Source organism: Pseudophaeobacter sp., assembly GCF_039971195.1.
GTDB lineage: Bacteria > Pseudomonadota > Alphaproteobacteria > Rhodobacterales > Rhodobacteraceae > Pseudophaeobacter.
This window is the reverse complement of record NZ_JBDWPJ010000042.1, coordinates 1-47,141: the sequence shown is the minus strand read 5'-3', so window position 1 is coordinate 47,141 and position 47,141 is coordinate 1. Positions and strand designations below refer to the sequence as shown.

General features: G+C 59.6%; 46 protein-coding genes and 2 pseudogenes. 19 read left to right on the top strand and 29 right to left on the bottom strand.

The features are described from left to right. A pseudogene (locus ABJP42_RS03685) lies at positions 1-283 on the top strand (hypothetical protein); the annotation flags it as partial. Here ABJP42_RS03685 and ABJP42_RS03680 read toward each other — a convergent pair. After that, positions 280-933, bottom strand: a complete 654-nt coding sequence (locus ABJP42_RS03680; RefSeq protein WP_348338535.1) for a GntR family transcriptional regulator — start codon at positions 931-933, stop codon at positions 280-282. The pseudogene ABJP42_RS03685 and the gene ABJP42_RS03680 sit on opposite strands and share 4 nt — an antisense overlap. A 171-nt stretch (positions 934-1,104) precedes the next feature. Here ABJP42_RS03680 and ABJP42_RS03675 point away from each other — a divergent pair, with 171 nt between their 5' ends. The 3 genes from ABJP42_RS03675 (at position 1,105) to ABJP42_RS03665 (ending at position 3,449) form a co-directional block, all read left to right on the top strand. Beyond that, positions 1,105-1,761, top strand: a complete 657-nt coding sequence (locus ABJP42_RS03675; protein ID WP_348338534.1) for a pyrimidine 5'-nucleotidase — start codon at positions 1,105-1,107, stop codon at positions 1,759-1,761. A 141-nt stretch (positions 1,762-1,902) separates the two neighbouring features. Beyond that, the gene (locus ABJP42_RS03670; protein ID WP_348338533.1) at positions 1,903-2,154 is read left to right on the top strand and encodes a hypothetical protein; all 252 of its coding nucleotides are present in this window, start codon (positions 1,903-1,905) and stop codon (positions 2,152-2,154) included. 98 nt (positions 2,155-2,252) lie between these two features. Further along, on the top strand, positions 2,253-3,449 hold the full coding sequence (locus tag ABJP42_RS03665) for a UbiH/UbiF family hydroxylase (RefSeq protein ID WP_348338532.1): 1,197 nt from the start codon (positions 2,253-2,255) through the stop codon (positions 3,447-3,449). Between the two features lie 104 nt (positions 3,450-3,553). Here the strand turns inward: ABJP42_RS03665 and ABJP42_RS03660 are convergent, their stop codons facing one another. The 3 genes from ABJP42_RS03660 to ABJP42_RS03650 form a co-directional block, all read right to left on the bottom strand. After that, positions 3,554-4,678, bottom strand: a complete 1,125-nt coding sequence (locus ABJP42_RS03660; protein ID WP_348338531.1) for an aminotransferase class V-fold PLP-dependent enzyme — start codon at positions 4,676-4,678, stop codon at positions 3,554-3,556. 134 nt (positions 4,679-4,812) lie between these two features. After that, entirely contained in the window at positions 4,813-5,271 is a 459-nt protein-coding gene (locus ABJP42_RS03655; protein WP_348338530.1) for an Lrp/AsnC family transcriptional regulator, read from the bottom strand. Beyond that, the gene (locus ABJP42_RS03650) at positions 5,268-5,723 is read right to left on the bottom strand and encodes an Lrp/AsnC family transcriptional regulator (RefSeq protein ID WP_348338529.1); all 456 of its coding nucleotides are present in this window, start codon (positions 5,721-5,723) and stop codon (positions 5,268-5,270) included. The genes ABJP42_RS03655 and ABJP42_RS03650 overlap by 4 nt, the downstream gene beginning before the upstream one ends. 132 nt (positions 5,724-5,855) lie before the next feature. Between ABJP42_RS03650 and ilvC the strand changes: the two genes are divergently transcribed. The 4 genes from ilvC (at position 5,856) to ABJP42_RS03630 (ending at position 9,545) form a co-directional block, all read left to right on the top strand. Then, complete coding sequence (ilvC, locus tag ABJP42_RS03645) at positions 5,856-6,878, top strand: ketol-acid reductoisomerase (RefSeq protein ID WP_009809277.1); 1,023 nt, start codon at positions 5,856-5,858, stop codon at positions 6,876-6,878. Between the two features lie 93 nt (positions 6,879-6,971). Further along, positions 6,972-7,607, top strand: a complete 636-nt coding sequence (locus tag ABJP42_RS03640; protein ID WP_348338528.1) for a GNAT family N-acetyltransferase — start codon at positions 6,972-6,974, stop codon at positions 7,605-7,607. Positions 7,608-7,627: 20 nt separating this feature from the next. Beyond that, positions 7,628-8,539, top strand: coding sequence for a DMT family transporter (locus ABJP42_RS03635; RefSeq protein ID WP_348338527.1), 912 nt, complete (start codon positions 7,628-7,630; stop codon positions 8,537-8,539). A gap of 94 nt (positions 8,540-8,633) precedes the next feature. Continuing rightward, positions 8,634-9,545, top strand: coding sequence for a DMT family transporter (locus tag ABJP42_RS03630; protein WP_348338526.1), 912 nt, complete (start codon positions 8,634-8,636; stop codon positions 9,543-9,545). Positions 9,546-9,554: 9 nt separating this feature from the next. On the opposite strand, the gene folP is transcribed toward ABJP42_RS03630, so the two are convergent. From folP to ABJP42_RS03590, 8 genes are all read right to left on the bottom strand, one after another. Continuing rightward, complete coding sequence (folP, locus tag ABJP42_RS03625) at positions 9,555-10,550, bottom strand: dihydropteroate synthase (RefSeq protein WP_348338525.1); 996 nt, start codon at positions 10,548-10,550, stop codon at positions 9,555-9,557. Continuing rightward, on the bottom strand, positions 10,547-11,467 hold the full coding sequence (locus ABJP42_RS03620) for a dihydroneopterin aldolase (RefSeq protein ID WP_348338524.1): 921 nt from the start codon (positions 11,465-11,467) through the stop codon (positions 10,547-10,549). The genes folP and ABJP42_RS03620 overlap by 4 nt, the downstream gene beginning before the upstream one ends. Before the next feature lie 207 nt (positions 11,468-11,674). Continuing rightward, positions 11,675-12,322 carry a cell wall hydrolase gene (locus tag ABJP42_RS03615; RefSeq protein ID WP_348338523.1) on the bottom strand — a complete coding sequence of 216 codons (648 nt, stop codon included), beginning with the start codon at positions 12,320-12,322 and terminating at the stop codon, positions 11,675-11,677. Positions 12,323-12,494: 172 nt separating this feature from the next. Then, positions 12,495-15,059, bottom strand: coding sequence for a putative PEP-binding protein (locus ABJP42_RS03610; protein WP_490363180.1), 2,565 nt, complete (start codon positions 15,057-15,059; stop codon positions 12,495-12,497). Positions 15,060-15,384: 325 nt separating this feature from the next. Further along, positions 15,385-17,709 (bottom strand): glycine--tRNA ligase subunit beta, encoded by a 2,325-nt coding sequence (gene glyS, locus ABJP42_RS03605; RefSeq protein ID WP_348338522.1) that lies wholly within the window; start codon positions 17,707-17,709, stop codon positions 15,385-15,387. A gap of 9 nt (positions 17,710-17,718) precedes the next feature. Beyond that, positions 17,719-18,927: a sodium/glutamate symporter gene (gene gltS, locus ABJP42_RS03600; RefSeq protein WP_348338521.1), complete on the bottom strand. Its 1,209-nt coding sequence runs from the start codon at positions 18,925-18,927 to the stop codon at positions 17,719-17,721. Between the two features lie 62 nt (positions 18,928-18,989). Next, a complete protein-coding gene (locus ABJP42_RS03595) occupies positions 18,990-19,508 on the bottom strand; it encodes a DUF6446 family protein (protein ID WP_348338520.1) in 519 nt (172 codons plus the stop codon). Positions 19,509-19,596: 88 nt separating this feature from the next. Continuing rightward, on the bottom strand, positions 19,597-20,562 hold the full coding sequence (locus ABJP42_RS03590) for a glycine--tRNA ligase subunit alpha (protein WP_348338519.1): 966 nt from the start codon (positions 20,560-20,562) through the stop codon (positions 19,597-19,599). A gap of 286 nt (positions 20,563-20,848) precedes the next feature. Between ABJP42_RS03590 and ABJP42_RS03585 the strand changes: the two genes are divergently transcribed. Beyond that, positions 20,849-22,654 (top strand): trypsin-like peptidase domain-containing protein, encoded by a 1,806-nt coding sequence (locus ABJP42_RS03585; RefSeq protein WP_348338518.1) that lies wholly within the window; start codon positions 20,849-20,851, stop codon positions 22,652-22,654. A gap of 115 nt (positions 22,655-22,769) precedes the next feature. On the opposite strand, the gene ABJP42_RS03580 is transcribed toward ABJP42_RS03585, so the two are convergent. From ABJP42_RS03580 to ABJP42_RS03565, 4 genes are all read right to left on the bottom strand, one after another. Then, a complete protein-coding gene (locus tag ABJP42_RS03580) occupies positions 22,770-23,411 on the bottom strand; it encodes an SDR family oxidoreductase (RefSeq protein ID WP_348338517.1) in 642 nt (213 codons plus the stop codon). Positions 23,412-23,442: 31 nt separating this feature from the next. Beyond that, positions 23,443-23,985, bottom strand: coding sequence for a DUF1178 family protein (locus tag ABJP42_RS03575; RefSeq protein WP_348338516.1), 543 nt, complete (start codon positions 23,983-23,985; stop codon positions 23,443-23,445). Positions 23,986-24,124: 139 nt separating this feature from the next. Then, positions 24,125-24,892 carry an EcsC family protein gene (locus ABJP42_RS03570; RefSeq protein ID WP_348338515.1) on the bottom strand — a complete coding sequence of 256 codons (768 nt, stop codon included), beginning with the start codon at positions 24,890-24,892 and terminating at the stop codon, positions 24,125-24,127. A 49-nt stretch (positions 24,893-24,941) separates the two neighbouring features. Continuing rightward, the gene (locus tag ABJP42_RS03565) at positions 24,942-25,478 is read right to left on the bottom strand and encodes a GNAT family N-acetyltransferase (RefSeq protein ID WP_348338514.1); all 537 of its coding nucleotides are present in this window, start codon (positions 25,476-25,478) and stop codon (positions 24,942-24,944) included. Positions 25,479-25,570: 92 nt separating this feature from the next. On the opposite strand from ABJP42_RS03565, the gene ABJP42_RS03560 reads away from it, so the two are divergent. Together ABJP42_RS03560 and ABJP42_RS03555 are read left to right on the top strand one after the other, a co-directional pair. After that, the gene (locus ABJP42_RS03560; protein WP_348338513.1) at positions 25,571-26,176 is read left to right on the top strand and encodes a flavin reductase family protein; all 606 of its coding nucleotides are present in this window, start codon (positions 25,571-25,573) and stop codon (positions 26,174-26,176) included. 9 nt (positions 26,177-26,185) lie between these two features. Continuing rightward, positions 26,186-26,827, top strand: coding sequence for a CatB-related O-acetyltransferase (locus ABJP42_RS03555; RefSeq protein WP_348338512.1), 642 nt, complete (start codon positions 26,186-26,188; stop codon positions 26,825-26,827). A gap of 291 nt (positions 26,828-27,118) precedes the next feature. On the opposite strand, the gene ABJP42_RS03550 is transcribed toward ABJP42_RS03555, so the two are convergent. Both ABJP42_RS03550 and ABJP42_RS03545 read right to left on the bottom strand, forming a co-directional pair. Further along, a complete protein-coding gene (locus ABJP42_RS03550) occupies positions 27,119-28,762 on the bottom strand; it encodes a SulP family inorganic anion transporter (protein ID WP_348338511.1) in 1,644 nt (547 codons plus the stop codon). 123 nt (positions 28,763-28,885) lie between these two features. Then, positions 28,886-29,386: a DUF2938 family protein gene (locus tag ABJP42_RS03545; protein WP_348338510.1), complete on the bottom strand. Its 501-nt coding sequence runs from the start codon at positions 29,384-29,386 to the stop codon at positions 28,886-28,888. A gap of 73 nt (positions 29,387-29,459) precedes the next feature. Here ABJP42_RS03545 and ABJP42_RS03540 point away from each other — a divergent pair, with 73 nt between their 5' ends. Further along, positions 29,460-29,882: a helix-turn-helix domain-containing protein gene (locus ABJP42_RS03540; protein WP_348338509.1), complete on the top strand. Its 423-nt coding sequence runs from the start codon at positions 29,460-29,462 to the stop codon at positions 29,880-29,882. A 140-nt stretch (positions 29,883-30,022) separates the two neighbouring features. Next, positions 30,023-30,901 carry an S-methyl-5'-thioadenosine phosphorylase gene (locus ABJP42_RS03535; RefSeq protein WP_348338508.1) on the top strand — a complete coding sequence of 293 codons (879 nt, stop codon included), beginning with the start codon at positions 30,023-30,025 and terminating at the stop codon, positions 30,899-30,901. A 125-nt stretch (positions 30,902-31,026) separates the two neighbouring features. On the opposite strand, the gene ABJP42_RS03530 is transcribed toward ABJP42_RS03535, so the two are convergent. Continuing rightward, entirely contained in the window at positions 31,027-31,701 is a 675-nt protein-coding gene (locus ABJP42_RS03530) for a hypothetical protein (protein ID WP_348338507.1), read from the bottom strand. A 457-nt stretch (positions 31,702-32,158) separates the two neighbouring features. On the opposite strand from ABJP42_RS03530, the gene ABJP42_RS03525 reads away from it, so the two are divergent. The 4 genes and pseudogenes from ABJP42_RS03525 to ABJP42_RS03510 form a co-directional block, all read left to right on the top strand. Next, positions 32,159-33,169, top strand: coding sequence for a DUF418 domain-containing protein (locus ABJP42_RS03525; RefSeq protein ID WP_348338506.1), 1,011 nt, complete (start codon positions 32,159-32,161; stop codon positions 33,167-33,169). A gap of 60 nt (positions 33,170-33,229) precedes the next feature. Then, positions 33,230-33,862, top strand: coding sequence for a LysE family translocator (locus ABJP42_RS03520; protein ID WP_348338505.1), 633 nt, complete (start codon positions 33,230-33,232; stop codon positions 33,860-33,862). Positions 33,863-33,999: 137 nt separating this feature from the next. Next, on the top strand, positions 34,000-34,539 hold the full coding sequence (locus ABJP42_RS03515; RefSeq protein ID WP_348338504.1) for an adenine phosphoribosyltransferase: 540 nt from the start codon (positions 34,000-34,002) through the stop codon (positions 34,537-34,539). A gap of 78 nt (positions 34,540-34,617) precedes the next feature. Further along, a pseudogene (locus ABJP42_RS03510) lies at positions 34,618-34,792 on the top strand (transposase); the annotation flags it as partial. A gap of 70 nt (positions 34,793-34,862) precedes the next feature. Here ABJP42_RS03510 and ABJP42_RS03505 read toward each other — a convergent pair. From ABJP42_RS03505 to coxB, 10 genes are all read right to left on the bottom strand, one after another. Next, on the bottom strand, positions 34,863-36,299 hold the full coding sequence (locus tag ABJP42_RS03505; protein ID WP_348338503.1) for an FAD-binding oxidoreductase: 1,437 nt from the start codon (positions 36,297-36,299) through the stop codon (positions 34,863-34,865). 253 nt (positions 36,300-36,552) lie between these two features. Next, the gene (locus tag ABJP42_RS03500; RefSeq protein WP_348338502.1) at positions 36,553-37,137 is read right to left on the bottom strand and encodes a GNAT family N-acetyltransferase; all 585 of its coding nucleotides are present in this window, start codon (positions 37,135-37,137) and stop codon (positions 36,553-36,555) included. Beyond that, positions 37,137-38,399, bottom strand: coding sequence for a M16 family metallopeptidase (locus tag ABJP42_RS03495; RefSeq protein ID WP_348338501.1), 1,263 nt, complete (start codon positions 38,397-38,399; stop codon positions 37,137-37,139). Before ABJP42_RS03495 ends, ABJP42_RS03500 begins: the two co-directional genes overlap by 1 nt. Before the next feature lie 13 nt (positions 38,400-38,412). After that, positions 38,413-39,798 (bottom strand): threonine synthase, encoded by a 1,386-nt coding sequence (gene thrC, locus ABJP42_RS03490; protein ID WP_348338500.1) that lies wholly within the window; start codon positions 39,796-39,798, stop codon positions 38,413-38,415. A 4-nt stretch (positions 39,799-39,802) separates the two neighbouring features. After that, positions 39,803-40,477, bottom strand: coding sequence for an SURF1 family protein (locus ABJP42_RS03485; protein ID WP_348338499.1), 675 nt, complete (start codon positions 40,475-40,477; stop codon positions 39,803-39,805). A 107-nt stretch (positions 40,478-40,584) separates the two neighbouring features. Beyond that, positions 40,585-41,427 (bottom strand): cytochrome c oxidase subunit 3, encoded by an 843-nt coding sequence (locus tag ABJP42_RS03480; RefSeq protein ID WP_348338498.1) that lies wholly within the window; start codon positions 41,425-41,427, stop codon positions 40,585-40,587. A gap of 11 nt (positions 41,428-41,438) precedes the next feature. Beyond that, entirely contained in the window at positions 41,439-42,038 is a 600-nt protein-coding gene (locus ABJP42_RS03475; RefSeq protein ID WP_348338497.1) for a cytochrome c oxidase assembly protein, read from the bottom strand. Further along, positions 42,038-42,202, bottom strand: coding sequence for a cytochrome c oxidase system small membrane protein (locus tag ABJP42_RS03470; RefSeq protein WP_348338496.1), 165 nt, complete (start codon positions 42,200-42,202; stop codon positions 42,038-42,040). The genes ABJP42_RS03475 and ABJP42_RS03470 overlap by 1 nt, the downstream gene beginning before the upstream one ends. Before the next feature lies 1 nt (position 42,203). Beyond that, on the bottom strand, positions 42,204-43,160 hold the full coding sequence (cyoE, locus tag ABJP42_RS03465) for a heme o synthase (RefSeq protein WP_348338495.1): 957 nt from the start codon (positions 43,158-43,160) through the stop codon (positions 42,204-42,206). Between the two features lie 113 nt (positions 43,161-43,273). Further along, entirely contained in the window at positions 43,274-44,188 is a 915-nt protein-coding gene (gene coxB, locus ABJP42_RS03460; protein ID WP_348338494.1) for a cytochrome c oxidase subunit II, read from the bottom strand. 197 nt (positions 44,189-44,385) lie between these two features. Here coxB and tldD point away from each other — a divergent pair, with 197 nt between their 5' ends. Further along, complete coding sequence (gene tldD / locus ABJP42_RS03455; protein ID WP_348338493.1) at positions 44,386-45,807, top strand: metalloprotease TldD; 1,422 nt, start codon at positions 44,386-44,388, stop codon at positions 45,805-45,807. A 310-nt stretch (positions 45,808-46,117) separates the two neighbouring features. After that, positions 46,118-47,141 (top strand): DNA-processing protein DprA (gene dprA, locus ABJP42_RS03450; protein WP_348338492.1); only part of this gene is annotated, 1,024 nt, incomplete at its 3' end.

The window sequence follows — 47,141 nt, the reverse complement described above, 5'->3', positions numbered from 1 at the left end:
CGGCATTGCCCTCGCGATACTTGGTGCCCTTGCCGCCAAGCGACCGGCCCTTGCCCTCTGGGCGCCCTTGATGCCGCTCTACTATCTGATGGGGCCGATTGCCGCCTACAAAGCCCTTTACGAGCTGCTCTATGATCCGTTTTTCTGGGACAAAACCTGCCACGGCGTGCATCCGCCCGACAAGGACGCGCAGGCGCATCGCAGCCCAAGACCTGTCGCCGTCTCTGATCAGGCAGCAGCGAGCACACCGCCGCAAAAAACCTCTGGATCCAACGGAGCCTAACGGCCCTTGCCGCGATCGCCTGCGTCCTGCTTCAGCCGGGTCATAAAGGCCACCGAAATGTGATCCTTCAGGGCCTGACCTGCGGCCTCTTCGTCCCGTGCCTCAATCGCGGCAACGATGCGCTTATGCTCGTTCTGGGCAATTTCTCCGCGCCCCTCTGCGGCCAGCGAGGTTGTCGCCATCAGGGCCATCGAGCGATGTACCAAATTTAATTGCTGCACCAGATAGCGGTTGTGCGAGGCCAGATGGATCTGTTCGTGAAAGCGGCGGTTTGCCTTGGCAAGATCCGTTGGCTTGCCCACCAGGGCATCATCCTCGCGGACCATGTCCTTGAGTACCTGCACCTCTTCTTCGGTGGCATGGCGTGCCGCCAGGCTGGCAGCCAGCCCTTCCAGCTCGCGCCGCACCATATAGAGCTCGGCCATCTGGTTGTGATCCAGCGAGGCCACGATCAGCGAACGCCCGTCGCGCTCCAGCAAGGACTGCGTCTCCAGCCGCTGCAGCGCCTCACGGATAGGCGTACGCGATACCCCCAACCGTTCTGCCAGATCGCTTTCGACCAGGCGATCGCCCGGCTTGTAGACTCCCACGTCGATCGCTTCCAGGATCAGGGAATAGGCGTCTTTGAGGTTGCTACGGCTCTGGTTCATCACGTTTTCCACTCAAACACTCGGAGACAGCATTCCTACAGGTCAGACGCAGGCATTCAAGCCTTGGCCGGAGTTTGGCAGCAGAAATCATCCCAAGAAGCCCAGGCAATTTGATCCAATACGCTGGGAAATCCCATTGCCAAAGGCCTGCGTCCTGCCTACTGCCTGCCTATGGTCAAAAAATCTTTCTCTCATGTGCGCCATTGGGTCTTTGACCTGGACAACACGCTCTATCATCCCTCCGCCCGGCTGTTTGATCAGATCGAGGTCAAGATGACCAACTATGTCATGCAGGAGCTGGGCGTAGATCAGGCAGAGGCCGATCATCTGCGCAGCAGCTATTGGCGTGATCATGGCACCACGCTGGCCGGTTTGATGCGCGAGCACAACATGGATCCGCTGCCTTATCTGGAAGCGGTGCATGATATCTCATTGGATCACCTCCCCAAGGATCCGGCGCTGGCAGACTGCATCAAGGCCCTGCCTGGCAAGCGCATCGTCTATACCAATGGCAGCGCCCCCTACGCGAAGCGGGTTCTGGCAGCGCGCGGGCTCTCAAACCTGTTTGATGGTATCTACGGCGTCGAACATGCCGAATTCCGCCCCAAGCCAGAACGCGCCGCCTTTGACATGGTTTTTGACAAGGCTGGCATCCGTTCGGACACGGCCGCGATGTTCGAAGACGACCCGCGCAATCTGAATGCCCCCCATGCCATGGGAATGCGCACCGTGCATGTGGCCCCCGAGGCCCTGAGCCCAGCGGAAAAGCAGGACCATATCCATCACCACACAGATGATCTGGCAGGGTTCCTCGCCAAGATCCTCTAGGGGGCTGGCAGCCGCACAGGACAGGACTGGGCAGGACCTTCTGCCGCAGGTAAATCCCCAGCCTTATTGCCAAATAGCCCTCAAAAAAGCATCTTTGCAGGCCTATATCTGCGCCATTCCAAGACCAAAAGGATCGCGCGCATGGCCCTTGCCTATACCCTCCCCGACCGCCTGCCCCTGTGGCAACGCATTCTCTTTGCTATTCCCCTGCTGGGACGGATCTCCAAAGAGGTGGCCTACGGCGATGAAGAGAACTTCATCTATGCTCTGGTCATTCTGGTCTGTCTCTGGGGCTGCTCTATCCTGCTCTTTGGCCTGCCCGGCCTCTACCTGCCTGCCGTGGCGCTGGTGCCCGTCATGTTCATACTGCTGATCGCGATTTCGCGCGGCTAGCGGCTTTTGTCTGCTCACCCCAGGCGGTGAGGCGACATGCCGCTTGTCATTGCCCTGGCCACAGGCCTATCTGAGACAGAGATAGGAAAGGCAGGGCAATGGCTGAAACTTGTGACATTCTGGTTTCCGGCGGCGGTGTCGCCGGATTGACGGCAGCGGCCTGTCTTGGCGCCGCCGGGTTTAAGGTGATCTGTGTCGATCCGACCCCACCGGTGACCGAGCGGGACGCGGCAGGGTCTGATCTGCGCACCACCGCCTTTTTGCAACCCGCCCAGGAGTTGTTGGCCCGTTTTGGCCTTTGGGATCGCCTGTCCGATCACGCCGCGCCGCTGCAGATCATGCGGATTGTCGATGCTGGCGGCGAAGAGCCAACGCCGCGGGTGATCAAGGATTTCAACGCCGCCGATATTTCTGATAAACCCTTTGGCTGGAACCTGCCCAACTGGCTGCTGCGACGTGAAATCCTCGACCGCATGTCCGCCCTGCCCAATGTGGATTTCCGCGCCGGGACCGGCACCAAATCTCTGTTCACCCGCACCAATGAGGCCCGCGTGACCTTGAGCGACGGCAGCCAGATCCGTGCCAAGCTCGTGGTGGCCTGTGATGGGCGCAGCTCGCCCATGCGCGAGGCTGCTGGCATCCCGGTCAAAACCACCCGCTACGGGCAAAAGGCCCTGGCCTTTGCGGTCACCCATCCGGTACCGCATGAGAATATCTCGACCGAGGTGCACCGTTCCGGTGGGCCCTTTACCCTGGTGCCGCTACCGGATTATCAGGGCAAGCCCTCTTCTGCTGTGGTCTGGATGGAACGCGGCGCGCGGGCGGATGAGCTCCTGCAGCTGGAGCCCGAGGCTTTTGAGGCCGAGATGACCCGCCGCAGCACCGGGTTGTTTGGCGATCTCACCCTCGCCTCGCGCCGCAGCATCTGGCCGATCATCAGCCAATCCGCCGAACGACTGGATGGCCAGCGCCTGGCGCTGATGGCCGAGGCCGCCCATGTGGTGCCCCCGATCGGCGCCCAGGGATTGAACATGTCGCTCGGGGATTTGCGGGTCTTGCTGGAACTGGCCGAGGCCCGCCCCGAGGGGCTGGGCGACGCCCAGATGCTCAGCGCCTATCATAAGGCCCGCCACAATGAGATCATGCTGCGGGTCAAAGGCATTGATCTGCTCAACCGCAGTTCCATGATTGAGGCCCGCCCGCTGCGGGATCTGCGCGCAATGGGTCTCAATGCGCTCTATTCCCTCGCCCCGGTACGCCGCACCCTGATGCAGATGGGGCTTGGGGTAAAGTAAACCGGGCTCACCTGCGTTCTCCATGAGATCAGGTCAAGGAACCCAGCTTTCCCGCCGGGAAAGCCGGGGCCTCCGGCGGGAATATTTTTGGAAAGATGATGCGCCTAGAGCACTTTGCTTAAAACGCTGCTCAACCTCTGCAGCGTCGCATCGACGTCATAGAGTTTGTCGAGGCCAAAGAGGCCCAGACGAAAGGTGTTGAACTCAGCGGGTTCATCGCATTGCAGCGGCACTCCAGCGGCGATCTGCATGCCAAGGGCGGCAAATTTCTTACCGGTCTTAATCTCCGGATCATTGGTATAGCTAACCACAACCCCCGGCGCGCCAAAGCCTTCGGCCGCCACTGAAGTCACGCCTTTCTCCTTCATCAGGGCCCGCACCCCGTTGCCGAGCGCCCATTGGGCATCGCGTAACTTGTCAAAGCCATAGTCTTTGGTTTCCTGCATGGTATCGCGAAAGGCACGCAGCGCATCCGTGGGCATGGTGGCATGATAGGCGTGGAGACCGTCCTCATAGGCCTGCATGATGGCGCGCCATTGTTTCAGGTTAAGCGCAAAGCTGTCGGAGGTGGTTTCTTCAAGCCGTGCCAAGGCCGCAGGTGAAAACATCACCAGACCGGCTGAAGGTGAGGCGCTCCAGCCTTTCTGTGGCGCCGAGATCAGCACATCAACACCGCTCTCCTGCATATCCACCCAAGCACAGCCAGAGGCGATGCAATCCAGCACCATCAACGCCCCGACCTCATGCGCAGCCTTTGCCATCGCGGTGACATAGCTGTCTGGCAGGATCACCCCGGCAGCCGTTTCCACATGCGGCGCAAAGACGATGCCGGGCTTTTGGGCGCGGATCGCGGCGGTGACCTCTTCGATCGGGGCCGGGGCAAAGGGCGATTGTGCCGCATTGCCGCTTTGGCGGGCTTTCATCACCGTGGAGGAGGCGGTCAGCCCACCAGCCTCGATGATCTGACTCCAGCGATAGGAGAACCAGCCATTGCGCACCACCAGAACATCCTGGCCCTTGGCAAACTGACGCGCCACCGCCTCCATTGCATAGGTGCCGCCGCCCGGCACCAGAGCCACGGCCTCGGCCTTGTAGACCTCTTTCAGCATAGCGTTGATGTCGAGCATCACCTGCTGAAAGGTCTTTGACATGTGGTTGAGGGAACGATCGGTAAAGACCACTGAGAATTCATCCAGCCCCTGCGGGTCCACGGTTTGCAATAGCGCCATTGTTTTCTCCGGTCATGTTGCCTGCGGCCCCGCCGCTGCATGCGCCAGGCCCGTTGCCTTTGGTGATACTGAATTTTGGCGGAGGCGAAAACCCGGCCAGCGGCAAAAGCTGTTTCAAATTCCTTGAACAAGGCCTAGCCCAGCGGGCCGGGGCGGCGTTCCTCGCTGAGCAGGACATTGGCATCCACCGAGCCCACCCCCGGCAAAAGCATGATACGGCGCCGCAAGACCCGTTCAAAATCAGCAATGTCGCGGGCGGTGACCCGCAGCCGGTAATCATAGAGCCCCAGCACGTGTTCTACGGTTTGCACCTCAGGGATGGCGCAGACGGCCCGTTCAAAATCCTCGAGGCTGACCCGCCCCTTGGTGCCCAGTTTGACACCAAGAAAGACAGTAACGCCAAAGCCCAACTTTTCCCGGTCCAGATCCAGGCGCCGCCCGGTGATGATGCCGAGGTCTTGCAGGCGTTTAATCCGCCGCCAGGTGGCAGGCTGGCTTAGGCCGAGCTGACGCCCCAATGCGCCTGCGGATTGATTTGCATCCTGCGACAGCGCCTTGAGCAGGCCAAAATCGACCTCGTCCAGATCATTCATAGCGGCAGGCTTTCGTTGCTCTTGATCCGGGCCACATGCATCAGGGCCTCAATGTCGGCAATATGCGGCAGGGTCAGAATGGCGCTGCGGTAGATCTGCTGATAATGCGCCATATCGCGGGCAATCACCGAAAGCCGCACATCCACCTGGCCCAGAAAGGTCTGGATCTCCAGCACCTCCGGGATCTCGCGGGCCTGGGTGATGAATTCGTCAAAGGCCCGCAGGTTGGTCTTGTCCAGAGTAAAGCGCAAAGAGACCTCTACCGCATAGCCCAGAGCGCGCCAGTCGATCACCGCACGTTGTCCCAGAAGAATACCCGCCTCGCGCAACTTCTCCAACCGCCGCGACAGTCGCGATGGAGTCAGCCCCAGGCGTTCGGCCAGATCCGGAATCGACTGTTCCGGGTCGCTTTGCATGTGGCGCAATATGCGCCGATCGAGATCATCGAGCATGATCACGTCAGTATCGAAGTAAAATACGAATGACTAGAGCGAAAATTGAAGAAAAAATGCCCATATCCCCGGTGCATATCGCGCTTGCGCGCCTATTATGCCTGCAAACGACAACCCGAGAGGATCTCTGATATGCGCGTATACTATGACCGCGATTGCGACGTTAACCTGATCAAAGACAAAAAAGTGGCCATCCTGGGCTACGGCAGCCAGGGCCACGCCCATGCGCTGAACCTGCGTGATTCCGGTGCTAAGAACCTGGTTGTTGCCCTGCGTGAAGGCTCTGCCTCCGCTAAAAAAGCCGAAGGCGAAGGCCTGAAGGTTATGGGCATCGCCGAAGCTGCGGCCTGGTGTGACGTGATCATGTTCACCATGCCCGACGAGCTGCAGGCAGAGACCTACAAGAAATACGTCCACGATAACATCAAGCCCGGCGCTGCCATCGCATTCGCCCACGGCCTGAACGTGCACTTTGGCCTCATTGAGCCCAAAGAAGGCATCGACGTGATCATGATGGCGCCCAAAGGCCCAGGCCACACTGTGCGCGGCGAATACACCAAAGGCGGCGGCGTGCCCTGCTTGGTTGCTGTCAACACCGACGCCACCGGCAAAGCCCTGGAAATCGGCCTGTCCTATTGCTCCGCCATCGGTGGCGGTCGCTCCGGCATCATCGAGACCAACTTCCGCGAAGAATGCGAAACCGATCTGTTCGGCGAGCAGGCGGTTCTGTGTGGTGGTATCGTTGAGCTGATCCGCTGCGGCTTTGAAACTCTGGTTGAAGCTGGCTACGCACCTGAAATGGCCTATTTCGAGTGCCTGCACGAAACCAAGCTGATCGTTGACCTGATCTATGAAGGCGGCATCGCCAACATGGACTACTCGATCTCCAACACTGCAGAATACGGTCAGTACGTCACCGGCCCACGCATCCTGCCATACGAGCAGACCAAGAAAGCGATGAAAGAGAGCCTGCAGGACATCCAGTCCGGTAAGTTCGTGCGTGACTTCATGCTGGAAAACGCCGTTGGTCAGCCCACCATCAAAGCCTCGCGTCGTGCCAATGACGAGCACCAGATCGAAGTGGTTGGTCAGAAACTGCGCGACATGATGCCTTGGATCTCGGCCGGCAAAATGGTCGACAAAGCAAAGAACTAAGGCGCCCGCGGCTCAAGCCACAGTCTTGATCTACAAGGGGCGCTCCAAGCAATTGGGGCGCCTTTTTCTTCAGAATAGTTTGGGACGCTCTCATTGGAAGAAGTCATCATCAAAAATTCTCCCTATGCTTTGAAAGAGAAAATTCTGGAATGCAGTGTCTCAACATACGAAACGCACAGGTCGAAGCAGCCATTTGGCTTCCCTAAAAACATGCACAAAGCTATGATCGCTCCTTCAATTGATGAATCGTTTGTCAAAGAGACGGGTGAGCAGCTAGCGCAGAGTCCAAATATCTTTACCGCTGAGATCAAAGGAACGTTCGCAGGCTACGTACAGCTCAGCCGGTACGCTCTTGATCCACAGCAAAAACTACCACTTTGCGTCATTTCAGATATTTTCGTCTTGCCCGAGTTTCGCAAACAGGGCGTAGCAAGCCAGTTACTCAACCACGTTAAGCAGCTCGCAATGGAAAACAGATGGAGCAACTTGACCGCGACGGTCTGGGCTCCGAACCAGGCCTCCGCTCATCTATTTGAAAAAGAGGGCTTCACCGTACAGAGTAGATGTTTTCGGTTCGGGCCAACAAATCAAGCGATTGACCTACCGCCAGCTCCAAAGCAGAGCGAAAGCATCCTAAGTCGTATCCTTCCACGCCTCAAAACTGCCGCTTTATTCATTGTCGCCGTCCAGATTGCCGTTGCCATAGGCATCTCTCTTTCTGGAAATTGATTTTCAAAAGGAAGAGCCAAATGACAACTTCTCCCGGCGCCGCCAACTGGGTCAAACTGATCATTCTCGGATTGATCTGGGGATCCTCCTTTATGGCCGTCACTGTGGCGCTGGAAGGTCTGGGGCCAGTCAGCATTGCGGCGGTGCGGATCACATTGGGGGCCGTCTCTTTGCTCATCATCACCGCACTGATGCGGATTGAGCTGCCCTCTATCAGCACCCGACATGGCCGCACTGTCTGGCTTTGTGCGCTGGGAATGGGGTTCTTTACCAATGCGCTGCCCTTTTCCCTGCTCAGCTGGGGGCAGACCTATGTGGCCAGTGGCTTTGCCGGTGTCTGTATGGCTGTGGTGCCGTTGTTTGTCCTGCCGCTGGCCCATTTCCTGGTGCCCGGCGAGCGCATGACCCTGCGCCGCGCCTTTGGTTTCACCATTGGTTTTGGCGGCGTCTTGACCCTGATCGGGTTCAAGGCCTTTGCCTCGGCGGGCAGCGACTTTGAATCCCTGGCGCGGCTGGCCTGCCTGGCGGCAGCACTGTGCTACGCCATCGGTTCGATCATCACCCGGCTGTGCCCCAGCGTGAACCTTCTCTCGCTTTCCGCCGCAGCCCTCAGCTGTGGTGCCGTGATGATTATCCCAACAGCCCTGTGGCAAGAAGGCCTGCCAAGCCTGCCCACAGGGCGATCCTTGCTTGCGGTGCTTTATCTTGGGCTGGTTCCAACGGCGCTGGCGCAAGTACTGCTGGTGCAGGTGGCGCGCAGTGCCGGGCCCAGCTTTCTGTCGACCGTGAACTATCAAGTCCCGGTCTGGTCCGTGTTCTTTGGTGCACTTTTGCTCAACGAGACCCTGCCGCCCCAGCTCTTTGCTGCGCTGATCCTGATCCTAGGCGGGCTCCTGCTGAGCCGCGCGCCCGCCCATCGCCAGCGCCCCTAGCCACCGAAACTGATCGACACGGCACGCTGCATTTAATGATTGACCTTGCAGCCCCAGCACCCCCTTGTGCAGATCTGACCAGAGCGAGGATGGAATGCCGGAACGGATGGGGAAATACTGGGCGATGATCGCTACGCTCGGCTTTGTCTGGGGCGGAACCTTTCCGCTGATCAAACTGGCGCTCGAAGGCATCACCCCCTTCTGGCTGGCCGCCGGGCGCATTGGGTTTGCCGCCGCGCTGCTCTGTGTCGTCTGGGGCTGGCGCGGGTTCAAACTGTTCAAGGGTGAGACCAGCTGGCCCGCGGTGCTGATCATTGGCATCTTTAGCACCGCCCTGCCCTTCATGCTAATCAACTGGGGGCAACAGCATGTCTCGGCTGGTTTTACTGGCCTCAGCATGGCGGCGATACCACTGATGGTGCTGCCTCTGGCGCATCTGTTTATTCCCGGCGAACAAATGGTGCTGCGCCGTCTGGCCGGCTTTGTCATAGGCTTTATCGGCGTCGCCCTGCTGATTGGCGGCACCGCTTTTGCCAGCAGCAATTCGGAGCTGGAGATCCTTGGCCGCTTTGCCTGCCTTTCGGCAGCAGCCTGCTACGCCAGCAGCTCCATCCTGACAAGGCGCCTACCCCCCGTAGACCCGGTTGGCCTTGCAGCAATTCTGTTGGTCATTGGCTCTGCCGTAATCCTACCCACGGCCTGGAGCATCGAAGGCCCGCCCCCGATGCCCGATGGGCAAACTCTGGCGCTCATCGCCCTGCTGGGGCTGATCCCAACAGCTGCGGCCAATCTGTTGCGGGTGATTGTGGTGCGCGAGGCAGGCCCCACCTTTATGACCCTGACCAATTACCAGGTGCCGGTCTGGGCCGTTGTGCTAGGGGCAGTCTTCCTGGATGAGGCGCTGCCCGCCACAATGTTGCTGGCCATGGCGCTGATCTTTGCGGGGCTGTGCATCAGCCAATGGGGGGCCTTGACCCGGTTGTTTGGCAAATCCGACCCGTCCTAGGCTGACTGGCTAGCGGGTTGCCTGCCACAATCGCAGTGCCTGGGCGGTTTCCGCCACATCATGCACCCGCAGCATCTGCACGCCCTTGGCCACCCCGGCCAAGGCCACGGCAATAGAGCCCGGAGCACGTTTGTCTGCCTGCGGCTCCTGACCGATATCACCGATAAAACGCTTGCGCGACACTCCCAAAAGGATCGGGCATCCCAGCCCGTGAAACAGGCTCAAGCCTTTGAGCAGCGCCAGATTATGCGCCTGGGTCTTGCCAAAGCCGATACCAGGATCCACCACGATCTGGTCGCGCAGAATGCCGGTGGCTTCCAGCCGGTCGACCTGCTGTTCCAGGTAGTCGTAGACATCCAGCAGCACATGATCATAGCGCGGATCATTCTGCATGGTTTCCGGATCGCCCTGTGAATGCATCACGCAGACCGGGGCGCCGGCCTGCGCCGCCAATGGGGCCAGAGCGGCATCAAAGGTAAATCCCGAAACATCGTTCACCAGTTGCGCGCCAGCCTCCAGCGCCTCTACAGCAACCGCTGCTTTGCGAGTATCGATAGAGATCGGCAGCGACATCTCGATCCGGATCGCAGCGATCACGGGTGCGGTGCGGGCGATCTCCTCCTCCTCTGGGACAAAAACCGCCCCCGGCCGGGTGGATTCGCCGCCGATATCAAGGATATCGGCACCCTCTTCGGCCATACGCCTGGCTGCCTGCACCCCGGCGTCGACGCCAAGGTTTTGACCGCCGTCAGAAAAACTATCCGGGGTGACGTTCAAAATGCCCATGATTTTTGGACGGGTCATGTCGAGCCCGGCAATGGCCGCGCGCCGAAAAGTGAGGCGGTGGCGGACCTCAGCGGGCACCAGGCCAACCGGAACGATCCGGGGCGGCGCCTCACGGCTCAGCAATTCAACCTCAGAAAACCACAGGCTCCCACCTGCCAACGGCAGCGCCCCTTCGGGTCTTGTCTCTCCATGCCGTACCAGTGGCCGGTAATACATCACAGCTGTGTTTGCTCCACATCGACAACGCGCAACGGCACCTGTGGGTTGGCAGGCTGCTTGGCGCCAATGACAATCATTTCACCCGCCTCAAAGGTTGCCGCAAACCAGGCCGCCAATGCAACTGTTTCGGAAGGTGCTTCGGACGGGCCATCCACCGCATCCAGTACGATCTTGGAAGGGGCCCAAACACAGATCTGCCCGTTCTTCATCGCCCAGTCCAGTTCCGTCCGGGTCGCCACGACCACGCAGCGATCATCCCTCGCGGCCAGACGCCAGGCGTTCTGTTCAATCGACAACAGATCAATCCGGCGCTGAGTCATCTTGTGGCCGGTTTGTGGTGTCTCCAGCGGATGCGCCCCAACACAAAGGATCAAGGGCCGCTGACGGCATTCCATCTGATCAATCCAGGCCTTGAAATTCTTGCTCTCGATAGCCGCGTTGGACAGATACATCAGCCGGGGATGGGGCGGTTCATCTTCTTCAACCGTATGGCTGACCTGATCCTTGGAGCGAGCGATTTCGACGCCCAAAGCGCCAGGACCGCGATCCAGCTTTTCGATCCGCACAAAGACCCGCACCGCCTGAGGTTCCAGCAAGATCCGTTCCGCCAACCGTTCCGCAAGGGTTTCCAGCAGATTGAGCCGCTCTGCCGCGAGCTCATAGGCGATGGCTTCGGTCACCTTGTCATAGGACAGGATCCGATCGACATCATCATCCAGATCTGCGGGCAAGGGCGTGACTTCGACCACAACATTAAAGCTGATGCGCTGGGTATTGCCGCGTTCAGCCTGAAAGGCACCGATCTCCACCTCGACCATATGATCGCGCAGTGAGATCCGGTCCAGGGGGCCAGGACGCGCGGTGGCAGCCGCACGTTCCGAGGGATGTTCAAAAGCGAGGCGGACTTCGGAAGACATGGGCAAGACGGGCCTTTGGCTGGCTGGCAGGGATGCGGGTTTATTTTAGGCGTGCACCTGTCACTTAACAGGCCCGCATGCGCCAGACTAGGGACCGAATGCGGCGTGGCAGCATGATAGAAGCTGCAGGAATTGCCCGGTGCCTCGCCGTTTCAGCCGTCAGCCCGGTGACCCGCCTCAACCCGGCAGGTCACGAAGATGCGGTGATCACTCGCTGGAGGCCGTCCGGTAGCGCTCATCACGGTAGAACAGATGCACACCAATGCGCGTGGTCTTGGTAAAGCTGCGGCTCCAACGCGGGCTCACAGCAGTGGTGTGATAATAGGTGGCGCCAGCGGTCAGATCGGGTGCGGCCCCATCGATCACCAAGCGGGCCACTTTGGCCACCCGCACATAGGCGGCTTTTTCGCGGATCACCTCTTCGTGGCCATCACAGGTATAGGTGAACTGGCACTGATAGCGCCGTCCGGTGCCCTGATTGATCACCCCGCACAGTGTATTGGGGAACTGGGCGCTATTGACCCGGTTCATGATCACTTCGGCAACCGCAAACTGGCCCTTTACGGTCTCGCCGCGCGCCTCAAAGTAGAGCGCCTCTGCCAGACAGGAGAAATTGGCATCCCCAGTGGCGACAGGCTGCTCATCCAACCAGGCCTTGGTAAAGGTGAGCTCGGTGACGGGGGACTGTTTGGGGCGAATTTTGAACCCCAGGAACCCGGAAAGACGAGTATCTGGAACAGTGTTGAGAGTGCTTTGCTCACGCTTGAACAGGGCACTCAGGCCTGTCTCGGCCTTGGCCATTTGTCCCGTCATTGTTGTCGCAACCGCCAGGGCTGCCAAGGTCAGGAATTTCATCTCAGGGGTCCTTACTTATCCACGTACGCAGGGCCTCCCCAGCCCGCTGCGATCGAACCCTTTAATCACATTCCCAAAAAACGTCCAGTTCTGTCACACTTAGGCCAGATAATTCATGTGGCCACCCCTGTTTGAAGCGCTCCATCGATAAAGCAGAATATGTTAATTTTGCTTAATTTTTGCTATATGTCGGCGAAATCACGCCTGTTTTTTCGCCAATGGCCAGCTGCGCTGCTGCCAGGCGTACAACCGGTACCCGGAAGGGCGAACAGGACACATAATCGAATCCCGCCTCTCGGCAAAAGGCAATCGATTCGGGGTTGCCGCCATGCTCACCACAGATCGACAGCGTCACCTCTGGGTTCGCACTGCGCCCCCGTTGCACACCCAGTTTCAGCAGCTCGCCCACACCATCAACATCCAGCACATGGAAGGGGTCTTCTGGGAAAACCTCTTGCTGGACATAATTGGACATGAACCGCCCCGCGTCATCGCGCGACAGCCCATAGGCCATCTGGGTGAGGTCATTGGTACCAAAGCTCAGGAAAGAGGTATGCGGCGCAATTTCAGCGGCGCGCAGGGCAGCACGCGGTGTTTCCACCATAACACCTAGACGGTAGTCAAATGTCTGGCCCTGTTCGGCCACGACCGCTGCTGCCACCGCATCAATGCGCGCCTTGACCAACTCCACTTCGCGTTTGGCCGAGACCAGCGGGATCATCACCTCGGGCACCACCGGCGCGCCATTCTTAGAGGCCAACAGGGTCGCTTCAAAAATGGCCCGTGCCTGCATGTCATAAATCTCTGGCACGGTGACGCCCAGGCGCACCCCACGCAGGCCCAGCATCGGGTTATACTCGGCCATTTCCTCCACCCGGCGCGTCACATCACTCACCGGAAGCCCCAGCGCCTCAGAGAGTTCGCGCTGGCCGGATTTGGTTGTCGGCAGGAATTCATGCAGCGGCGGATCAAACAGGCGAATGCAGACCGGCAAACCCTCCATGATGCGAAACAGCTCCAGAAAATCCTCGCGCTGCATCGGCAGCAACCTGGCCAGAACCGCTGCCCGCCCGCTAGAGGTATCGGCAAAGATCATCTCCCGCATCACCGTCAGACGACCTGGATCAAAGAACATATGCTCGGTACGGCAGAGCCCGATGCCCTGGGCGTTGAAATTGCGTGCCGTCTGCGCATCCGCCGGGGTATCGGCATTGGCGCGAATGCCGATATCGCGGGCCTCATCCGCCCAGGACAGCAACGCCTGAAAGGCATCATCCTGTGCCGCCTCCAGCATTTCCGGCTCGCCGGCCAGAACTTCGCCGCTGCTGCCATCAATGGTGACCACATCACCAGCCCGAAACACCCGCCCCTGTGCCGAAACCAGCTGCTTCTTGCGGGATTCAAACTTCATATCCGTGGCGCCAACGATGCAAGGCAGCCCCAGTCCCCGGCCAATAACCGCCGCATGGCTGGTCATACCGCCCTTGCCTGTGAGCACCGCCACCGAGGCATGCATGCCCCGTACATCCTCTGGCGAGGTCTCTCGCCGTACCAGAACACAGGGTTCGCTGCGCGCCGCGCTGGCCTGGGCCTCAGCCGCGGTGAAAACCAGACGTCCCGCCGCCGCCCCGGGACTGGCCGCAATGCCGGATCCGATGACATCGCGTTGCGCTGTAGGCGCCACCTGGCGGTGCAGCAATTCATTGAGCACATGGGCATCCACGCGCATCACCGCCTCATGCGGTGGTATAACTTCATCCTGCGCCAGCGCCACAGCGATCCGAACCGCCGCGCGTGAGCTGCGCTGCACCCGCACCCCGTCGAGGATATGAACTTCGCCATTCTGGATGACAAATTCCACCTGCATCTCTTCGCGCAGCCGCAATCGCATCAAAGCGGCATCCGCCTTGATCGAGGCAAAGGCCTCTGGCGCCAATTCCTCCAGCGACGGCCCGCGCGCATCCTTTTCCAGAAACAGCGCCTCGGTTCCGGCCCCTAGCGCTTCGCGCCCCTGGCTCTGGCTCAGATACCGCCCGGTCAGCTGCGGCAATCCGGTGGTGGAATCCACCAGCTGCAAAACACCAGACCCACATTCCCCCTGGCCCAGCCCCGGTATCATCTCCTGCACCACCAACCCGAGCCCCGCATCCGCCGGGGCCCCCTTGGCCTGACGCAACAGCCGCGCCGAGGTGCCTTCCCAGGCCCGCGCCATCGAGCGCAGAACCGCCGCCAGTTGCTCGCCCGGATCCTGCGGGAAAACCTCGTCCGTCTCCGCTTCATAGGCCTGCAGGATCTCGCGTAGCGCATCCGGCCCGCCATCTTCCACATCGTCAAAGACATCTGGATCCAGCCGCGCCACATGCACCGCATAGGATTGCACAAACCGCAGATAAAGCGAGGCCGCAGCCTCCTGGCCCAATGCCTCGCTCAGCGAGACATAGCGCGCATCATTCATGCCAATGTTGAGGATCGCACTGGGTCCACCCCAGTCCGGCACCTCCGACGAGGGCCGTACACAAAGCAGCGCATCCTCGGAAAACTCCGCCAGAACCACGCCGATATCGGGCAACTCGCCTTCTGATGCCTTCTGCACGGCGGCAAAAGACAGGGCCACCGTGCAGGGCACTGGCAGGTCCAGCCGTAACAGCCGCTGCAAACACTTGGCCCGCCCCCCATGGCTGGCCGCCGCAATCGGCGCGGTTGTGGTGATCAAGGTAGCAAGGGGAGTCTCAGACATGGTTTTTCTGCACTGCGGCACCTTCTGTTTGCCTGCAGCATAATCACGCCAGCCCCCTTCGCAAGGGTGAAGCCCCAAAGCCATGCGGAATTTCCGCCGCGTCTTCCCATTGGCCACAGACGCCCCTTTCCGCTTTGCAGCGGGTCAAGGCCCGCGCCAGCGGCCCTGCTCCGCAGGGGGCCAGCCTTGAGGCGCTGCAAGGCGGTCTCAAAATTGATCTGGCGATCTCAAGGGGCAGTACGCCCCCTGAAACGCCTCCCCAGCCAAAGAAAAAGGGCCGCGACGCAGCGCAGCCCTTTGAAAACGTGATCATTCGTCGAGCAGATCAGGCCTCAATGCGTGTCAGATCGGCCACCTGGCCGCAGACCTTGCGGATCTGGCTCAAGAGGTTCAGCCGGTTGCGGCGCACAACCTCCTTGTCCGAGTTCACCTGCACCGCTTCAAAGAACGCATCCACCGGCCCCCGCAGCGCCGCCATGCTGCCCATGGCAGCCGCGAAATCTTCGGCCTCGATGGCCGAAGAGATCGCCCCCTCGCTCGCTGCAAGCGCTGCGAAAAGCACCTTTTCGCTCTCGTCTTCAGCAAATTTCACATCCGCACCGTAAGAATACTCCACCCCGTCCTTTTCCTCGGCCTGGGTCAGGATGTTGTTGGCGCGCTTGAACCCTTGCAGCAGGTTGGTGCCATCTTCGGACTTCAAGAAGTCCTCCAAGGCACGGGCGCGTTTCACCAGAGGGGTCAGGTCGTCATTTCCGTCCATGGCGATACAGGCGTCGATCACATCATGGCGAATACCCTGATCGCGCAGGAAGACCTTGAGGCGGTCGTGGAGGAAGGAGAGGAGTTCCGGTAAAACATGCGAAACTGTAATAACCCATGGAAAGGGGCGAATTTGGTTAAGAACTTCATCCAGTTGTTCTTCCCAATCTTCCCCTTCAAGATCTGGCGCAGCGAATTCTGCCTCACTGCTCCTGTACTCAACAGCTGAATAGCTGTCGTCTAAGTCGGCTTGCCAGGCTTTAGTTCGATCTCGACGCTCCCGGTTGATAACGTTTTCAGATCTGAACGTCGTGTCTAGCCAAACTACCAACGCAGCTGCACTCGACCACCCTTTGTGGTGCTGAGACGCAGCAGACCAGATTAACTTTGAGAGATCCGCCCTCAGCTCATTCTCCAGCACCAGACGGATCACACCCAATGCGGCGCGGCGCAGGGCAAAGGGATCCTTTGAGCCGGTGGGCTTTTCATCAATGGCCCAGAACCCGGTGAGGGTATCCAGCTTATCCGCCAGCGCTACTGCGACCGAGACAGGCTCGGTTGGCACATCATCCGAGGGGCCCAGCGGCGAATAATGCGCTTCGCAGGCATTGGCCACCTCTTGCGGCAGACCAGCGGCCTCAGCGTAGTAGCGGCCCATCAGCCCCTGCAATTCTGGGAACTCATAGACCATTTCCGAGGACAGATCCGCCTTGGCCACCCGTGCGGCCTGCGCTGCCAGATCGGCATCGGCGCCGACAACAGGCGCGATCTCCCGCGCCAGAGCCGCGATGCGGTCGATGCGTTCTGCCTGGGTGCCCAGCTTGTTGTGGAAAGTGACGTTGCTGAGCTGCGTGCTCCAGCCCTCCATGCCGACCTCTGACTTGGCCACCCGCAGATCGTTCTCCCAAAAGAACTTAGCATCGGCCAGACGCGCCGACAGCACCTTTTGGTTGCCCGCCAGAATGGTCGCGCCTTGATCGGCGGTTTCGCGGTTGGCAACTGTGACAAAACCCTCGATGCGGCCCGTCTTGGGGTTCTTCACCGAGAAAAACTTCTGATGCTCCTTCATCGAAGTCTGCAGCACCTCTGCTGGCAGCTCCAGGAATTCCGCATCGATGTCGCCCAAAAGCACCACCGGCCATTCAACCAGACCGGCAACCTCCGCCAGCAAACCCTTATCCTCGACCAACTCCAACCCACGGGCAAAGGCCTGATTGCTCGCCTCCTGCCAGATCGCCTCTTGGCGCTCTGCCGGGTCAAGCACCACATGGGCGCGTTTGAGCTTGGCGGCGTAGTCTTCAAACCCGTTCACCGAAATTTCACCCGGCGCCATGAAACGATGGCCCTGGGTCACATTCCCCGCCGCGATGCCTTCGATTTCAAAAGGCACCACCTCGGCGCCATTCTCATCACTGAGCTGGCACAGGATTGAATGCAAGGGGCGCACCCAGCGCAGCGAGCCCGCGCCCCAGCGCATGCTTTTGGGCCAAGGAAAATTGCGGATGGTACCCTCAAGTACTCCGGCAATGATCTCAGCCGCCGGGCGGCCAGGTTTTTCAAAGCTGGCAAAATAGACCGCGCCCTTGGGGGTGTCGCGCTCTTCCAGCTGATCCCGCGTCAGGCCCGCGCCGCGCAAAAAGCCTTCGATGGCCTTTTCTGGCGCGCCGACCTTTGGTCCCTTGCGCTCTTCGCGCAGGGTCGGGCTTTCGCTCAGCAGGCCCTCAATGGCCAGGGTCAATCGGCGCGGCGTCGAAAAGGCAGCAGCTCCTGCATAGGTCAGACCCGCCTCGACCAGGCCATCGGTCATGCGCTTTTTCAGATCCTCAGCCGCACGCGCCTGCATGCGGGCCGGGATTTCCTCAGAAAACAGTTCAATCAGCAGGTCGGGCATCTGGGGTCCTCAGAAATTCACAATCGTCTGGATGACGATGGCATTGGCGATATCCACAAAAAAGGCGGAAACCAGGGGCAGTACTACAAAAGCAATCGGAGAGGGTCCATAGCGTTTGGTCACTGCGGTCATATTAGCAATGGCCGTGGGGGTGGCCCCCAGGGCAAAGCCGCCAAAACCGGCGGCCAGCACGGCTGCGCGATAATTGCGACCCAGCATCGGGAACAGCACAAAAAGCACAAAAGCAGCGGCAAAGGCAGTCTGCAACAGCATGATTACCGCCATGGTCAGGCCAAGGTCGGCAATAGTCCAGAGCTGCAGGCTCATCAGCGACATTGCCAGAAAGATCCCCAGCGAGAATTCAGAAATCAAGGCAAGGGTCGGCGTACGCGTCACGGGCGGGGACTTGGGTGCGATCAGCCCGCGCAGGTTGGCCAATAGGATTCCCGAAATCAGGCAGGGCACAAACAGCGGCAGTTTCAGCCCCGCAGCCAACAGCGCCTCATGCAGCCCATAGCCAAACAGAATGGCCAGGTTCAGATGCAGCATCACCCGGATCAGGCTCAGATGGTCGATGGTGGTGGCCTCGGCCGCAGCGTCAGCGACACCAACAGTATGTTCTTCGTCTGGGCGCTCTGGGGACAGGCTGTTGCGTTCAATCAAAAGCCGCGCAATCGGGCCACCGATCAGCGCCGCCAGAACCAGACCAAGCGTGGCCACCGCCACTCCGAGCTCCGAGGCGCCTGCCAGACCAGTGGCACCTGCCACCTCTGGAGCCCAGGCTATGGCGGTACCATGGCCGCCAATCAGGGCTGCCGAGCCAAACAAGACACCCGCTTTGGCCGGATAGCCAAAGGCCAATGCTCCGGCCACGCCAATGACATTCTGCGCCAGAATTGTCAGCAGGGTCAGCAGCAGCAAAATCGCCAGCGGTTTACCCCCAGCCAACAGATCCGAAAGCCGCGCATTGAGGCCAATGGCCGCAAAGAAAGTCACCAGGAAGAGATCACGTGCACTCAAATCAAAGCTGATCTGCACTCCGGTGAACTGGTAAAGCACCATAACTAGAATTGCGGCGATCAACCCGCCCGTTACTGGCTCTGGGATATTGAAACGGCGCAGAATCAAGACCTTGCTATTGAGACGCGCACCTAAAAGGAAGACAGCAAATCCCATCGTCACTGAAATGAAACTCGGAATTGTGATTGCACTGTCCATCAGATCTTACCGTTTCCCCAGGGCAGGCTTGGGCGTTGCTGCCGTCGGTTACACCACTTGCGTTAGGGACGTTCGGGGCAGGTCTCCCCGACCACCGTGCCATCATAGGCTTTTTCACCGCAGGCATTCAGCTCGTGCCAGATATAGCCATTGCCCTGATCGGTCACCGCAACGATACGATCGACGCCAAATTCGATATTCTTGACCGAGATAAAGGCCGTAGCACTGCCCGCCTCCAGTGCGGCACCAATGGCTTCGGCATCAAAACAGTCAAACCAGGGTGGCGCGTTGCGCGGGTGTTTCTGCTCTGAGACCTGAAACAACTGCGCCAACTCCTCCGGGCGCAGCCGGGTGGTAAAACAGGCGCGATAGCGAATGGGAGCGCTTGAGGCATCAATTGCCTGGAAGTTCTCATAGGCGATAGGTTTGGGGCTGTCTTGGCCAAGAGGCAACAAGACCACGTCTTCACCCGGTGTTGCCTCGACATCCTCATAATACCCGTAGACCTGCAGATAATACATCCCAGCCCCGGCAGCGAGGCCCGAGGCGATCAGAACGATGGCAAGAAACTTACCCAACATTGGCAAAAGCCCTCATTTATCTGGCCTATCCGTCAGTCCCGGCCACATTCGGCCAAGTCATTGGAGCAAGCCCAATTGCCCCAAAAGATCAGGCGGCGAAACCGCCAGCGCTGGTCTGCACAAAGGCATCGGCGCATTGTTTGGCGAGGCTACGCACCCGGCCGATATAGGCCTGACGTTCGGTAACCGAGATCACCCCGCGCGCGTCCAGCAGGTTAAAGATATGGCTGGCCTTGATGCATTGATCATAGGCCGGATGCGCCATGATGATACGCTTGCCGGTCTTGGGGTCGTCATGCTCCTGCGCCAGAATCGCGGCGCATTCGGCCTCGGCCTCCTCAAAATGGCGCAGCAACACATCGGTGTTGGCCACGTCAAAGTTCCAGCGGGCGTATTCTTCTTCGGTCTGCTTGAACACATCACCATAGGTCAATGGGATCGGCGCATCCGGGTCATTGAACGGCATATCCATCACGTGATCGACGCCCAGCACATACATCGCAAGACGTTCCAGACCATAGGTCAGCTCACCGGAAACCGGGTGGCAATCATGGCCGCCGACCTGTTGGAAATAGGTGAACTGGCTAACCTCCATCCCGTCGCACCAAACCTCCCAGCCCAGCCCCCATGCACCAAGCGTGGGGCTTTCCCAGTCGTGTTCGACAAAGCGAATGTCATGCATCGCCATATCAACGCCAATCGCCTCAAGGCTGCCGAGGTAGAGCTCCTGCAGGTTGGGTGGGCTGGGTTTGATCAGCGCCTGAAACTGGTAATAATGCTGCAGCCGGTTGGGGTTTTCACCATAGCGCCCATCGGTGGGACGGCGCGAGGGCTGAACATAGGCCGCCGCCCAGGGCTTGCTGCCCAGCGAGCGAAGCGTGGTGGCCGGGTGAAACGTCCCCGCGCCCACTTCCATGTCATAGGGCTGCATGATGGCACAGCCCTTAGCGGCCCAATAGCTTTGCAGTCGCAGGATGATCTCCTGAAACGACCGGGGCGCGGGTCTGGTCGCACCAGAATTCATCTCGGTCGACTGGCCGGTGGTCTGGGTCATGTCCAAATCCTTCGTCTCTTGGGCGCTGTGCTGCAGCAAATGCGGCTTTCTTCCTATGCAAGCCCCCCGGCAGGGTCAACGGCTAGAAGCATCCAATCCAGCCAAGATCCGCCCGACTGCCGGCCACAAGACCACAATCCATCGGTTTTGCCGTGGCATTAAGGCCATATTTGCCAGTTTGCTGCATCCAGTATGGAATTCCCCCCTCCAAGGGGCGTTCCCTTTGGCGTCGCAAAATGCTTAATTGCGCGGCAATAAATTGGTCTACCGGGATAGGGTCCTGATAATGAGAAAACTGATTGCCGCATTGGTGCTGTCGCTCAATGCGCTTGCCATTCTTCTAGTCGTGCCAGCACAGGCGCAACAAAACTCGCAGGATACCGTCTGGATTCAGGTGGCCGCCCGCCCCTCTTTGGCCTCGGCCAGTCAGGAAGCACAGGTCTTTGCCGCCAAGATCCCGGATGTGGCCGGGTTTGCCCTGGGCGGCGGCTGGTACGGGGTGCTGATCGGCCCCTATACCCGCGAAGATGCGAATCGTGTGCTGCAGGTCTACCGCTCTGAAGGTCAGATCCCGCGGGACAGTTTCATTGCCTTCCCAGCCAACCTGCGCAATCAGTTCTACCCCTTGGGTGACGATGCGGCACAGGCTGCCACCCCGGCACCGGTTGTAACACAAGCCCCTGAATCCGCAGTTGTGGCCGAAGCTCCAGTAGCCGCACCAGAACCTGTCGAAGAGGTGGTTGTGATCGCTGAACCGACCCCGGCCCTGCCCGATGAGACCCGCGCCGAAGCCCGCCGTAGCGAGCAGCGCCTCAGCCGCGATGAGCGTAAGGATCTGCAGATCGCCCTGCAGGCGGCCGGCTTTTACAGCTCCGCCATCGATGGCGCCTTTGGTCGTGGCACCCGCCGCTCCATGTCTGACTGGCAGATCGCCAAGGGCTTTGAAGAGACCGGCGTTCTGACAACCGCCCAGCGCCAGGTGCTGCTGGACGACTACAACGCGCCGCTGATTTCCGTCGGCATGCGCCGCATCACGGATACCCAGGCGGGTATCTCGCTGGAAATTCCCGCTGGTGAAGTTGGCTTCAGCAACTACGAGCCCCCCTTTGCCCATTACAACAGCACCGGTGATCTGGGTGTTCAGGTGCTGCTGATCAGCCAGCGCGGCGACAAGAGCACGCTGTTTGGTCTTTATGACATCATGCAGACTCTAGAGATCGTGCCACTGGATGGCCCACGCGAGCGTGGCAACGACAGTTTCACCCTCGAAGGGCGTAACGCCAGCATCACCTCGTTTACCCAGGCCAGCCTGAAAAACGGTGAAATCAAAGGCTTCACCCTGATCTGGCCCGCCGGTGACGAAGAGCGCCGCGCAAGGGTGCTGACAGCGATGCAGGACAGTTTTGAGCGCAGCGAAGGGGTGCTCGACGATGCTGCCGGTGCCGATGTGCAGCAGGATATTGATCTGCTGTCCGGTCTGGAAATTCGCAAACCCAAAATGTCGCGCTCCGGCTTCTTTGTCAGCACAGATGGCGTGGTGGTGACCACCGCTGATGTGGTACAGGGCTGTACCCGCATCACTCTGGATCATGGCTACACCGCCGAGGTTTTGAACGCGGATGCAGCCAGCGGCATGGCGATCCTGCGCCCGGGCCAGGCGCTTGCGCCGATGGCCGTGGCAGAGCTGAGCGCTCAAAGCCCCCGCCTGCAGTCCGAAATCGCTGTCTCTGGCTTCTCCTACGAAGGCGTGCTTGGGGCACCAAGCCTCACCTGGGGCAAGCTGGCGGATGTGAAGGACCTTGATGGCAACGCCGGCGTTGCCCGGCTCGACCTGTCTTCGCAGGCTGGCGACGCCGGTGGCCCGGTTGTCGACAGCTCCGGTGCGGTGCTTGGCATGTTGCTGCCACAGGACAGCCAAGGGCGTCAGCTGCCCGAGGGTGTGAGCTTTGCGGTAGATGCCGAGGCCATTCGCAGCGCCCTGGAGACCGCAGGCGTGGTCGGCCAAACCCAGGCGGTGGTCAGCAACCTGCCCAACCAGGCCCTGGTCAAGCGGGCCACAGGCATGACGGTTCTGGTTAGCTGCTGGGAATAGCCCTGTAGGCCCGGAACAAACGGGAAAAGCAGAAATAGGAAAACCGCCGGTGGATCCTCACCGGCGGTTTTTTGTTGGCCGTCACGCTAGAGCCGAAATGGATCCACCTCGTGCTTCAATACTCGTGGATGCGGCCATCCCAGGTGTGAAAACATCCCGTAGTCTCCATTCCCAGAACATCAAACTCTTGAAGCAAACCTGTGGCTGATTCCTCGACGCTGATATCACCTTCATCGCCGCCCATATCAGTGCGCACCCAGCCGGGATGATAAATCCCCACCGCAATGCCCTCAGAGCGCAGGTCTGTGGACAGATTGCGCCCCAGATTGAGCGCCGCCGCCTTTGAGGCCCGGTAGGCATAGCTGCCGCCGGGGGCACGGGCGTGGCTGGCCATCTGCGAGGAAATGATTGCGATCTTGGCTCCCTGCGCCAGCCGCAGGTTTGGCAGCAGCGCCTGAACTGTCAAAAAGACCCCGGTCACATTGGCAGCCAGGCTCTGGCTCCAGATCTCTGCGGTATAGTCTTGCAGCGGCCTGCCCTTGTCGAGGTAAACGCCTGCATTGCACACCAGTAGATCAATGGGACGATCCGCCAGTTTTTCAGCAAAAGCAGCCTGCTGCGCGCTATCCGTCACATCCAGCGCATGCTCTGATGCTGGATCGCGTGAGGTGCCGGTGACCTCATGGCCTTCCTCGCTCAGCTGAATTGCCATCTGTCGGCCAATGCCGCGGTTGGCTCCGGTAATCACTACATGCATTGGGAGGGGCCTTTTTGCTAATTGATCTTCGCTAATTGGTCTTTCGTGTGCGCCCAAAGGGCAGCGGCAGCACCGGGATGCCATCCTCGATCAGGGCCTTGGCCTCTTCCGGTTTGGCTTCACCATAAATGGCGCGTTCCGGGGAGTCCCCCAGATGCATCGCCCGTGCCTCACTGGCAAAATCCTTGCCGACGTAGTCAGAATTCTCTTCGACCTGGCGGCGCATTTCGCCCAGGGCCTTGGCCATCTCTGCCGCCTGCGCGTCTGCAGGGGTGCTCAGCGCGCCGGGTCCTGCCTGCGCCGAAGCTGGCCCAGGCGCCGTGGCTGGGCCGGGGCTCTCATCTGCGGTCACAGGCGCGGCGGCACCCTCGCGGGTTTCACGCTCGCCAATTCCGGAAACCGCTTTACGTCCGGTGCGCACGCGTGGCGCCATGATCGCCTTTTCCACCTTTGTGCTGCCACAAAAGGAGCAGCTCACCAACCCGGCAGCGGCCAGTTTGTCAAAAGCAGCAGCAGACTGGAACCAGCTGTCAAAGCTGTGACCCTCAGCGCATTTTAGACTGTAGTTTATCATTCTCTTACTCGTAGCAGGCTTTGCTGCTTAACGGGGCAACAAATGCAAGATCAAGAGGGGATTGCAGGAATTCCATGCACAACTGTGGTCTTCTCGTCCAATGAAACGCAGCATATTGGTCGCGCGCATCCGATCCGGGTCACAGCTTCAGCGGCAAGCGGGTGACAAAACTCTCCAGCATCAGAGCCTCGGGCTGGTCCGCCTGGATCGCCAAACGGCGCAGCCCAAAATGCACCAGGGCAACTTCGTGGTAATAGCCGGAGTAAACGTAGTTCGCTGTGGCGCCAGCAGCAGCCCCCAGAATGGGTACCGATTGCGCCGCCAATTTGTGCCCCATCGCCGCGGCCAAACGGGGCGCGACGGTGGTGATCACCTGATTGAGCGCCTGGCCAGACAAGCTAAGTCGCAGCGAGACAAAGGCGGTTTCAGCCCCGTCATCGCGGGCCAGAGGCCCTGCTGAGGCAAAGACCCGCAGGCAATCAAACATCACATTTTCAGAACTAGGGTCAAAGCCTTCAGAGGCAGCGGCATCCTGGATGGTGCGCAACAAAAAGGCAGTGGTTGCCGGCAATTCAACCAGCGCCCCGGGCAGTCCGGCGGCGCCGCCTGCCGCGCCCATAGCAGTGCTGACCAGCCGGTTCACCTTTGGCGATTGGGCCGGCATCACACGACGGGACTGCTGTGCTGCCTGCATCGCCAGATGCAACGCCTGTTCGGTGGAGTGCCCCAATTGTGCCCGCACTCCGGTAGGCAGCTGCGCTAACAGGCTTTCGACCTGACCACCCAGCGCATTTAGCAGATTGATGCCCAGCCCGCTGGCCGACTGGTAGCGCCGGGCCAGTGCGTCCAGCTCAACCTCCACCTGACTGGGCGACAGGCTGCGATAGTCTGAAATGATTTCATTCATGCCATGGGCCTCCATCTAATGCTCAAGATTGGCCCGCAGCATGCCACTTTCAAGGCGTGCCCGGCTCCACCAATTCTCCCTGCCAGCGCGTTACCCGCCCCGAGACCCCGTCCCACGCCCCTGTGTCAGAGTGCAGGCCCAGCACCCGCTCTGGGTTGGTGGGGGGCGGCATCTTGACGCCAGAAAGCCTTTCAAAACCAAACCTCCGGTAGTAAGGCGCATCGCCAACCAGCATCACCCGCTGCCAGCCCCGCTCCGAGGCCTGAGCCAGGCTGTCCCGGATGAGCGAGCCGCCCAGCCCTTCGCCCTGGTGGGTTGGGTGGACCGCAACCGGCCCCAGTAAGAGCGCCGTTACCTGGTGCAGTTTCTGAGGATCGTCAGCTTCGATATGAACCGGCCAGAAGCGGATTGCACCTGCCAGAATGCCCAGCTCATCGCGCGCCACCTGACTCAGCCCCGGCACCGGCGGTACATTATCACGCAGCCGGTAGGACGACAGCGCCTCCCGCCCCGGCGCAAAACACAGGTCATAGAGCGCCTCGACCTCCCAGCGGTCATCGGGTTGTTCTGCCTTTAATTCGATCACGCCTCTAGGCCTCCGCCTGCCCTCGCTGCTCTGAGGGCTGGAAATCGCCCTAGCACGGGCGTAAGTCTGGGGCAAACAATTGGAGACGCGCCTTGTTCTACCGCCCCAAAGACGGCCATGGTTTGCCGCATAACCCCTTTAACGCGCTGATCACCCCGCGCCCTATCGGCTGGATTTCCTCCCGTGCCCCAGATGGCAGCAACAATCTGGCCCCCTATTCTTTCTTCAACGGCGTTGCCTATACGCCGCCACAGGTGATGTTTGCCTCCACCGGCAGCAAGGACGACCAGGACGGCACCAAAGACAGCCTCGCCAATATCGAAGAGACCGGCGTCTTCTGCGTCAATATCGTCGCCTATGAGATGCGTGATGCAATGAATGCCAGCTCTGAAATGTTGCCCAAAGAGGTTGATGAATTTGACCACGCGGGCCTGACCGCTGTTGACTGTGACACCATCGATTGTGCCCGCATCAAAGATGCGCCTGCCGCGTTGGAGTGTCGGCTCACCCAGATTGTCACCCTCCCCGGTGCTGCCAACCGCGTCGCCTTTGGAGAGGTCACCGGCATTCATCTGCGCGACGATTGCCTGCGCGACGGCATCTTTGATGTCACCACTTTCCAGCCCCTGGCCCGCATGGGCTACCGTGACTACACTGTCGTGCGCGAGACCTTCGCGCTCTCCCGCCCCGATGATTGAGAGCCAGTGATGCCGCTTCCCAACCCTGCCCTACGCAATCCGATTGTGCTACCTGATGGCCAGGCCCATGCAGGCACGGTGATGCTGGCTCGTGCAGTAGACCACCCCAATATCCAGGTCGGTGAGTTTACCTATGCCTCAGATTTCACCCCACCTCAGGACTGGGCCAGTCATCTGGCCCCCTATCTCTTTGCCGGCGCCCGCGAACATCTGGTGATCGGGAAGTTCTGCCAAATCGCCCACGGGGTGCGGTTTATCACCGCCTCCGCCAATCACGCCCAGGACGGGCTCAGCTGCTACCCCTTCCCGGTGTTTGACCCGGCAGAGATGGCCGGGTTTCAGCCCGATACCCGCGATACGGTCATAGGCCATGATGTTTGGATCGGTTATGGTGCCCTGATCCTGCCCGGCGCCCGCATCGGCGATGGTGCGATAATCGGCGCTGGCGCCGTGGTGCGCGGCACTGTCCCGCCCTATGCAATCGTCACCGGCAACCCGGCCACGGTACAACGCTACCGCTTTGCCAAACCGCAAATTGCCCGGCTCTTGTCGCTGAAATGGTGGCACTGGCCGCCCGAGGCCCTGGCCCGCGCCGAACCGGCCCTGCTCTCCGGCGATCTCGACATGCTCGAGGACCTCGCCCCGGACTAGCCGCAAATCCTACAACTGCTGCTTCGGAGCCACCTTCGTCTTGCCTTTCGACGGGCGGATCGCACAAGGCGTGCAAAGCCAAATCGCCGAGGCTCCTCGCCCGGCAGGGCGGGGATACGGCTATTTTGCTTGTCGCGTCGCAGGGCGTATCTGCCAGAAAGGGCAACAGACCGAAGGGAGATCTGACGCAGCACATGCTGCTTGGGTGAACCTGAGCCGGAAAACCAAAAAAAAAACAGCCGCGCCCCGTCAGGGGCGCGACCGCTTAACAACAGCACGATCCGCGAGGGCTTAGTGACCGCCCAGAATCCCGGTCTTGACCGAATAATCCACCGCAACCTGATATTCCGGATCGTCATCGCTATCGATCATCAGATGTCCCGCCTTGGTCAGCAGTTGATGACAATCGCGGCTGAGATGACGCAGCATCAGGGTCTTGCCGGCCGCCTCATATTTGCCTGCGATAGCCTCGATGGCCTGCAGCGCAGACTGGTCAACAACCCGGCTGCGGTTGAATTCGACAATTACCTTGTCGGGATCGTTCTCAACATCAAACAGCTCGATAAACCCATCTGTCGAGCCAAAGAACAGCGGCCCTTCGATCTCATAGACCTTGGCCCCGGCTTCGCTCTCGGATTCGCGCGTGATCGCGTGGATGCGGCGCGCGTTGCTCCAGGCATAGGCCAGCGCCGAGACAATCACCCCAACCACAACTGCAATGGCCAGATCGCTCATCACCGTGACCACGGTCACCAGTACGATCACAAAGGCATCCATAGGCGGTACCTTGGTCATGATTTTCAAGCTGTTCCAGGCAAAGGTGCCGATCACCACCATGAACATAACCCCGACCAAAGCGGCCAGCGGGATCTGCTCGATCAAGGGCGAGGCCACCACAATGAACAACAACAGGAACAGCGCCGCCACAATGCCGGCAATCCGGGTGCGGCCGCCGGATTTCACATTGATCATCGACTGACCGATCATGGCACAACCGCCCATGCCACCAAAGAAACCGGTGATCACATTGGCCGTCCCCTGGGCAATACACTCCTGGCTGGCGCCACCGCGCTTGCCAGTGATTTCACCCACCAGATTCAGCGTCAAAAGGCTCTCGATCAGGCCAATCGCCGCCAGGATCACAGCATAGGGCAGGATGATCCACAGGGTCTCAAGCGTGAGGGGCGCCAGAGCATCGCCGTAGATGCCAATGCCTTCGCCAAAGGGGCTGTGAATAGAGGGCAAGGCGCCTTTGATCGAGGCCATATCGCCGACACGCGGCACCTCCAGGCCAAAGACAATCACGATCCCGGCAACAATGCCGATGCCTGCCAGCGGCGCCGGAATGATCGAAGTAATCTTGGGCGTGGCCCAGATGATCGCCATAGTGAGGCCAACCAGCCCCAGCATCAGCACCATCGGCAGGCCAGACAACCATTCGGCACCATCGGTTCCCGGCACCTTGAACTGGGTCATCTGCGCCAGGAAGATCACGATCGCCAAGCCGTTGACAAAGCCCAGCATCACCGGATGCGGCACCAGACGGATGAACTTACCCCAATGCATCACCCCGGCGATCAGCTGCAAAATGCCCATCAAGACAACCGTAGCAAACAGATATTCCACCCCGTGCTGGGCCACCAGCGAGACCATAACCACGGCCAAGGCCCCGGTGGCGCCAGAGATCATCCCCGGCCGGCCGCCAATCAGCGCGGTTACCAGCCCCACCAGGAAAGCCGCATAAAGCCCCACCAGCGGATGCACCCCAGCCACAAAGGCAAAGGCCACCGCCTCGGGCACCAGGGCCAACGAAACAGTCAGGCCCGACAGCAGCTCGGTGCGCACACGGGCAACAGACCAGCCCTCGTCCTGCATGATCGAAAGGTTCGGCGGGGAAATACGATTGGCCAGCAGGGCCATGGCGGCGCGTCTCATAGAGGGGTACCTGTGATTGGAGGAGCTTGGTGTTCGCAGCCCGCCCCTAGCGGAATTTCGCCAATGGCACAAGGGCAGAGCCCTTTTTGACGCATCGCCCCCGCTGGCGCTGCGCCAAATGCGTCACGACAGGGCAACAGCCAGACCAACTGCCCCCAAATAGAGCCCAAGACCAAAGGTGAAATGTGTCAGCAAACTGGCCCGGCGCGCGGCCCAGGGTGCTGGGGCCAGGCGCGCCGCCAGCCCGAGCCCCAGACCCGGCTGCAGGGTCAGCATTGGCAGTAGCACCGTCACCAGGCCGAAGCTGATAATCGGCAGAGCCTGTGGCGCCTCGATGGCCTGTGCCCCTAGGACACTCCGCAACAGCCCCGCTAAGGCAATGCCGACCCCATAGTGAAAGCCCCAGCCCAAAAGCCGCTCACCCCTTATCGGCGCGGCTTCTCCCGGCCTGGCCAGAACCAACTGCCCGCGCCCCAGATGTCCCAGCCAACGGCCAACAAGCGCCCAGTCCAGGCTGCGGCTGCCAAACAGCCATCTGCGCCCCAAAGCACCGAGATCCATAAACCCGGTGGCAATGCAGCCCACTGCAACAGCCCAGGCCAAATCCAGATAAAACCCGCTCATCTCACATTCCTTTTCTTGACGGATGAACTCAATGAGGATGAGATATGCCAATTCAAGCCGACTTGAGGTCAAGATGAAATCTTTGGATATTTCCGAGGTCGCGCAGCGCGCTGGTGTCAAAGCCTCGGCCCTGCGCTATTATGAAGAGCTCGGCCTGATCGCCGCCGACAGCCGCAAGGGGCTGCGCCGACAATATGACGGATCTGTTTTGGACCGCCTGGCGCTGATCGCCCTGGGCCAACACGCCGGGTTCACCCTAAAAGAAATCGCCAGCATTTTTGGTCCGGTCCAGGCAAAGGCACCTGAGTTCACCCTGGACCGCAACCGCCTGACCACCCGCGCCGATGAAGTCGACCAACGCATCCGCGAGCTCACCCTTTTGTCGCGGGCGCTGCGCCATGTGGCGCAATGCCCAGCGCCGCATCACTCCCAATGCCCCAGCTTTCGCAAGATGATGGACCAGGCACTGCAACTCCCCAAGACCAAGCCTCACTAGATGCACTGCCGATATCACCTTTCCAAAAATATTCCCGCCGGAGGCCCTAAAACTTTTTCCGCCCCAGCCTCGGCAGTTGTCAAACCCCTGGCGGACGGGCAAAACCATAGCAAGAGCAGTGAAGAACAGGAGTAGAGCGCATGACACAGGACACCATGATCGCCGTCATAGGCGGCTCGGGTATTTATGAGATCGACGGGTTGGAAGGGGCCAAATGGGTCACGGTGGACACCCCCTGGGGCGCCGCCTCGGATCAGATTCTCACCGGGGCACTGGACGGCGTCAAAATGGCCTTCCTGCCTCGGCACGGGCGTGGTCATGTGCATTCCCCCACCGAAGTCCCCTACCGCGCCAATATCGACGCGCTGAAACGGCTCGGGGTGACGGATGTGTTTTCCGTCTCCGCCTGTGGGTCGTTTCGAGAGGAAATGGCGCCAGGGGATTTTGTCATTGTTGATCAGTTTATTGACCGGACCTTTGCCCGCGAAAAGAGCTTTTTTGGCACCGGCTGCGTGGCCCATGTCAGCGTTGCCCACCCCACCTGCGCCCGGCTCTCGGATGCGGCGGAACAGGCGGCCAAAGCTGCCGGGATCACTGTGCACCGGGGTGGCACCTACCTCTGCATGGAGGGGCCGCAGTTTTCCTCTATCGCCGAATCCAAAGTCTACCGCGAAAGCTGGGGCTGCGATGTTATCGGCATGACCAATATGCCAGAGGCCAAACTCGCCCGCGAGGCAGAGCTCTGCTACGCCTCCATCGCCATGGTCACCGATTACGACAGCTGGCACCCGGAACATGGGGCAGTGGATATCAGCGATATCCTGGCCACATTGCAGGGCAATTCCAGCAATGGCCGCGCGCTGGTTCGACGCCTACCTGCCCTTTTGGGCAGCACACGCGCGCCCTGCCCCCATGGCTGCGACCGCGCCTTGGAATACGCGGTGATGACCGCCCCGGAAAAACGCGACCCCGCCCTTTTGGCAAAGCTGGACGCCGTAGCGGGCCGCGTTTTGGCCTGATACGATAACAGCGCCCGCCAATCCAAAAAAGGCGGGCGCCTGGCCTAGTCTCCAATTGAAATCACCACCCTTAGCGAAAATTCTTAACTCGTTAGCGCGGCAGAGCCGGGTCTTGGAATTATCGCCTAATTCTCCTGCACCATTTGCCACTCCACTTTCAAGCGCGACGGCCAGACTCTGTGAATGTGTTTGACCCATGAGGTCGTTGCATTCTCGGGACACTCTCCTTCACAGCCAAAGACCACCGGCTGGCTTGACACCTGAACCAGGTTAGTGCCGTCGGCGGCGTCTTTCTCCAAAAGAATCGCCTCGACAAGAAAGACCTGAAAATTTGGGTCCGCTGTCTTTGCCCTTATGCGTTGCTCACATCTTTCTTCAAAGGCCATGGCTGGAGATTCCGTCCAGGTTTGGCGCTGAAACACCCATTGTTTCTGGACATCCTGCACCAACAGGCTGCCCAAAACCGGCGTTTCACTCTCCACCCCCAAGGCCTCAATGGTTTTGTTGTAACTCAGCCCCCATTCATTCTGGAGGTTATAGGGAATAGCCTGCTGTTTGACTTCGTCCTGCACGGACAGGGCACATAGGGAGGCGGGCTCAAACTTCCCATCCTGCAGGTTGAAGGCATAGGCCTTTCCCAATACCGGTTTGAACAGGCTGGTCGCCCGCACCCCTGGAACCAAAGCCATCAGGTCGTTCTCATCCGAGTCTAAAAACAATTGCCCGACCAAGGACCCAACAAAAACACCCACCGCTGCGCAGGCAAGCGGCAGAATCGCTCCGCGTTTGAAAACTGCCATTGCTAAGGCTTCCTTGGAGCGGGGCAGCATAGATTGTTGCCGCAACTAAAGTAACCGCTGGGGCAATTGGCAAAGACCGGGCCGCTCATTGAAGAGCCGAGCCCAAGGGGCAAAGCAAAAAGGCCAAGAAGAATAAAAAAACGTCGCATGAAAAACCTCCAATGCAAAATCTTCAAAAAGGAACTATACCATAAATTGAGTAAACTTCGAACATCACAGCCCCGAAATCAGCCATTTCCTGACCACCCAACAGGCCTCTTCTCCATATTTTACTGAAGTTTTACGCAACCCCTTCTCTTTGACTGGCTCCACACGGGAAGAATCCTTCGCTCACCCCCCCGCTGATCATTGCGGGTTTTTTGCAACAACCCGAAGGCCCCTGCGCTGTTCTTCTCTTAAATTTCGCCCTCACGCTTCTTAGGTAGCGCCCTATCTGCCCTCGTACAGAAAGCCCTCTATGCGCCTTCATGGATTGGACATCGCTCGCTTCCTTGCCTTTTGCGGCATGGTTTTGGTCAATTTTCGGATCGCGGCGCAGGTCACCGCAGGCAATGATCTGGCCTCAGTCTTGACCAATGCCCTGGAAGGACGCGCCTCGGCGCTGTTTGTCATTCTGGCCGGGATCGGCCTTACCATGGGGCATACCCCTAAACGGGTTCTCCTTGCGCGCGCTGTGTTTCTGTTTGCCCTTGGGCTGTTGAACCTGATGATTTTTGAAGCCGACATCCTGCATTTCTACGCGCTCTACTTTGTGTTGGCCCTGCCTTTTCTAGACTCCACCCCTCGGCGCCTTCTGACCCTGGGCATCGGCGCCGTGGGGGTTGGTCTTTTGTCGCTGTTCCTGCTTGACTATGAGGCCCATTGGGACTGGGAAACCTTTGCCTATGCGGATTTCTGGACCCTTGAGGGGTTTCTGCGGCATTCCTTCTTCAATGGCTGGCACCCGGTGTTTCCCTGGGTGAGTTTTGTCTTTTTCGGCATGTGGATTGGCCGCCTGGATCTTGCGCAACAACGGATGCAGAACCGGCTGATCCTTGGCGGGATTGGCGCGGCCCTGCTGGCCAGCCTGCCTGCACAGCTGTTGCAGGATCCGGAATTGGCCGAAGTCTTTGGCACCGCCTCGCTGCCGCCCGGACCCTGCTATATCCTTGCCGCCAGTGGCAGCGCCGCCGCAGTCATAGGGATCATGCTGCGTGTCACACCGCTTTTGGAGCACTTTGCCCTGGCTGAATGGCTGGCGGCACCGGGACGCATGGCACTTAGCCTTTATATGGGCCATATCCTGCTGGGCATGGGCACCCTGGAGGCCATGGGGCAATTGGATGGATCCCTCTCGACCGAAGCGATCTTTGGCTACAGTCTTGGATTCTGCGCGCTCTGCATGATGCTCACCTGGGTCTGGAACCTCTTCGCCACGCGCGGCCCACTAGAGGCGCTGATGCGGTGGAGTTCTGAGTTTTTCCGTTGACCCATCGGCCGGCGCCTGTCTTTGCTTTGTGCAAGCTGATACATCAATAGCGAGACACAAATGGATATCACCCTCTGGCTTGCCTTCGCCGCCGCCTCTGGCGCGCTGCTGCTGATCCCCGGTCCAACGGTTTTGTTGGTGCTGAGCTATGCCCTGTCCAAGGGGCGGCAAGTGGCGGTCGCCTCGGCGCTTGGTGTGGCGATGGGGGATCTCATTGCCATGACCGCGTCTCTGGCCGGGCTTGGCGCATTGGTCATGGCCTCCGCGACGCTGTTCACCGCCCTAAAATGGCTTGGGGCCGCCTATCTGCTGTGGCTGGGTGTGAAACTGTGGCGCAGTGCTACCGGTGCCAGCGGTCTGGAGCATCTGGCACGGGTCGAAGCAGTCACCGCGCGCAGCGTATTCAGTCATACAGCGGTGGTAACGGCGCTCAATCCCAAATCGATCGCCTTCTTTATCGCCTTTGTGCCGCAGTTCATTCGCCCCGGTGAAGCTCTGGCACCTCAGTTCACCATTTTGGTCGCAACCTTTGTTGGCCTCGCCGCGCTGAATGCGCTGGCCTATGCCCTCTTGGCCGATCGCCTGCGGCTCTGGATTGCCCGCCCCAGGGCCATTGCCAACCTGACCCGCGCGGGTGGGGCCGCGCTGATAGGCATGGGGCTGGCCACCGCCCTGTTGCGCCGCCCGACCTGAGGAACCCCGACCTGAAACTGCGCTTGCCCCTTGCATGCGCGCCCCGCTTGCGTCACACCCCTGTTGCCCAAGGCACAGCAGTGATTGTCCGCCCTGCTGCCTGGGTCAGATGCGACCTCGTAAAAGAAAGCCTTTCCATGCCCAAGAAGACCTCTGTCAAAGACTACATCCGCACCATCGTTGATTTCCCGCACGAGGGCATCATGTTCCGAGATGTGACCACGCTGTTTGCGGATCCACGTGGCTTTCGCATGGCCATCGACCAGATGCTGCACCCCTATGCGGGTGAGCGGATTGACAAGGTGGTCGGCCTGGAGGCGCGCGGCTTTATTATGGGCGGTGCCATTGCCCATCAGCTGAGCGTCGGCTTTGTTCCAATCCGCAAAAAGGGCAAACTGCCAGGCCGGACCATCAGCCAAGACTACAAGCTGGAATATGGTGAAGCCATTGTCGAGATCCACGAGGATGCAATTCAGCCCGGTGAAAAAGTCCTGGTGGTGGATGACCTTCTGGCCACTGGCGGCACCGCTTCGGCTGGGATCAAACTGATCGAGCGCCTGGGCGGCGAAATCATCTCCTGCGCCTTTATTGTTGACCTGCCGGATCTTGGCGGCCGCAGGGTTCTGGAAAACATGGATATGGATGTCCATGTGCTCTGTGATTTTGAAGGCGAATAACCTTAAGGCTCAGGACTTGTTAATCTGATTGAGGTTGTCGGTTCGACGTGATCCAAGCTCCCAAACTGCGGGGGTTATTTGAGCAATCTTTACTGGCTGAACGGAGATCAAATGGCTCGGATTCGGTCCTGTTTTCCGAAGAGCCACAGTGTGCCACGGTGTGCCACGCGTCGATAATCGACCTGTCTTCAGTGGCATTATCTTAATCAATCGCAATGGGTTACGCTGGTGCCATACCCCTGCGGAGTATGGCTCTCCAGGCGGTTTTCAAAAGCCGCCCCTCCTTTCAGGAGGGAAGGCTACGCGGGAGCGCTCCCCTTCCTTTAATCGAGCCACTCAGAGGTAGGCAGGACCGCGCCCGGGTTCATGATCCCCTTGGGATCTAACGCCTGTTTGATCGCCTGCATGGCGGCGAGTTTCACCGGGTCCCCGTAACGCTGCAAGTCCGACACTTTCATCCGCCCAACGCCATGTTCTGCACTGAAAGAGCCCTCAAACTCCTGCACCAGGTCATGCACCGCTGTTTTCACTGCCCCAGAAAAGCCCTCATAATCGCCGCGCGATTTGCCACTGGCCGGAAAGACATTGTAGTGCAGGTTGCCATCTCCCAGGTGGCCAAAACAGTTCACCCGCATATCTCCTGCGCCCAGCTTGGCAATCTCCTCGTCCCCGCGCCGGATGAACTCCGGAATGGCCGAGATGGGCACCGAAATGTCATGGCTGGAGATGGAGCCGACCTGGCGGTTGGCCTCCGGGATCTGCTCCCGCACCATCCAAAGCGCCTGGGCCTGTGCCTCTGACTGAGCAATCACGCCATCCTCAGCCAGCCCCGCCTCAAGGGCTGCCTCAAACAGGTCCGACAGGGCCGCCACAGGTTCCTGCCGGGACGAAAGACCCAGATCGATCAATACCGACCACTCTGGTGGTGCGGCAAAGGGCTGGCGCAGTTGCGGCAGGTGCTCTGCAAGGAACTCCAATCCCTGACGATGCATCAGCTCAAAAGCGCTCACGGCCTCCCCCAGCTGATCCCGCGCCAGGGCCAGCAGATCAATGGCAGCCTCGGGCGAGGGGACAACAAAAAGCGCCACGCCCTGCTGCGCGGGAATTGGCGCCAGTTTCAGCGCCGCCGCCGTGATCACCCCCAAAGTTCCCTCTGCACCTATCAGGAGATTGCGCAGATCATAGCCAGTGTTGTCTTTGCGCAGCCGGGTCAGCCCGTGCCAGATCTCACCGCTGGGCAGCACCGCTTCCAGCCCCAGGCAGAGGTCACGCGCATTGCCGTAGCGCAGCACATTCACCCCGCCTGCATTGGTGGACAGGTTGCCGCCAATGCGTGCGGTGCCTTCTGCCGCCAGAGACAGCGGAAATAGCCGCTCCTGCGCCCGGGCCGCTTGTTGAACATCCGCCAAAATGGCGCCAGCTTCGGCCACAAGTACGTTTTCTTGCGGATAAACCGCTCTGATCCGGTTCATCCGCTCCAGCGATATCAACAAGGGCGCGGCGCCATCGGTTTTGACCTGTCCGCCCACCAGGCCGGTGCCGCCACCATAGGGCACCACAGGTACCCGCGCCGCATTGGCAGCGCGCAACAGCTCAGCCACCTGATCCACCTCGCTGGGCTTGGCTAACAGCCCCGCCTGCCCCAGATAGCGCCCGCGCGGCTCTTCCAGATATCTAGGCTCAACAGGACAGAGCACACCTTCCGGCAGGGTTTCGGACAGGGTGGCGGCAAAGGCAGCATCAGCAGATCTATAGGTCATGCCTCTGCATCCCCAATCCCAAGCCCAATGGCAAGCCCCTCTCGCATCATAGGCCTCCGGGCAAAACCTTTGGCATCTTCCCCTTTGGCTCAAAGGAGTACAACCGCGCCGCGCGATAGCACGGCCCCGGGCCCCAGTCTGGGCGGTGAGGTCGGGGGCCGCAAGATCCCCACCTCATGCTCAAACGTGGGAGCGCTCCCATCCCGACAGGTCAGAATTGACCACCAAAACACGAGCTCTATAAGGAAAAAAGCTAGCCTGCCTCTGTGCGGCCACGCCGGTCGTGGCGCAGGGCGGCGTATAAAACATGGGTCCGCCAGCGCCCGCCAATCTGCAGGTAGGACTGGGCGACTCCCTCATATTTAAAGCCGGTGTTTTCCAGCAACCCGCGCGAGGCGGCATTCTCCGGCAGGCAGGCGGCCTCGATGCGGCTCAGGTCCAGCTTGCCATAGGCATAGTGCACCACTGCGCCAATAGCTTCGCGCATATAGCCCTGGCGGCCAAAAGGCTGGCCGGTCCAATAGCCCAAAGTCCCCGCCATGGCAGGTCCGCGGCGGATATTGTCCAGGGTAATGGCCCCGACAATCACCTGATCTTCGCGCCGGATTAGAAACAGCGGCAAGGCCGTCCCGGAGGAAACCGAGCGCTGCGCCCAGTAGACCCGGTTGGTAAAGCTCTTGCGGCTCAGGTGATCCGGCGCCCAGGCCGGCTCCCAGGGGGTCAGGTAGTCGCGGCTTTGCAGCCGCAGCGCCGCCCAGGGCTGAAAATCCGAATGCACCGGCGGGCGCAGGGTCAACCGCTCGGTCTCAAGTCGGAGTTTACGGCGGCCGAGCAACATCAGGCGACACGGCGCTCCTGCAAAGAGGTCAGGCTTGGGGCAGCATCAACAGGCCCATAAAGCGCCATGGCAGCAGGGGCCTTTACAGCAAGCTGTTCTGCCAATGCGCGCACATCCTCGGTGGTGACCGCATTTATCAGCTTCACCGTTTCCTCAAGCGGGGGGACCCGGTCCCAGATCTGCACCAGACGCGCCAGACGTTCAGCCCGGTTGGTGGGACTTTCCAACCCCATCAGCATGCCAGCCTTCATCTGCGCCCTGGCGCGCTCGACCTCTGCATCCGACATATCTGCGGCGGCCCGCTTCATCTCGTCCACAGTGATATGGGCCAGTTCTTCGACCTGATCGCCAGAGGTGCCGGCATAGATCGTGGTGCTGCCCGTATCCGCATGCGCCCCAGCCTGGGCAAAGATGGTATAGCACAGCCCGCGTTTTTCCCGCACCTCCTGGAACAGGCGGCTCGACATGCCGCCGCCCATAACAGCCGCATAGATCTGCGCCGTATAGATCGCGTCATCGCGGTAGCCAGGGCTTTCAAAGGACAGGGCAAAATGCGCCTGTTCCAGATCCTTGGCATGGCGCGCCTCACCGCCGGTGAATTTGGCAGGTTCCATCACCAGCGCCGGGCGTGGCTTCATATCGCCAAACAGATCTTCAGCCAGTTTGACCAGCTCTGCGTGATCCACCGCGCCAGCCGCGGACAGGATCATCTGGCCGGGGCCATAGTGTTCCGAAACGAACTGCGTCAGGTCATCGCGATTGAAGGCGCTGACCCGTTCCGCTAGGCCCAGAATGGTGCGCCCCAGCGGCTGGTTGTGGTAGCTCTCCTCCTGCAGCCAATCAAAGATCACATCATCGGGCGTATCCAGCGCCTGGCCGATCTCTTGCAGGATCACGCCGCGTTCGACCTCGATCTCGCGCGGGTCAAACACCGGGTTACGCAGGATATCCGCCAGCACATCCAGCGCCAACGGCACATCATCCTGCAGCACCCGCGCATAATAGGCCGTCACCTCGCGTGAGGTATAGGCATTGATATAGCCGCCCACATCCTCAACCGCCTCAGCAATCTGCAGGGCCGAGCGTCGCTTGGTGCCTTTGAAGGCCATATGCTCGAGGAAATGTGCAATGCCATTCTGTTCGAGCCGCTCGTTGCGCCCGCCTGCGGTAACCCAGATGCCAATCGAAGCCGATTGCAGCCCAGGCATCGCCTCGGTCACGATACGAAAGCCATTGGTCAGCTGATGCTGTTGGACGCTCACTGAATAGATCTCATTATGCGATGTTCTTTCTGATGTGGTCTTCGATTGTCGCCAAATCATTGCCGATCTGGGTAAGGCGTTCATCGCGGTCATACAGATCCGCCATACGGGTCGGCAAGTCCGGATACTGGCCAGAGGCTTTTTCGACAGCTGCCGGGAACTTGGCCGGATGTGCAGTCGCCAGGGTAATCATCGGCACATCTGCCTCGCGCTGCTCTGCCGCGACCTTGACCGCAACCGCGCCATGGGGGCACAGCAATTCACCTGAAGCCGCAACCTCGGATGCAATGGTTGCCAGGGTTTCCTCCTCTGAGGCGCGCCCAGATTTATAGGTCTCAGACAGGACCTGCATGGCGCCCTGACTGACCTCAAAGCCGCCCGATTTCAACTCTTCCATCAGCTGGGCTACTGCACCGGCGTCTTTGCCATAGGCAAAATAGAGCGCCCGTTCAAAATTGGACGAGACCTGAATGTCCATTGAAGGCGAGATCGAGGGCACGGTATCGCCCTTGTGATAGCCTTTGCCTTCCAGGCAGCGGTGCAGGATGTCGTTCTGGTTGGTGGCAACCACCAGATCCTTGATCGGCAGGCCCATCTGTTTGGCAATGTAGCCAGCAAAGATATCGCCAAAGTTACCAGTGGGAACGGTAAAGCTCACCTCGCGCCCAGGCGCGCCCAGGCTGACAGCGGAAGAGAAGTAATAGACCACCTGTGCCAGCACCCGCGCGATATTGATCGAGTTCACCCCGGCCAGTTTGACGCCATCGCGGAAGTCAAAGTCGTTGAACATGTCTTTGACGTGGGCCTGACAGTCGTCAAAATCGCCATCCAGTGCCAGCGCATGCACGTTCTTATCCGCAGGGGTGGTCATCTGGCGGCGCTGCACCTCAGAGACACGCCCGTGCGGATACAGAATAAACACATCGACATTGCTGAGACCGCGAAAGGCCTCCATCGCCGCAGAGCCGGTATCGCCCGAGGTGGCCCCCGCAATGGTCACGCGGTCATTGCGCCGCTCCAAAGCCACTTGAAACAACTGACCAATGAGCTGCATGGCGAAGTCCTTGAAGGCCAGGGTAGGGCCGTGGAAAAGCTCCAGCAGGAAATGATTAGGGGCAAGCTGTTTCAGCGGTGCCCGCGCCGCATGGCCAAAGCCCGCATAGGCGCGGGAGATGATGCCGCGGAATTCTTCGTCCGAGAAACAATCGCCAATAAACGGCTTCATCACCTGAAAGGCGGTTTCCTCGTAGGAAAGCCCCGACAGCGCCGCGATCTCCTCCCGGCTTAGCTGCGGGATTTCAGCCGGCACATAGAGCCCGCCATCCCGTGCGAGACCTGTCAGCATCGCCTCTTCAAATGTCAGCTCGGGCGCCTGGCCCCGGGTGGAGATATATTTCATCGCTTCAGCTTTCGGATTTGGCGCGGGAACGCCACAAAAAAGAGGCGGTCATCGCGGCCCAGATAAAGGCCAGCGAAAACCAGGTGATCGCATATTGCAAGTGGTTGTTCGGAATGCCCGTAGTTGTCACCGGCTGTGGTGTCACAGCTGTATCAGGCGAGATGCTGCGAGCAACAATGAGAACGGGCTCTGTCTCCAGCCGGGAGGCCATATAGGTGACATCGCGGGCATAGAGGATATTGGCATCGACTTCGGGCGCAGGCGTGGTCCAGTCGCCCTCATCCGGCCACAAAAGATTGCCCGTCACTGAAATAGCGCCTGCCTCGCGGGGGGCATTTTTGTCCGCAGCCGGAACAAAGCCCCGATCCAGCAGCAGGCGGCGCCCACCCTCGGTTTCCAGGGCAGAGATCACCCGATAGCCAGCCTCGGCCTCCTTAGTGACCCAAAAGACATGCAAATCCTGGGTGCCAAGCGCCCCTTTGGTGGTCACGGCACGGTAGCGGTCTTTACCCTCTGTCGGGGTTTGCGGAACCGCAACAGGGGCTGCTGCAATCCGGGTCTCGATGGTTTGCACAAGATCATTCTTCCAGGCCAGACGCTGCATCTGCCAGATACCAAGGGCCAGCAAACTCGCCAGTCCAAGCCCGCCAATCACCAGAAAGAAGAACAGTCGCCGCATGGCATCCTCAAATACAAACAGCGCGCGAGGAGACCTCGCGCGCTGTGGTAGATACGGTTTCAATGCGATTTTGAAAACCACAAAGATGTACCCGGTACATTCCGGTCTTACAGGCCGGAGGTGCCCCAGAGGTAGACTGCGAAGAACAAGAAGAGCCAGACAACGTCAACGAAGTGCCAGTACCAGGCTGCGGCCTCAAAACCGACGTGCTGCTCGGGGGTAAAGTCCCCTTTGATCGCCCGGATCAGGCAAACGATGAGGAAGATGGTGCCCAAGAGAACGTGGAAGCCGTGGAAGCCAGTGGCCATGAAGAAGTTCGAGTAGAACTCATCGCCGCCAAACTGCCAGCCTTCGTGCAGCAGGTGCGCGTATTCGTAGCCCTGCAGGAAGGTGAAGAAGATGCCGAGCACGATGCCGATGGACAGGCCCTGGATCAGCGACTTGCGGTCGTTGTCATGCACCAGTGCATGGTGAGCCCAGGTCACGGCACAGCCCGACAGCAGCAGAACCAGCGTGTTGATCAGAGGCAGGTGGAACGGGTCCACTGCGTAGATCTCTGGCTTAACATATTCAGAGCCGATGTACTCTTCCATCGGGTACATCGCGTGTTTGAAGAAGGACCAGAACCAGGCAAAGAAGAACATCACTTCGGACATCACAAAAAGGATGAAACCGTAGCGCAGCCCGATGCGCACAACAGGTGCGTGATCGCCCTGGCGCGCCTCGCCTACCATCTGAGACCACCAGTCAAAGGCGACATAAAGAACGGCAGCCAGGCCGATCCAGAAAGTCCAAGATCCGGAAAGTGTGAGGTTCCCGAAAAAGAACGTGGCTTCGCCCTTCATCCAGATAACCGCACCGAAGAGCATGATGAAACCACCGAGGGCAGCCGCAAAAGGCAGCATCGACGGAGGCAGAATGTGAAAATCGTGATTTTTAGCGTGCGCCATTTAAGTGTCCCTCACCCATCGGCCTGGTTCGTAGTAAGATCTGCCCCGGTGTTTTCCCCGGTATCAAGGGCGGCATAGCCCTCGGGCAGATCGATTTCATAAAACGTGTACGAAAGCGTTATCGTATGCACGAATTTTCCGTCCCGGTCGGTAACAATTTCCGGGTCGACAAAGAAGGTCACGGGCATTTCCACCCGCTCCCCTGGTTGCAGCACCTGCTCGGTAAAGCAGAAGCAGTCGATTTTTTCAAAGAACGCGCCTGCGGCATAGGGCGTCACATTGTAAGAGGCCTGGCCTGCAACAGGCCGGTCCGTCGGGTTGTAGGCCTCATAGAAGGCCAGACCGGTATCGCCGATCTTGATCTCCATTTCGCGCTGCACGGGTTTGAACTCCCATGCAAAATCACGCGCCTTAGAGGCATCAAACCGCACCTTGATGGTTTGGTCCAGAACTGTATCGGATCCGGCTGTGGCCACGCCGGTGACGCCGCCAAACCCGGTGACCCGGCAGAACCAGTCATAAAACGGCACCGAGGCCCAGGACAGCGCGCCCATGGTGATGACGACAGCCACCAGCTGGACAACCGTTTTCTGTGGGCCCTGCATCGCCATCAGTCCTGCGTGCCCTGTGTCTGCGGGAACTGGAACCCGTTCGAGGTCACCTTGACCATGGTCAGGGCCAGCACCAGCACCACAAAGCTGCCCAGCAACAGGCCAACGCCCATATTGCGGCCAAAGCGGCGTTTGTGCAGGTCGTGTTCTTTTTTTAAAGCCATATTACCAGCCTCCCAGCCCATAGGGTTTCAGCGATGCTTCGGCTAGAATCGCGCCAAAGTGCAAGAAGAGATAGAGCAGCGACAGTTTGAAGAAACTGCGCTCGGCTTTGAAATCATCCTCTTCCGAGTCGTCTTCATCGCGGCGAAAGATCTTCCAGGCGCCCAGCAAGAACAGGGCATTCATCACCACGGCCACGGCCAGATAGACCGGCCCGCCGATGCCAGAGAAAGAGGTGCCAACCGCCAGAATGGCGAGCAGGATGGTATAGACAAGGATGTGAACTCGGGTGGCACGGCGGCCATGGGTCACGGTCAGCATTGGCACGCCCGCATCATCGTAATCCGAGCGCATGAACAGGGCCAGCGCCCAAAAATGCGGTGGCGTCCACATGAAGGTCAGGGCAAACATCAGCCAGGGCTCTACCGACATGCTGCCGGTGGCCGCGATCCAGCCGATCACCGGTGGAAAGGCTCCAGCTGCGCCACCGATTACGATGTTCTGCGGCGTCGCCCGTTTCAGCCACATGGTGTAGACCACCACATAAAAGAAGATGGTGAAGCCCAGGAAGGCCCCGGCAAAGACATTGGTCGCCAGCGCCAGCATGATCACCGACAGGCCCGACAGCGCAAGCCCCAAGCTCAGCGCTTCGCCAGCTTCGACTTTACCGGCTGGAATTGGGCGCGATTTGGTGCGTTTCATCACCTGGTCGATATCGGCGTCCCACCACATGTTCAGCGCCCCCGAGGCACCGCCACCAATGGCAATGAACAAGACGGCACAAAAGCCGATCACCGGATGCACGCCCACAGGGGCGGCCATCAGCCCGACAAAGGCGGTAAAAACCACCAAAGACATGACACGGGGCTTCAGCAGGGCGAAGTAATCGCCAAAACCTGCCTCATCCTCGCGCACGGCCTCATGTGCTGTGCTGCTGGCGTTGATGCTTGCGTCGCTCATCATTGACCCTTTTGTCGACCAGAAATGCGCAGGGTTCTGCGCATCACCTTGGTTTCAAACCGCGCCTCGGTGCTCCCTCAAGCACCAAGACGAGGGGTTGTGCAGGAGTGACCTCAGTTCGAGGCAACCTGATAGGACTGGGGCAGACCGGCGTATTCGTCGATCGCGCCTTTCAACCATGCGTCATAGGCTTCCTGGCTGACCACTTTGACGGTGATCGGCATATAAGAGTGGTCCTTGCCGCAGAGTTCAGAACACTGACCAAAATAGATGCCTTCTTTTTCAGCCTTGAACCACAGCTCGGCCAAACGACCGGGAACGCCATCCTGCTTGACGCCGAAGGCCGGCATCGCCCAGGAGTGGATCACGTCAGCGGCGGTCACCTGCATCACAATGGTCTTGCCGACAGGCACCACAACCGAAGTATCCGTCGCGAGAAGGAACTCGTCTTCGTTGAAGCCCGCATCCACGAGTTTGGCACGCATCGCCTCATCCAGAACATAGGGCGTTACCTCGGCATCGGCGGCACGGGTATTTTCATCAACTGTGGACGGATTGCCGATCATGTAACTGTCAAAGGCAAAGCCATGATCGACGTATTCATAACCCCAGTACCACTGGTAGCCAGTCACCTTGATGGTGACGTCGCCTTCAGGAATTTCCTGCTGGCGGAACAATTCGGGCAGCGAGAAGGAACCAATGAAGACCAGGATCAGGATTGGGATCAGGGTCCAGGCGATCTCGATCGGGGTATGGTGGGTAAAGGCGGCAGGGTTTGGATTGCGGCTGCGGCGGAACCGCACGATAGCATAGGCCATCAAACCAGCAACAAAAACACAAACCACGGTAATGATGATGAGGATCATCCAATCGAGTTTATGGATGCCTTCGGCCAGTTCGGTCGCCGCCGGCTGGAAGTTCAGGCCGCCGTCAACCGGCTTACCAATGGTTTCCAATCCTTCTTGCGCGGCGGCTGGAAGACTGGAAAGGCCAGCAAAAAGGCCCGAAAGCTTCAAAGCATTCTTCATATCATGTCCTGATCGTTATTGATCGTGTTGTTCCTACAGTCCAATACACGTCGCGGAACGTTGATTCCACAAATCGCGCTTGAACCCGTTGTCTTTGACGCTGCTTAAAATCATATTCAGACGTACAGATAAAGAGGCAGGCGAGCGTCAAAGCGTCGCTTTCTTGATTTAGATCAAAAAAACTCGAGGTCCGTGACATGGAAAACTCAGCCTTTCGACCCTTTGAAACCCTGCTACCAGCGGATGAGGCCCTGCCCCTGCTGCGCGAAACCCTTGCCGGGGCCGAGGATGGTGAGATCTTTGCCGAACGTCACAAGTCCGAAGCCTTAAGTTTTGATGATGGCCGGTTGCGCAGTGCCAGCTATGACGCCGCCGAGGGCTTTGGGCTAAGGGCGGTGAACGGCGATGTGGCCGGGTATGCCCATTCCACCGAGGTCTCGATCCCGGCCCTGAAACGTGCCGCGCAGACGGCCCGGATGGCTGTTGGTGAGGGCGGCGGCACCTATGCGGATGCGCCACAAGCCACCAACACCAAACTCTATACTGATGCGGATCCGATTGGTGATCTGCCCTTTCCGGTCAAAGTCGAAACCCTGCGCGAGATTGACGCCTTTGCACGTGATCTGGATCCGCGCGTGGTGCAGGTCTCGGCCTCGATTGCCGCCTCCTTGCAGGAAATTGAAATTCTGCGCGCCGATGGGGTGCGGGTGCGCGACACAAGGCCGATGACCCGGCTCAATGTTTCGGTGATTGTCGAACAGGATGGCCGCCGCGAAAGCGGATCTGCGGGCGGCGGTGGTCGCGTTGGGTTGGACGGGTTGATTGATCCTGCCGCCTGGAGTGCCAAGGTCAAAGAAGCCCTGCGCATCGCCCTGGTCAACCTCGAAGCGGTCCCCGCCCCTGCGGGCCCGATGGAAGTGGTGCTTGGCCCCGGTTGGCCCGGCATTCTGCTGCACGAGGCCATTGGCCACGGGCTGGAAGGTGACTTCAACCGCAAGGGCAGCTCTGCCTTTGCCGGGCTGATGGGCCAGCGCATTGCCGCCCCCGGCGTGACCGTGCTGGACGATGGCACCATTGCAGACCGGCGCGGCTCAATCACCGTCGATGACGAGGGCACACCCTCGCAAAAGACTACCCTGATCGAAGACGGTATTCTTGTTGGCTTTATGCAGGATCGCCAGAATGCCCGCCTCATGGGGGTGGAACCCACCGGCAATGGCCGCCGTCAAAGCTATGCCCATGCGCCCATGCCGCGCATGACCAATACCTATATGCTAGGCGGCGACAGCGATCCCGGCGATCTGGTGGCCGATATCAAGGATGGCATCTGGGCTGTTGGCTTTGGCGGCGGTCAGGTCGACATCACCAATGGCAAATTTGTCTTCTCTTGCACCGAGGCCTACCGGGTTGAGAACGGCAAGGTCGGCGCCCCGGTCAAAGGCGCCACTTTGATTGGGGATGGGGCCACCGCGCTGAAACAGATCCGCGCCCTGGGCAATGACATGGAGCTGGACCCCGGCATGGGCAACTGTGGCAAGGCCGGGCAATGGGTGCCTGTGGGGGTTGGCCAGCCCAGCGTTTTGATGGACGGGCTCACCGTTGGCGGCTCTGCCACCTAAAGCTTCGTCAACAAAACAGGCCCCAAAATTTACCTTAAAAAGGTCGCCTGAAAGAGCTATTTTCCGGAACGCGGCCCCCGTGGTCGCGTTTTTATCGGACATTTTGCGCGCGCCCAGTCTGGAATCCAGCCAAAATACCAGAAACGACTCACGCTTTTCGCCTTGTTTTGCAGGGCGCTGTGGCGATTTCCTGTGAGGTGGTGACCAGATCCTATCCGTTTATCGAAAAAAACCGGATAATTTTTGTTTATTCACCCCCTGTTAACCGTTTCAGGGGTATTCCTTTAACTGCAAATAGGCGGAGCAACGGATGGCCGAGGAAGCATATTCTTCCACTCACCCCCCACTCCCACCCACCACGGAAGATTCTTGGTTTTCTAAGCTTCGTCTTTTGCGCTCTCGGCAGGTTGGCCCAGTGAGATATCACCGCCTCCTAGCAGAGCATGGATCAGCGCAGAACGCGCTGGATGCGTTGCCAAAAATGGCACGCGCCGCCGGAGTAACAGGGTATAAAATGTACCCTTCAAGCGCGGTCACCGCAGAACTAAATGCCGCAAAAGCCGCCAAAGCGCGGCTTTTGTGCTTTGATGACCTCCTCTATTCCAGCTCTTTGGCGCAGCTCAGTTCTGCCCCGCCTCTCTTGTGGGCTATCGGGGATTTGCAACAGCTCACCCGGCCATTGATTGCCATTGTCGGGGCGCGCAATGCTTCTTCGCTTGGCACCCGCATGGCGCGCAGCCTGGCCCGCGACCTAGGTGCCGCGGGTTTTAGCGTGGTGTCTGGCCTCGCCCGTGGAGTCGACACTGCCGCCCATCTCGCCGCGCTGAACACTGGCACCATCGCCGTGCTGGCGGGGGGATGTGATGTGATCTACCCACCACAAAACGCCGCACTAGCAGAGGGTATCGCCGCCAGGGGTCTGATCCTGTCCGAACAGCCCATGGGCCAGGCGCCGCAGGCGCGCCATTTCCCCAAACGCAATCGCATCATTGCCGGACTGGCCCAGGCTGTCATCGTGGTTGAGGCTGCCGGGCGCTCTGGCAGTCTGATCACCGCCCGCGATGCGCTGGATCTAGGGCGCGAGGTGCTGGCGGTGCCTGGTCATCCCTTTGACGCCCGCGCCTTTGGCTGCAACGCGCTGATCCGCGACGGCGCGGTGCTGGTGCGCAATGCCGAAGATGTCATCTCCATCGTGGCGCCTGAAAGCCCCGCTGTTACCACCACACTGGATCCTACTCCCAGACATCGCCGTCCCCGCACAAAAAAAACAGCTGCCCCCACACCATCGCTGCTTGCAGACCTCGCCAACCTCCCCCCACCGCCCAATGAACAGC

Bases quoted from the DNA above. Each gene is read 5' to 3' on its own strand.
- ABJP42_RS03555 (WP_348338512.1), top strand. From the start codon at position 26,186: ATGCCGCTTCCCAACCCTGCCCTACGCAATCCGATTGTGCTACCTGAT.
- ABJP42_RS03590 (WP_348338519.1), bottom strand. From the start codon at position 20,562: ATGACCCAGACCACCGGCCAGTCGACCGAGATGAATTCTGGTGCGACC.
- ABJP42_RS03615 (WP_348338523.1), bottom strand. From the start codon at position 12,322: ATGAAATTCCTGACCTTGGCAGCCCTGGCGGTTGCGACAACAATGACG.
- ABJP42_RS03635 (WP_348338527.1), top strand. From the start codon at position 7,628: ATGACAACTTCTCCCGGCGCCGCCAACTGGGTCAAACTGATCATTCTC.
- ABJP42_RS03655 (WP_348338530.1), bottom strand. From the start codon at position 5,271: ATGAATGATCTGGACGAGGTCGATTTTGGCCTGCTCAAGGCGCTGTCG.
- gltS (WP_348338521.1), bottom strand. From the start codon at position 18,927: ATGGACAGTGCAATCACAATTCCGAGTTTCATTTCAGTGACGATGGGA.
- cyoE (WP_348338495.1), bottom strand. From the start codon at position 43,160: ATGAGCGACGCAAGCATCAACGCCAGCAGCACAGCACATGAGGCCGTG.
- tldD (WP_348338493.1), top strand. From the start codon at position 44,386: ATGGAAAACTCAGCCTTTCGACCCTTTGAAACCCTGCTACCAGCGGAT.
- ABJP42_RS03470 (WP_348338496.1), bottom strand. From the start codon at position 42,202: ATGGCTTTAAAAAAAGAACACGACCTGCACAAACGCCGCTTTGGCCGC.
- ABJP42_RS03505 (WP_348338503.1), bottom strand. From the start codon at position 36,299: ATGACCTATAGATCTGCTGATGCTGCCTTTGCCGCCACCCTGTCCGAA.
- coxB (WP_348338494.1), bottom strand. From the start codon at position 44,188: ATGAAGAATGCTTTGAAGCTTTCGGGCCTTTTTGCTGGCCTTTCCAGT.
- ABJP42_RS03540 (WP_348338509.1), top strand. From the start codon at position 29,460: ATGAAATCTTTGGATATTTCCGAGGTCGCGCAGCGCGCTGGTGTCAAA.
- ABJP42_RS03680 (WP_348338535.1), bottom strand. From the start codon at position 933: ATGAACCAGAGCCGTAGCAACCTCAAAGACGCCTATTCCCTGATCCTG.
- ABJP42_RS03595 (WP_348338520.1), bottom strand. From the start codon at position 19,508: ATGTTGGGTAAGTTTCTTGCCATCGTTCTGATCGCCTCGGGCCTCGCT.
- thrC (WP_348338500.1), bottom strand. From the start codon at position 39,798: ATGAAATATATCTCCACCCGGGGCCAGGCGCCCGAGCTGACATTTGAA.
- ABJP42_RS03475 (WP_348338497.1), bottom strand. From the start codon at position 42,038: ATGGCGATGCAGGGCCCACAGAAAACGGTTGTCCAGCTGGTGGCTGTC.
- ABJP42_RS03575 (WP_348338516.1), bottom strand. From the start codon at position 23,985: ATGATAAACTACAGTCTAAAATGCGCTGAGGGTCACAGCTTTGACAGC.
- ABJP42_RS03535 (WP_348338508.1), top strand. From the start codon at position 30,023: ATGACACAGGACACCATGATCGCCGTCATAGGCGGCTCGGGTATTTAT.
- ABJP42_RS03500 (WP_348338502.1), bottom strand. From the start codon at position 37,137: ATGTTGCTCGGCCGCCGTAAACTCCGACTTGAGACCGAGCGGTTGACC.
- ABJP42_RS03515 (WP_348338504.1), top strand. From the start codon at position 34,000: ATGCCCAAGAAGACCTCTGTCAAAGACTACATCCGCACCATCGTTGAT.
- ABJP42_RS03550 (WP_348338511.1), bottom strand. From the start codon at position 28,762: ATGAGACGCGCCGCCATGGCCCTGCTGGCCAATCGTATTTCCCCGCCG.
- ABJP42_RS03610 (WP_490363180.1), bottom strand. From the start codon at position 15,059: ATGTCTGAGACTCCCCTTGCTACCTTGATCACCACAACCGCGCCGATT.
- ABJP42_RS03545 (WP_348338510.1), bottom strand. From the start codon at position 29,386: ATGAGCGGGTTTTATCTGGATTTGGCCTGGGCTGTTGCAGTGGGCTGC.
- ABJP42_RS03525 (WP_348338506.1), top strand. From the start codon at position 32,159: ATGCGCCTTCATGGATTGGACATCGCTCGCTTCCTTGCCTTTTGCGGC.
- ABJP42_RS03670 (WP_348338533.1), top strand. From the start codon at position 1,903: ATGGCCCTTGCCTATACCCTCCCCGACCGCCTGCCCCTGTGGCAACGC.
- ABJP42_RS03650 (WP_348338529.1), bottom strand. From the start codon at position 5,723: ATGCTCGATGATCTCGATCGGCGCATATTGCGCCACATGCAAAGCGAC.
- ABJP42_RS03585 (WP_348338518.1), top strand. From the start codon at position 20,849: ATGAGAAAACTGATTGCCGCATTGGTGCTGTCGCTCAATGCGCTTGCC.
- ABJP42_RS03520 (WP_348338505.1), top strand. From the start codon at position 33,230: ATGGATATCACCCTCTGGCTTGCCTTCGCCGCCGCCTCTGGCGCGCTG.
- ABJP42_RS03570 (WP_348338515.1), bottom strand. From the start codon at position 24,892: ATGAATGAAATCATTTCAGACTATCGCAGCCTGTCGCCCAGTCAGGTG.
- ABJP42_RS03485 (WP_348338499.1), bottom strand. From the start codon at position 40,477: ATGCGGCGACTGTTCTTCTTTCTGGTGATTGGCGGGCTTGGACTGGCG.
- ABJP42_RS03480 (WP_348338498.1), bottom strand. From the start codon at position 41,427: ATGGCGCACGCTAAAAATCACGATTTTCACATTCTGCCTCCGTCGATG.
- ABJP42_RS03580 (WP_348338517.1), bottom strand. From the start codon at position 23,411: ATGCATGTAGTGATTACCGGAGCCAACCGCGGCATTGGCCGACAGATG.
- ABJP42_RS03660 (WP_348338531.1), bottom strand. From the start codon at position 4,678: ATGGCGCTATTGCAAACCGTGGACCCGCAGGGGCTGGATGAATTCTCA.
- ABJP42_RS03665 (WP_348338532.1), top strand. From the start codon at position 2,253: ATGGCTGAAACTTGTGACATTCTGGTTTCCGGCGGCGGTGTCGCCGGA.
- ABJP42_RS03530 (WP_348338507.1), bottom strand. From the start codon at position 31,701: ATGGCAGTTTTCAAACGCGGAGCGATTCTGCCGCTTGCCTGCGCAGCG.
- ABJP42_RS03620 (WP_348338524.1), bottom strand. From the start codon at position 11,467: ATGTCTTCCGAAGTCCGCCTCGCTTTTGAACATCCCTCGGAACGTGCG.
- ABJP42_RS03675 (WP_348338534.1), top strand. From the start codon at position 1,105: ATGGTCAAAAAATCTTTCTCTCATGTGCGCCATTGGGTCTTTGACCTG.
- ABJP42_RS03630 (WP_348338526.1), top strand. From the start codon at position 8,634: ATGCCGGAACGGATGGGGAAATACTGGGCGATGATCGCTACGCTCGGC.
- glyS (WP_348338522.1), bottom strand. From the start codon at position 17,709: ATGCCCGACCTGCTGATTGAACTGTTTTCTGAGGAAATCCCGGCCCGC.
- ilvC (WP_009809277.1), top strand. From the start codon at position 5,856: ATGCGCGTATACTATGACCGCGATTGCGACGTTAACCTGATCAAAGAC.